This window comes from Stappia taiwanensis (assembly GCF_014635285.1).
In the GTDB taxonomy this organism is placed as follows: Bacteria; Pseudomonadota; Alphaproteobacteria; order Rhizobiales; family Stappiaceae; genus Stappia; species Stappia taiwanensis.
In genome coordinates this window covers 113,528-164,097 of the sequence record NZ_BMCR01000010.1, presented here as the reverse complement: position 1 = coordinate 164,097, position 50,570 = coordinate 113,528, and the positions used below count along the sequence as shown (strand labels likewise).

43 protein-coding genes and 1 tRNA gene (1 of these 44 cut by a window edge) are annotated in these 50,570 nt (G+C 65.6%); 25 read left to right on the top strand and 19 right to left on the bottom strand.

Features of this window, described 5'->3' with window-relative positions; all coding sequences use genetic code 11:
- Window positions 1-441: 441 nt before the first annotated feature.
- From IEV83_RS18830 to IEV83_RS18820, 3 genes are all read right to left on the bottom strand, one after another.
- A complete protein-coding gene (locus tag IEV83_RS18830) occupies window positions 442-2,676 on the bottom strand; it encodes a CHASE2 domain-containing protein (RefSeq protein ID WP_181760747.1) in 2,235 nt (744 codons plus the stop codon).
- A gap of 134 nt (window positions 2,677-2,810) precedes the next feature.
- Window positions 2,811-3,704, bottom strand: a complete 894-nt coding sequence (gene rpoH, locus IEV83_RS18825) for an RNA polymerase sigma factor RpoH (RefSeq protein ID WP_181760746.1) — start codon at window positions 3,702-3,704, stop codon at window positions 2,811-2,813.
- A gap of 126 nt (window positions 3,705-3,830) precedes the next feature.
- Window positions 3,831-4,877 (bottom strand): RluA family pseudouridine synthase, encoded by a 1,047-nt coding sequence (locus IEV83_RS18820; RefSeq protein ID WP_181760745.1) that lies wholly within the window; start codon window positions 4,875-4,877, stop codon window positions 3,831-3,833.
- On the opposite strand from IEV83_RS18820, the gene IEV83_RS18815 reads away from it, so the two are divergent.
- From IEV83_RS18815 to IEV83_RS18805, 3 genes are all read left to right on the top strand, one after another.
- Window positions 4,876-5,232, top strand: a complete 357-nt coding sequence (locus tag IEV83_RS18815; RefSeq protein ID WP_181760744.1) for a hypothetical protein — start codon at window positions 4,876-4,878, stop codon at window positions 5,230-5,232. The genes IEV83_RS18820 and IEV83_RS18815 overlap by 2 nt on opposite strands.
- 112 nt (window positions 5,233-5,344) lie before the next feature.
- Window positions 5,345-5,420 (top strand) — tRNA-Glu (locus IEV83_RS18810).
- A 408-nt stretch (window positions 5,421-5,828) separates the two neighbouring features.
- On the top strand, window positions 5,829-8,153 hold the full coding sequence (locus IEV83_RS18805) for a PAS domain-containing protein (RefSeq protein WP_181760743.1): 2,325 nt from the start codon (window positions 5,829-5,831) through the stop codon (window positions 8,151-8,153).
- Window positions 8,154-8,190: 37 nt separating this feature from the next.
- Here IEV83_RS18805 and IEV83_RS18800 read toward each other — a convergent pair whose 3' ends face one another.
- Both IEV83_RS18800 and IEV83_RS18795 read right to left on the bottom strand, forming a co-directional pair.
- A complete protein-coding gene (locus IEV83_RS18800; RefSeq protein ID WP_181760742.1) occupies window positions 8,191-9,345 on the bottom strand; it encodes a coiled-coil domain-containing protein in 1,155 nt (384 codons plus the stop codon).
- A 132-nt stretch (window positions 9,346-9,477) separates the two neighbouring features.
- Entirely contained in the window at window positions 9,478-10,086 is a 609-nt protein-coding gene (locus IEV83_RS18795) for a DUF1134 domain-containing protein (protein WP_244628247.1), read from the bottom strand.
- 218 nt (window positions 10,087-10,304) lie between these two features.
- On the opposite strand from IEV83_RS18795, the gene IEV83_RS18790 reads away from it, so the two are divergent.
- The 7 genes from IEV83_RS18790 (at window position 10,305) to IEV83_RS18760 (ending at window position 17,372) form a co-directional block, all read left to right on the top strand.
- The gene (locus IEV83_RS18790) at window positions 10,305-10,730 is read left to right on the top strand and encodes a YHS domain-containing (seleno)protein (protein WP_209003246.1); all 426 of its coding nucleotides are present in this window, start codon (window positions 10,305-10,307) and stop codon (window positions 10,728-10,730) included.
- Between the two features lie 107 nt (window positions 10,731-10,837).
- On the top strand, window positions 10,838-11,482 hold the full coding sequence (chpT, locus tag IEV83_RS18785) for a histidine phosphotransferase ChpT (protein ID WP_181760741.1): 645 nt from the start codon (window positions 10,838-10,840) through the stop codon (window positions 11,480-11,482).
- Window positions 11,483-11,612: 130 nt separating this feature from the next.
- Window positions 11,613-14,375 carry a hybrid sensor histidine kinase/response regulator gene (locus tag IEV83_RS18780; RefSeq protein ID WP_181760740.1) on the top strand — a complete coding sequence of 921 codons (2,763 nt, stop codon included), beginning with the start codon at window positions 11,613-11,615 and terminating at the stop codon, window positions 14,373-14,375.
- Window positions 14,372-14,851: a chemotaxis protein CheW gene (locus IEV83_RS18775; protein WP_181760739.1), complete on the top strand. Its 480-nt coding sequence runs from the start codon at window positions 14,372-14,374 to the stop codon at window positions 14,849-14,851. Before IEV83_RS18780 ends, IEV83_RS18775 begins: the two co-directional genes overlap by 4 nt.
- Window positions 14,852-14,909: 58 nt before the next feature.
- Window positions 14,910-15,275: a response regulator gene (locus IEV83_RS18770; RefSeq protein WP_181760758.1), complete on the top strand. Its 366-nt coding sequence runs from the start codon at window positions 14,910-14,912 to the stop codon at window positions 15,273-15,275.
- Window positions 15,276-15,297: 22 nt separating this feature from the next.
- Window positions 15,298-16,515: a protein-glutamate methylesterase/protein-glutamine glutaminase gene (locus IEV83_RS18765; protein ID WP_209003245.1), complete on the top strand. Its 1,218-nt coding sequence runs from the start codon at window positions 15,298-15,300 to the stop codon at window positions 16,513-16,515.
- Window positions 16,512-17,372: a CheR family methyltransferase gene (locus IEV83_RS18760; protein ID WP_181760738.1), complete on the top strand. Its 861-nt coding sequence runs from the start codon at window positions 16,512-16,514 to the stop codon at window positions 17,370-17,372. Before IEV83_RS18765 ends, IEV83_RS18760 begins: the two co-directional genes overlap by 4 nt.
- A 101-nt stretch (window positions 17,373-17,473) precedes the next feature.
- Here IEV83_RS18760 and IEV83_RS18755 read toward each other — a convergent pair whose 3' ends face one another.
- Both IEV83_RS18755 and ctrA read right to left on the bottom strand, forming a co-directional pair.
- Complete coding sequence (locus IEV83_RS18755; protein ID WP_181760737.1) at window positions 17,474-17,929, bottom strand: DsrE family protein; 456 nt, start codon at window positions 17,927-17,929, stop codon at window positions 17,474-17,476.
- Window positions 17,930-18,102: 173 nt separating this feature from the next.
- Window positions 18,103-18,792 carry a response regulator transcription factor CtrA gene (gene ctrA, locus IEV83_RS18750; protein WP_181760736.1) on the bottom strand — a complete coding sequence of 230 codons (690 nt, stop codon included), beginning with the start codon at window positions 18,790-18,792 and terminating at the stop codon, window positions 18,103-18,105.
- A gap of 370 nt (window positions 18,793-19,162) precedes the next feature.
- Here ctrA and fliI point away from each other — a divergent pair, with 370 nt between their 5' ends.
- The 3 genes from fliI to IEV83_RS18735 all read left to right on the top strand — a co-directional run bounded on the left by fliI (window position 19,163) and on the right by IEV83_RS18735 (window position 21,528).
- Entirely contained in the window at window positions 19,163-20,488 is a 1,326-nt protein-coding gene (gene fliI / locus IEV83_RS18745) for a flagellar protein export ATPase FliI (RefSeq protein ID WP_181760735.1), read from the top strand.
- Window positions 20,489-20,517: 29 nt separating this feature from the next.
- A complete protein-coding gene (gene fliJ / locus IEV83_RS18740; RefSeq protein ID WP_181760734.1) occupies window positions 20,518-20,934 on the top strand; it encodes a flagellar export protein FliJ in 417 nt (138 codons plus the stop codon).
- Between the two features lie 153 nt (window positions 20,935-21,087).
- Complete coding sequence (locus IEV83_RS18735) at window positions 21,088-21,528, top strand: paraquat-inducible protein A (RefSeq protein ID WP_244628246.1); 441 nt, start codon at window positions 21,088-21,090, stop codon at window positions 21,526-21,528.
- 49 nt (window positions 21,529-21,577) lie between these two features.
- On the opposite strand, the gene IEV83_RS18730 is transcribed toward IEV83_RS18735, so the two are convergent.
- Window positions 21,578-22,648: a DUF2336 domain-containing protein gene (locus tag IEV83_RS18730; protein ID WP_181760733.1), complete on the bottom strand. Its 1,071-nt coding sequence runs from the start codon at window positions 22,646-22,648 to the stop codon at window positions 21,578-21,580.
- 285 nt (window positions 22,649-22,933) lie between these two features.
- On the opposite strand from IEV83_RS18730, the gene IEV83_RS18725 reads away from it, so the two are divergent.
- From IEV83_RS18725 to IEV83_RS18695, 7 genes are all read left to right on the top strand, one after another.
- Window positions 22,934-25,309, top strand: coding sequence for a mechanosensitive ion channel domain-containing protein (locus tag IEV83_RS18725; protein ID WP_181760732.1), 2,376 nt, complete (start codon window positions 22,934-22,936; stop codon window positions 25,307-25,309).
- A 361-nt stretch (window positions 25,310-25,670) separates the two neighbouring features.
- The gene (locus IEV83_RS18720) at window positions 25,671-27,275 is read left to right on the top strand and encodes an ABC transporter substrate-binding protein (protein WP_209003357.1); all 1,605 of its coding nucleotides are present in this window, start codon (window positions 25,671-25,673) and stop codon (window positions 27,273-27,275) included.
- Window positions 27,276-27,382: 107 nt separating this feature from the next.
- Entirely contained in the window at window positions 27,383-28,390 is a 1,008-nt protein-coding gene (locus tag IEV83_RS18715) for an ABC transporter permease subunit (protein ID WP_181760731.1), read from the top strand.
- Between the two features lie 15 nt (window positions 28,391-28,405).
- Window positions 28,406-29,320 (top strand): ABC transporter permease subunit, encoded by a 915-nt coding sequence (locus IEV83_RS18710; protein ID WP_181760730.1) that lies wholly within the window; start codon window positions 28,406-28,408, stop codon window positions 29,318-29,320.
- Between the two features lie 5 nt (window positions 29,321-29,325).
- Window positions 29,326-30,183, top strand: a complete 858-nt coding sequence (locus IEV83_RS18705; RefSeq protein ID WP_181760729.1) for an ABC transporter ATP-binding protein — start codon at window positions 29,326-29,328, stop codon at window positions 30,181-30,183.
- Window positions 30,180-31,010, top strand: a complete 831-nt coding sequence (locus IEV83_RS18700) for a dipeptide ABC transporter ATP-binding protein (RefSeq protein ID WP_181760728.1) — start codon at window positions 30,180-30,182, stop codon at window positions 31,008-31,010. The genes IEV83_RS18705 and IEV83_RS18700 overlap by 4 nt, the downstream gene beginning before the upstream one ends.
- 151 nt (window positions 31,011-31,161) lie before the next feature.
- Window positions 31,162-32,277, top strand: a complete 1,116-nt coding sequence (locus IEV83_RS18695; RefSeq protein WP_181760727.1) for an ATP-dependent DNA helicase — start codon at window positions 31,162-31,164, stop codon at window positions 32,275-32,277.
- Between the two features lie 75 nt (window positions 32,278-32,352).
- On the opposite strand, the gene IEV83_RS18690 is transcribed toward IEV83_RS18695, so the two are convergent.
- Window positions 32,353-32,916, bottom strand: a complete 564-nt coding sequence (locus IEV83_RS18690) for a fasciclin domain-containing protein (RefSeq protein ID WP_181760726.1) — start codon at window positions 32,914-32,916, stop codon at window positions 32,353-32,355.
- Between the two features lie 221 nt (window positions 32,917-33,137).
- On the opposite strand from IEV83_RS18690, the gene IEV83_RS18685 reads away from it, so the two are divergent.
- Window positions 33,138-35,579, top strand: coding sequence for a Tex family protein (locus tag IEV83_RS18685; RefSeq protein WP_181760754.1), 2,442 nt, complete (start codon window positions 33,138-33,140; stop codon window positions 35,577-35,579).
- Between the two features lie 63 nt (window positions 35,580-35,642).
- Here IEV83_RS18685 and IEV83_RS18680 read toward each other — a convergent pair whose 3' ends face one another.
- Together IEV83_RS18680 and bfr are read right to left on the bottom strand one after the other, a co-directional pair.
- Window positions 35,643-36,503 (bottom strand): 2-keto-4-pentenoate hydratase, encoded by an 861-nt coding sequence (locus IEV83_RS18680; protein ID WP_181760725.1) that lies wholly within the window; start codon window positions 36,501-36,503, stop codon window positions 35,643-35,645.
- 55 nt (window positions 36,504-36,558) lie between these two features.
- Window positions 36,559-37,044 carry a bacterioferritin gene (gene bfr / locus IEV83_RS18675; protein WP_181760724.1) on the bottom strand — a complete coding sequence of 162 codons (486 nt, stop codon included), beginning with the start codon at window positions 37,042-37,044 and terminating at the stop codon, window positions 36,559-36,561.
- Between the two features lie 208 nt (window positions 37,045-37,252).
- Between bfr and IEV83_RS18670 the strand changes: the two genes are divergently transcribed.
- Both IEV83_RS18670 and IEV83_RS18665 read left to right on the top strand, forming a co-directional pair.
- Window positions 37,253-37,651 carry a DUF2177 family protein gene (locus IEV83_RS18670; protein WP_181760723.1) on the top strand — a complete coding sequence of 133 codons (399 nt, stop codon included), beginning with the start codon at window positions 37,253-37,255 and terminating at the stop codon, window positions 37,649-37,651.
- Between the two features lie 86 nt (window positions 37,652-37,737).
- Window positions 37,738-38,496 (top strand): SDR family oxidoreductase, encoded by a 759-nt coding sequence (locus IEV83_RS18665; RefSeq protein WP_181760722.1) that lies wholly within the window; start codon window positions 37,738-37,740, stop codon window positions 38,494-38,496.
- Window positions 38,497-38,522: 26 nt separating this feature from the next.
- On the opposite strand, the gene urtE is transcribed toward IEV83_RS18665, so the two are convergent.
- The 7 genes from urtE to IEV83_RS18630 all read right to left on the bottom strand — a co-directional run bounded on the left by urtE (window position 38,523) and on the right by IEV83_RS18630 (window position 46,713).
- On the bottom strand, window positions 38,523-39,224 hold the full coding sequence (gene urtE, locus IEV83_RS18660; RefSeq protein ID WP_181760721.1) for an urea ABC transporter ATP-binding subunit UrtE: 702 nt from the start codon (window positions 39,222-39,224) through the stop codon (window positions 38,523-38,525).
- A 25-nt stretch (window positions 39,225-39,249) separates the two neighbouring features.
- Entirely contained in the window at window positions 39,250-40,023 is a 774-nt protein-coding gene (gene urtD / locus IEV83_RS18655) for an urea ABC transporter ATP-binding protein UrtD (RefSeq protein WP_181760753.1), read from the bottom strand.
- 34 nt (window positions 40,024-40,057) lie between these two features.
- Window positions 40,058-41,209, bottom strand: coding sequence for an urea ABC transporter permease subunit UrtC (urtC, locus tag IEV83_RS18650; RefSeq protein ID WP_181760720.1), 1,152 nt, complete (start codon window positions 41,207-41,209; stop codon window positions 40,058-40,060).
- Between the two features lie 37 nt (window positions 41,210-41,246).
- On the bottom strand, window positions 41,247-42,905 hold the full coding sequence (gene urtB / locus IEV83_RS18645; protein ID WP_181760719.1) for an urea ABC transporter permease subunit UrtB: 1,659 nt from the start codon (window positions 42,903-42,905) through the stop codon (window positions 41,247-41,249).
- A 135-nt stretch (window positions 42,906-43,040) separates the two neighbouring features.
- The gene (urtA, locus tag IEV83_RS18640; protein ID WP_181760718.1) at window positions 43,041-44,336 is read right to left on the bottom strand and encodes an urea ABC transporter substrate-binding protein; all 1,296 of its coding nucleotides are present in this window, start codon (window positions 44,334-44,336) and stop codon (window positions 43,041-43,043) included.
- 243 nt (window positions 44,337-44,579) lie between these two features.
- Window positions 44,580-45,812, bottom strand: coding sequence for a CaiB/BaiF CoA transferase family protein (locus IEV83_RS18635; RefSeq protein WP_181760717.1), 1,233 nt, complete (start codon window positions 45,810-45,812; stop codon window positions 44,580-44,582).
- Window positions 45,813-45,930: 118 nt separating this feature from the next.
- The gene (locus IEV83_RS18630) at window positions 45,931-46,713 is read right to left on the bottom strand and encodes a DeoR/GlpR family DNA-binding transcription regulator (RefSeq protein ID WP_181760716.1); all 783 of its coding nucleotides are present in this window, start codon (window positions 46,711-46,713) and stop codon (window positions 45,931-45,933) included.
- Between the two features lie 176 nt (window positions 46,714-46,889).
- On the opposite strand from IEV83_RS18630, the gene IEV83_RS18625 reads away from it, so the two are divergent.
- Window positions 46,890-49,340, top strand: a complete 2,451-nt coding sequence (locus IEV83_RS18625; RefSeq protein ID WP_181760715.1) for a GcvT family protein — start codon at window positions 46,890-46,892, stop codon at window positions 49,338-49,340.
- A 19-nt stretch (window positions 49,341-49,359) separates the two neighbouring features.
- Here the strand turns inward: IEV83_RS18625 and IEV83_RS18620 are convergent, their stop codons facing one another.
- Window positions 49,360-50,244, bottom strand: coding sequence for a LysR substrate-binding domain-containing protein (locus IEV83_RS18620; RefSeq protein WP_181760714.1), 885 nt, complete (start codon window positions 50,242-50,244; stop codon window positions 49,360-49,362).
- Between the two features lie 237 nt (window positions 50,245-50,481).
- Between IEV83_RS18620 and IEV83_RS18615 the strand changes: the two genes are divergently transcribed.
- Window positions 50,482-50,570: the 5' end (the start) of a putative 2-aminoethylphosphonate ABC transporter substrate-binding protein gene (locus IEV83_RS18615; protein ID WP_181760713.1), read on the top strand. It continues 949 nt past the right edge of the window; the window shows 89 of its 1,038 coding nt (coding positions 1-89); the start codon lies at window positions 50,482-50,484; its stop codon lies off the right edge, out of view.

Sequence of the window (50,570 nt, the reverse complement as noted above, 5' to 3'; positions counted from 1 at the left end):
AAATATGTGGTGAGTCTCAAGCAAACCGCTGGGTTTCATGCGTGGATTGACAGTCGTCTGACGAGTGGGTCGGTTTTTGTATCTGAGGATTTCAAGGCAGCAATGGCGGCAGCTGAGGCTATCGGTATTGGCTTCAATACCTTTGAAACGACTTGTGGGCAGGGCCGATAGGGAGCAGTCTCTCGGACTGCTTCCAACCGGAAACGGCACCTCCCGCGTCAGCCTGGGCAAGCTTTTGCGCGACCCGGGACCGGGGGGGGGCAAAAGACGGCATTTCCAGCAGACTGGAATCGAAAGGCCGCGTTTCACCGATCCCGGTCGCCGCTTTATCCGGGAGGGCGCGCCTCACGGGGCTTTGTCATCACACGTGAGGCTCTTGAGTTTGTTTCAAGCCCCCCTCCCTCGGTTTCCAAAGGGAGGCCGCTCTCGTCTTCCGCCGTGTCACATCTGGCGTTCCGCTACGGCCGGCAGGGCGGCGATGCGTTCGGCGAAGCGGTCGTAGAAGCCGCTTAGTCGGTCTGGGGCATGGGCGCGGCAGGTGGCAAGGGCGCGGGCCGCGGCTTCCGCCTCGCCGGCGTCGATATGGGCAATCAGGGTGTCATGCGCTGCCTTGAGGGCGATGAATTCCGGGCTTGCCGCGGCGTCGGGAGTGTCCACCAGAGCGAACAGCTTGATCGGCACGCTCTTGCCCTTGAGCGGGATGGCACCGGCCTCCAGCAAGGCGAAATCCCCCGCCGCGTGGGCGGTGTCTTCGGAGACCAGGCATTCGGCGCCCACTGCCTTGCAGCTCGATTCGATCCGGGCGGCGACATTCACCGCATCGCCGATCACCGAATAGTTGAAGCGCTGGTCCGAGCCCATGTTGCCGACGCAGGCCTCGCCGGTGTTGAGGCCGATGCCGATGCGCACCGGACCGACCGGTAGGGACCGGGCGTGAAAGCCGAAGGCATCGGCCGCGTTCAGGTTCTCCACGGTGTCGATCATGGCCAGCGCCGCGCGGCAGGCAAGGCGGGCATGGTCGGCAACTTCCACCGGCGCATTCCAGAAGGCCATGATGCTGTCGCCGATGTATTTGTCGATGGTGCCGTGCCGGGCCTGGATCTCCGCGCTCAAGGGGGACAGGAGGGCGTTGAGAAAGGCGACAAGGTCGGTCGGCGTCAATTGCTCGGAAATCGGCGTGAAGCCGCGCACATCCATGAACAGGATGGTCATGTCGCGCATCTCGCCGCCAAGGCGCAGGTCCTCGGGGGTTTCCTCCAGCCGGCGCACCAGTTCCGGCGCCAGATATTGGCCGAAAGCGGTGCGCACGAAGCGTTTTTCCCTCTCCGTCAGAAAGTAGAGCAGGGCGGTGGCGGCCGCGTAGACGACAAACAGATTGGCGGCGGTGGGATAGACCGGATCGACCAGCAGGCCGTGGTTGCGGAACAGGGCGATGGCGCCAAAATAAAGCGCTGCGGCAATGAACCCGCCAAGAGCCGCGGCCCAGAGCGCGCCGACCGATAGCACCAGCGCGATGACGATGAGGCCAAGCAGCAGGGTGGCGATCAGTTCCGCCCCGTCCGCCCAGTCGGGCCGGCTGAGAAAGTCGCCGGCGATAATCTGCTCGGCCGCCTGGGCGTGGATCGAGACCCCGGGCACCAGTTCGCCAAGCGGGGTCGCGCGCATGTCGTTCAGGCCGACCGAGGAGGTGCCGATGAAGACGATCTGCCCCTCGATCAGCGGTGCGATCCGCGCGGTCTCTTCAGGAACGAGAAGATCGGCGGCGGAGACGTAACGATCCGGCCGGTCGGCGTTGAAATAGACCCACAGCTCGCCGAACGCGGTTGTTGGCAAGGCGATGGCGCCAGTCTTGATATCGGTGATTGCATCGGTGCCGGGGGCCGGTTCGCCGCTGGCGCCGGTGGCGCGAATGATCAGGCCGCTTGCCCCTTGCGCCACCCGCAGGGCCTCCAGCGCCAGGCTGGGGTAGAGCGCGGTGCCGTCGGAAAACAGCATCGGGATGCGCCGGACGATGCCGCCGGTGTCGCGGGTCGACAGGCTGACCCCGCCGCTTCCCGCCGCCGGGGCCTCCAGCGCGGGCAGGCTGGTCAGCGCGGAGGGAAAGGCCGGCAGGACCGTGGCCGGATCGCTGCCGGCATAGGCAATGCCCGCCTTTTGTTCCGGTGTGCGGCCGTTTGCGTCCGGCCGCACGGCGAAACCGAGAACCACCGGTGCGGTGGCGATGGCCTCGGCGAACTGGGCGTCGGTGTCGGGCAGGCGGCGCAGCAGGCGGGCGATCTCGCCCCGGTCCGGCGTTTCCGCCTCTGGAGGTATCGAGGGGGCCGGTTTAGTGGGAAGAAAACGGTGCGGCGAGAGCCGGTCGGCTTCGGCGAAGATGATGTCATAGACGATGGCCGCCGCGCCCAGATCCCTGAGGCGCTCGGTCATTTGCGCCAGCAGGTCGCGGGACCAGGGCCACTGGCCGTGGATCGCGAGTGCGCGCTCGTCGATGTCGACGATGCGCACCGGGATTTCCGGGCGTTCCATGCGCGGCCAGAACTTTTGGTAGTAGTCGAAGCCGAGCAGGCGGATGGAGGTCAGGAAGCCGGGATCGAGTGCCCGCAGCAGCACCACCGCGAGGAGAAACGCGCTGGTCACCGCCGCGACCTTCGCGCGTTTGCTTCGCAGGATCGACATGGGCTTCCCCGGCCAGGATCGCGGCGCCGGTGCGTCGCCGCCCGGCAAGGTTAGAAAAAGGCGGCGGTCCCGGCAAGCGGGTCGGGGAGGGGAAGGGAAGGGGAGGGGAGTGAGCGGCCCTGTGGCCGGGCCGCTCAGGCGCCAGAGGCGCGGGGCTGTTCCAGCTCCCGCGCGCTGCGGCGGACTGCCTTCTGTACCTTTTCGAAGGCGCGCACCTCGATTTGCCGCACCCGTTCGCGGCTGACGCCGAATTCGCCGGACAGCTCTTCCAGCGTGATCGGGTCTTCGGCCAAGCGCCGGGCCTCGAAGATGCGCCGTTCGCGGTCGTTCAGGACCTCCATGGCGTCGCCGAGCATCTTGCGGCGCATGTCCAGCTCTTCCTGACGCGCGAACAGGGTCTCCTGGCTTTCGCTCTCGTCGACCAGCCAGTCCTGCCATTCGCCGCCATCGGCTTCGGCGCGGATTGGCGCGTTGAGCGAGGCATCGCCGGCAAGGCGGCGGTTCATCGACACCACGTCGCCTTCGGTCACCCCCAGCTTGGTGGCGATCTGGGTCACCTGCTCGGGCTTCAGGTCGCCTTCGTTCAGCGCCTGGATCTTGCCCTTGAGGCGGCGCAGGTTGAAGAACAGGCGCTTCTGATTGGCGGTGGTGCCCATTTTCACAAGGCTCCAGGAGCGCAGGATATACTCCTGGATCGCGGCCTTGATCCACCACATGGCGTAGGTGGCAAGGCGGAAGCCCTTGTCCGGCTCGAAGCGCTTGACCGCCTGCATCAGGCCGACATTGCCTTCCGAGACCACCTCGGAAATCGGCAGGCCGTAGCCGCGATATCCCATGGCGATCTTGGCAACGAGCCGCAGATGCGAGTTGACCAGCCGTTCCGCGGCCTGTGGGTCTTCATGCTCCTTGTAGCGCTTGGCGAGCATGTATTCTTCCTGCGGTTCCAGCATGGGGAACCGGCGGATTTCATCGAGATAGCGGCTGAGCCCTCCTTCGGCGGAGCTCAGTACCGGAATGTTCTGGGCCATGAACAGCACCCCCTTTTTCACAAAACAGGCCCCCGGATCGGAGTGTTTGCCGATCCCGCGGCGGGCCGTTCGATCGGCGCCCCTCAGGCGCGCCGAGGTCTCAATATAGGGAGCAATTCGACAAAATCAGGGCTTAATTTTCGTCATTGACGTGCCGAGCGCCCGGAAGCCGGCGACAAGTTCGGCAAAATCGGCGGGCAGCGGACTTTCGAACTTCAGCGTCTCGCCGCTCACCGGATGGGCGAAGGCGAGGAGGCCAGCATGCAGCGCCTGACGGTGAAATCCCTCCACCTTCGCGCGCAAGGGCTTGGGCAGGCGCGCCGCCTTGGTCTTGAAGCCGGCACCGTAATCGGCATCGCCCACGAGCGGGTGGCCGATATGGGCCATGTGAACGCGGATCTGGTGGGTGCGCCCGGTCTCCAGCCGGCAGGTGATCAGGGAGGCGAGCGGTTCTTCGCCGATCGGGCCGAACCGCTCGTTGATCTGCCAATGGGTGATCGCATGGCGCCCGCCGTGACGCACCACGGCGATCTTCTGCCGGTTGGAGGCGGAGCGGGCAAGGTCTGCCTCGATGGTGCCGCTCGCCCGGCCGGGCGCGGTCCAGACCAGCGCCGAATAGGCCCGCTCCAGCGGACCGGTGCGGCCGTGATCGGCGAATTGCTCGCTGAGGGCCTGATGCGCCTTGTCGGTCTTGGCGACCACCAGCAAGCCGGTGGTGTCCTTGTCGATCCGGTGGACGATGCCGGGCCGGCGCACGCCGCCGATGCCGGACAGGCTGTCGCCGCAATGGTAGAGCAGCGCATTGACCAGCGTTCCCGACCAGTTGCCGGCGCCGGGATGAACCACGAGGCCTGCCGGCTTGTCGATCACGATCAGTTGATCGTCCTCAAAGACCACGTTGAGCGGGATGTTCTCCGGTTCCGGATCGGCGTTTTCCGGGGCCGGAAGCTCCAGCACCACGGTCTCGCCCTCGTTGACCCGGTATTTGGGCTCAACTATGGTCCGCTCGCCGATATGGGCCCGTCCCTGCTTGATCAGGGCCTGGATCCGGTTCCGGCTGAACTCGGGCAGGTGCCGGGCAAGGCAGGCATCGAGCCTGGATCCGGCATCTTCCGTAGCAATCGATACTTCGGCCCGACCGGTTTCGGGCTGTTCTTGAGTGGAAACGATCATGACACATCCCGCTGTTGACGAGAGCCCCGACACGGAGGCGCCGCTCGATCCGGCGGCGCAACGGCTTCAGGCAAAGCTCAAGCGTTTGCTGGCCGTTTCGAGTCTCATCATGGTGCTCGGGTTCGTCGCGGTGTTCGCGGCCATCATTTACAAGCTGACCGAGGGCGGGACGCGGCCCGGTGCCGGCGATATAGCCGCTACCGTCGCCATCGGCAAGGACGGACAGGTGGAAAGCATGGCAATGGCCGAGGGCCGGCTCATCCTCCTGGTGCGCGAAGGTACCGCCAGCCGGCTGCTTTATCTCGACCCGGCAACCGGCCAGGTGCTCGGCGAAACGGCCTTCGTGGCCCGTTGATCCACAGCTTTGCCGGGGTGTCCGTCGCCGGGATGCATTTTTCCTGCGCGACGGGCTTGCAATTGATCCGGCAAGGGGCTACTACCCGCTCACTGTCGCTCGACCGGCCGATGCCCCCATCGTCTAGCGGTCTAGGACGCCGCCCTCTCACGGCGGAAACAGGGGTTCGAGTCCCCTTGGGGGTACCATTTCCGGCGGTCGCGATACGTCCAGCCCAATCCGCATGTATAAGCAGGCAAGGTGCCTCGCGAAGGGGCGAGCGACCGTTCTGCTATGCCGCGCCCGGGCGATGTCGTGCCCCGTTGCAGTGATTTGCCGAAACTCCCGGTTTCCGCGGCAGCAGCGAGCGAATCGTCTTTCCTTTCCCCGCCCGCCGCTGCCACGGTGGGGGCCTTTCTTCCAGGTGCAAGACGCGCGGGAAGGACGGGCTGCGGCCGTCTTGTCGACAAGCGTCGGTTTCCTTTTCGGTTTCGCTGGTCCTGCCTGTCGTGCATGATCGTATTTTCCCGATTTCGTATGTTCTTCCCTTGCGGCATGATGGGCGAGTTGCGCATATGAACGGCTGACGCGCGGGAAATCGATCGCGGCGCAGCGGCGTGGGGGGCGGTCAACTGTACGACGAGGTCTGGAGCGAGAGCGAGCGGGCGGATGATGGCGAGGCCGCCTGGGACCGGCAGGCCTTGCGCCAGTGCGTGGCGCGGGCCCGGCTGCCGATCTATGTCTGCGATCGGTCCTATGTCATTCGGATCGCCAATCAGGCCTATGCGGATATCGAGGGCCTGCGGGTCGATGAGGTCATCGGCCGGTCTCTTGCCGAGGTCATCGGCAAGGGGATGTTCGAGATCCGCAGGGAATGGCTGGATCAGGCGCTCTGCGGGCAGGACTGCGAAATTCGCACCTGGGTGCGGCCGCGGCACAAACCGTCGGGCCGGCAATATGAGGTGCAGTATCTTTCCCTGAAAAACGATGCGGGCGATGTCGCCGGTGTGGTGGTGCTGGCAACGCCGGTCGGCGCGGCGGAGGCGGAACCGGCTGCCCGGGCGTTGCGGAGCTATCGTCAGGTGTTCCGTCAGGCGGAGGACGGGTTGTTGCGGCTGGAGGCGCTGCGGGCGCCGGATGGCCAGGTGGTGAGTTTTCGTATCCTGGAAGCCAATCCCGCGATTGCCCGCGTGGCCGGACGGCGGCAGGACGAGCTGGAAGGGGAATTGCTGTCTGATGCGCTGGCCGACCTGGAGCCGTCGGACCTGCAGGACCGGCTTGAGGACGCCATCCGCGCGGGGGCGCCGCAGCAGTTCGATATTCATCACCGCCTGGGCGGGCGCGAAGGCTGGCTCCGGGCGGGGGTCTACAGCGGCGATGGCAACGAACTGACGGTGTTGTTCAGCGACATCAGCGAAGCGGTCGACCACAAGCGCCAACTGCAGACGATGGTGGAGCGGCTGTCCAGCGAAACGCGCCGGTTTCAGCGTCTTTACCAGAAAACGCCAGCACTGCTTTTGTCGTTGTCGGAGGCCGGCATCATCGAGGACGCCAGCGATCTCTTGTTCGAGCGCCTCGGCGTGGCGCGGGGAAATCTCATTGGCCGGCCGTTTTCTCAGTTCCTGGCGCCGGATGCGCTTGAGCGGTTGAGCGAGGACGGCTGGCCGCGTTTGTTTCGCGACGGGTCGATCGACGCCGAACCCTGTTGCCTGATCTTGCCGGAGAGCGGCCAGCGCTTCGAGGTGGAACTGTCCGCGTTTCTTGCGGAGGAAGGGCTGCGCAGCGGCGTGCGTCAGGTGATGATCGTGCTGGCGGACGTGACCCAGCGCAACAGGGCCCTTTACAACAGCAAGCGCAGCGAGCGGGACTACCGCATTCTCGTCGACCGCCTGCCGGACCTGATTTCGCGCGCCCGGCCCGATGCGACGCTGTTTTTCGTCAACCGGCACTACATCGACTTTTTCGGGCCCGATGAGGCGGGGTTGCTGGGGCGCAAGTTCACCGAACTGGTTCCCGAAACCGGCCAGCAAGCGCTACAGGGGCAGCTTGCGGCGATGACCCGGGAGGCGCCGGCATCGATCCTGGAGCAGGTCAACTACGATCGCTATGGCGCGGCGCGCAATATTCTCTGGTTCAGCCTGCTGATACACGATGTTCATGGCCAGCCACAGGAAATCCTGTCGATCGGCCGGGATGTGACGGCGCTGCGAGAGGCCAACAATCGGCTGCTCGACCACGCCGCCCGGCTGGAAAGCGCGAATGAAAGCCTGCAGCAGTTCGCCTTCGTGGCCTCGCATGACCTGCAAGAACCCTTGCGCAAGATCCGGCTTTACGCCGATGTGCTGCGGTCGGTGGTGGCGCCGAAGGCCGGCGGCGAGGCGGACGAAGCGCTGGACGTCATCACGCGCGCGGCGCGCAGCGGCAGCCAGCTGATTTCCGATCTTCTGACCTATACCCGCTCGGTGAGCCGCGATCTGGAGGTCAGGGGCATACAGGTTGGCGATGTGGTGAACCGGGTGCTGCAGGAACTGGGCGAGGAAATCGCTCAGGCCGGGCTGGCGGTCACCTGCGAGATCCTGCCCGACCCGGTGCTGGCCGACCCGATTTCCTTGCGCGAAGTGCTCTACAATCTTGTGACCAACGCGATCAAATATCGTGCTCCGGGCCGGGCGGCGGCGATGACCATCCGCTTCGCGGCGACCGACGGCGAGAAACGCGGCTTCACGCTGAGTGTCGAGGACAATGGCATCGGCTTTGAGCAAGGCTATGCGGAGTTGATCTTCCAGCCGTTCAAGCGCTTGCACAGCCGGGGGGCGGTCGAGGGCACCGGCATCGGTCTTGCGATCTGCGAGATGGTGGCGCGGCGCAATGGCTGGACGATCCGTGCCTCGGGCCGACCGGGCGAGGGCGCGCGGTTCGACCTGATCTTGCCGAAAGGCTGAACGAGGCCACCATCACCTGGCAGCCGGGGGCTGGCGCTCAGGTCTTTGCCTTCTGTCTGCCTCGGGAGGCTGGCCGAGCGATGCTTGTGCGCGAACGGGGATCAAGCGAGCCGTCGCTGTTCAGGCGCTGCCGCGCATCCTGGATGCGGGCGGAGAGGGAGGCCGCTTTCCGGGCCAGATCACTGGCGCCGGCGGCGGGCGTTGCCGTGCCTTCGGCCAGGGAGGCAAGCTCCTCATCGGAGGCGATGGAGGCGACGACGGAAGCTGCCAGATCCGCCAGTTGGGTCCGCAGCGCCTGGAAGGTCACATCGTCTTGCAACTGGGCGCGCAGGCGCGCGTTTTCCGCTTCGAGCCGGGCGGCAGCCGCAGCGGTCTCGGCCGCATCGCCGGGCCGGCGATGGTAGGCAGGGTCATCCGCCGCGTGCTGCTGGTGACTTTCCTCAAGCTGCAGCGAGAGCCGGGCGATTTCCGCCTGGGCGCTGACCAGGCGGGACTCGGCCTCGAACAGACGGTCGTCCCGCGCGCGCTGCGCCGCCCGATTGTCGCTGTCAGCGGCTGCGGCGGTTTCGCCGGTCTTCAACTGGTGGCGCAATGCGGCAATCTCAGATTCAAGTGCGGCGACCTGGGTGAGATGAGACGCATCGGCCCATTCCCGTGTTCTGGCCCGTGTTCCGGCCCGTGTTCCGGCCCGTGCGCCGGCATCTGAGGCGACCGCCGGCGCGGGCTGCGCCTCATCGGCTGTGCTTTGGGCCATTTCGTCCCGCCGTTTCACCACCCGTTCCAGCTCCCGCATGCGCGCCCGTGCCCGTGCCAGCGCCTCTTCCCGTTCCAGAAGATCCCGGTGCAGGGCTTCCTCGCGCTCCTGGGCATCGGCCAGGGCCTGTTCCCGCGCCAGGACTTCCTTACGCATGTCCGCGGAGCCGGCTTCGGCCCGGTCGCGGGCCAGCCGATTGGCCGTGGCCTGCTCCTGCAGTTGCTGAAGAGCGATTTCCAGGCGCCGGCACTCCAGTGCATGGGCGGCGCGCAGGCCGCTGATCTCGGCGCGGACATCGGCATGAGAGATGGGGCTGGTGGCTTCGACCGCACGGTGGGTCAACCGCACCGCCCGGCGCCACACCGCCGGCAGTATCGCGATGGCAATGAGCCCGGCAATGAAGAAGCCGAGCGCCATGTACATTGCCGCTTCAATCAAGGCCGGTCACCATGGTTTGCCATCTCGGGCGTCTGCCTGCGCGGACGTTCGCCGCTGCAAGCGCTGCTTCTCCCACGCCCCTTGATTACCCGACCGTCAGCCTCGCGCCAAGCGTCGTTGTCGGTTCGCCGGTCAAAACGGGTTCCAGGTCGGCTCCGGGGTGAATTTCAGATAGCCCACATTGACGCCGAGCCGGGCGCCGATCCCCGCACGGACCGGAACCACGTAGATGTCGTGGTTCGACAGCACCGTCATGCCGAAGCCGCCGACCAGATAGGCCGAGCCGTTGACGCCCACATAGCGGCGGTACATGGCATTCGTGTCGGGCAGATTGTAGACCAGCATCATCACCCGGGCGCCGTCGCCGCCCACATCCCAGCCGAGCGAGGGGCCTTGCCAGAACACCTTATGGGTGCCAGCGTTGCGGGTGTAGAGTTGGCCTTCGCCATAGCGGGCACCGGCGAGCAGGGCCGCCGAGCCCTCCTCGCCAAGGATGTAGCCGTTGGGCTGGCCATATTGCGCGACGGCCTTTTCCACCACCGAGGCGAGCCCGCCGGAGATCTGCCCGAAAAACCGGTGGCCGGTGTCGAGCAATTCACCCTGATCGTACTGTTCGGGCTGCTGGGCTGCGGCCGGGGCGGAGAGGGCGACGGTGGCGAGGATCCCGAGACAGACCAGCAGCAGGTGAGGCCAATGGGCGGCCCGGATGCCCAGGCGCTGGATCATCATTGTCTGGATCATGTGCACTCTTCCTTCCAACTTCCCATGCTCGTCCCGACCGTCCGGCGGCCGTCTTCGTCCCGGAACCGGTGCGGCCGGCCCTCGGCCGGTTGCCTGGCGGGCGCTCCCGGGGGCACAGTCCGGACGGGAGAACCTGCGGGACTGATTCGATGACAGAGTGTAGTCGAAATCGGAAAACATTATGGTCGGCGGTTGCGGCGCTGGGCGCGGGGCTCCTGATGATGACAGGCGCCGGGGCGGCGCTGGCGCAGGGCTTCGCCACCGACGCGATGACCGGCTATGCGGTCGGCGGACACGATCCGGTCGCTTATTTCATCGACCGCAAGCCGCGTCGCGGGGTGCCGGACCATGAATTGCGCTGGGCCGATACGGTCTGGGTGTTCGTCAACGAGGGCAATCGGGCGGCGTTCGAAAAGGCGCCGGAGGTGTATGCGCCCTATTTTTCCGGATGCGACCCCTATGCCCTGGCACAGGGCGGGGTGACCCAGGGCAACCCGATGATCTTCGCGCTCTATGACGGGCGGCTCTTGCTGTTCCACTCGGAGATCAACCGGTTCCTGTTTCTTGCCGATCCGGTGGTGCTCGACCGGGCGGCGCAGGGCAACGCCCGGCGGCTCGGCTGTCCACTGCTGGCCCGGCGCTGATCCGGCGCGGTCGGCTTGGCAGCGCGCGGGCGGGGGTGTAACCCTGTCGAAACTGGCGAATCAGCCGCCGTTCCTGTCCGATGTGTCCGGCCACCGAGGATCCCTGAATGACCGCTATCGAAGATCTCACCGCACTCGACCTTGCCGCGCTGGTGGCCAGCCGCGTCTGCCATGACATCATCTCGCCGGTCGGCGCCATCACCAACGGCCTGGAGGTGCTGGACGAGGAAGGCAACGAGGACATGCAGGAATTCGCCATGGACCTGATCCGCAAGAGCGCGCGGCAGGCCTCGGCGAAACTTCAGTTCGCGCGGCTGGCGTTCGGCGCGGCCGGGTCCGCCGGCTCGGAGATCGACCTGGGCGACGCCCATGCGGTGGCCGTCGGCTTCCTCGCCAACGAAAAGGCGGAGATCGACTGGCAGGTGCCGCGCCTGTTGATGGCCAAGAACCGGGTCAAGCTGCTGCTCAACCTCATCCTGCTGGCCAATCAATGCGTCCCGCGCGGCGGTCTGATCACCGTGCGCATGGAGGGAGAGGTTAACGCGCCGACCTTCGAACTGGTGGTGACCGGGTCCACGACCAAGGTGCCGGCGCTGGTCATCGACATGATGTCCGGGGTGGAGCCGGAGCGGATCGATGCGCATACCGTGCAGCCGGTGTATGCCGTTTTACTTGCACGGGAATCGGGAATGCATTTAGATGTTGTTAAGGAAGAAGCTGGCGTGAAAATCATCGCGTCGTCTTCCTTATGATTTCTGTTCTGCGCCAGAAGAGGCGTTTCAATTTATCTTAACTGTTTCGGTCTCATGCTCACTGGCAGGGATGGGTTGCCCGGTCACAGGATCGGGTGGCGTACCAGTAACCAGTCGGGTGAGTTTGACCATGGACGACTTGCTTAGCGAGTTCCTTACAGAAACGAACGAAAGCCTTGATGTCGTCGACGTCGAGCTTGTGAAGTTCGAACAAGAACCGAATAACGAGAAGATCCTCGATAACATCTTCCGTCTGGTGCACACGATCAAGGGAACCTGCGGGTTCCTTGGTCTGCCCCGCCTTGAGGCGCTGGCGCATGCGGCCGAGACCCTGATGGGCAAGTTCCGAGATGGTGCGCCCGTTACCGAGGAAGCGGTGTCGCTGATCCTGATTTCCATCGACCGGATCAAGGAGATCCTGGCCGATCTGGAGACCGCCGGCGGGGCCGAGCCGGAAGGCAGCGACGACGATCTGATCTCCCAGCTGGAGCGTCTGTCCCTGTCCGCCCGCACCGGGGCCGAGGCGGAGGCCGAAGCCGAAGCCGACGCGGGACCGGATGTCACCACCGGCGAACTGGTCGAGCAGGTGCTGGAACGGCCGCTGCGCCCGGGCGAGGTGTCCCTCGACGATCTGGAGCGCGCCTTCCGCGAAGCCGAATGCGAGGTCGAACTGCCCGTTGAGGCGCCGGCGGGCGAGCCTGCTGCCGAGGCGCAGGACGACGCGCCGCCGCCGCTGACGGTGAAGGCCGGCGCGGCGCGAAAGGCAACCACGGAAGCCAAGGGGCTGGAGAAGGCGGAAAAAGAGAACAAGTCGGGGTCTTCGGTGTCGAGCCAGTCCATCCGCGTTGCGGTGGAAACGCTTGAGCACCTGATGACCATGGTCTCGGAGCTGGTGCTGACCCGCAACCAGCTTCTTGAGATCGTCCGCCGCCACGAAGACAGCGAGTTCAAGGTGCCGCTGCAGCGGCTGTCGAACGTGACGGCGGAGCTGCAGGAAGGCGTCATGAAGACGCGGATGCAGCCGATCGGCAACGCCTGGCAGAAGCTGCCGCGCATCGTGCGCGATCTCAGCCAGGAGCTGGACAAGCCGATCGAGCTGGAAATGGTCGGCGCGGAAACCGAACTGGACCGGCAGGTTCTGGAGCTGATCAAGGATCCGCTCACCCACATGATCCGCAACTCCGCCGATCACGGGCTGGAGATGCCGAGCGACCGGCGCGCCGTCGGCAAGCCGGAGAAGGGCACGATCACCCTGTCCGCCTATCACGAGGGCGGCCATATCATCATCGAGGTCAAGGACGACGGCCGCGGCATCGATGTGGAGCGGGTGAAGTCCAAGGTTCTCGAACGCGGCCTGGCCAGCGAGGCCGAGCTGGAGAAGATGACGGATCAGCAGATCCACAAGTTCATCTTCCATGCGGGCTTCTCCACGGCGACGAATGTCACCAGCGTGTCCGGCCGCGGCGTCGGCATGGATGTGGTGCGCAACAATGTGGAGCTGATCGGCGGCTCGATCGACCTGCGCTCGACGGCAGGCCAGGGCTCCAGCTTCATCATCAAGATCCCGCTGACGCTGGCGATTGTCTCGGCGCTGATCGTCGAGGCGGGCGGCGACCGCTACGCCATTCCGCAACTCTCCGTGGTGGAATTGGTGCGCGTCCAGAACAATTCCGAGCACCGCATCGAGCGGATCAAGGACACACCGGTGCTGCGCTTGCGCAACAAGCTCCTGCCGCTGGTGCACATGTCCTACCTGCTCGGCGCCGACGACACGGATGTGAACAGCGAGCTGGAATCCGATACCGGCTTCATCGTCGTCATGCAGGTCGGCAACCAGACCTTCGGCGTCGTCGTCGACGGGGTGTTCCACACCGAGGAAATCGTCGTCAAGCCGATGTCCTCCATGCTGCGCAACCTGACCATGTTCTCCGGCAATACCATCCTGGGCGATGGCGCGGTGATCATGATCATCGATCCGAACGGTGTTGCCTCGGCGATGGCCAGCCATGCCTCCAGCGTGGTTGCGGAAGGGGAGCGCAAGGAGGTGGAGGAAGCCATCGCCGCGGCGATCGACGGTCAGTCGTCGGTGTCCATGCTGCTGTTCCGCGCCGGCTCGTCCGAACCCAAGGCGGTGCCCTTGTCGCTGGTCACCCGGCTTGAGGAATTCGAGGTCTCGAAGATCGAGCATTCCAACGGCCGCGACCTGGTGCAGTATCGCGGCGCCCTGATGCCGCTCGTCTACATCGATCCGGCGCAGACCCGCCGTTCGGAAGGCACCCAGCCGATGCTGGTGTTCTCTGATGCCGGCCGCTCGATGGGCCTCGTGGTCGACGAGATCGTCGATATCGTCGAGGATCGGATGAACATCGAGGTCGGTTCGGACCGGGCGGGCATTCTCGGCTCGGCGGTGATCAAGGAAAAGGCAACCGAGGTGATCGACCTTGGCTACTACCTGCCGCAGGCCTTCGAAGACTGGTTCATGCGTAAGGAAATGGACATCGCCGCCCTGACCAAGAAGGTGCTTCTGGTCGACGACAGCGCGTTTTTCCGCAACATGCTGACGCCGGTGCTGAAGGCGGCGGGCTATGACGTGACCGCCTGCCAGAGCGCCCAGCAGGCCTTCGAGCTTCTGGAAAACGGCGATACGTTCCATGCGATCGTCAGCGACATTGAGATGCCGGACATCAACGGCTTCGAGTTCTGTGAGGCGCTGCGGCGCGATCCGCGCTTCCGCAAGGTGCCGGTGCTCGCCCTGTCGGCGGTGGTCTCCCCGGCCTCGATCGAGCGCGGGCGTCAGGCCGGCTTCGATGACTACGTGGCGAAATTCGACCGGCCGGGGCTGATTGCGTCGCTCAAGGACATGTTCTCTGGTGAATTGGGGATTGCGGCATGAGCAGCAACGACAATCTTGCGACCGGCGCGGAAGACAGCATCCAGTATGTGACCGTCGTCATCGGCGGCCAGTTGTTCGGTCTGCCGATCAGCCAGGTGCATGATGTGTTCGTGCCCGACAGCGTCACGCGGGTGCCGCTGGCGGCGCCCGAGGTGGCGGGGGTGCTGAACCTGCGCGGTCGCATCGTTACGGCGATCGACATGCGCAAGCGCCTGCATCTGCCCGATCGGGACGAGAACGCGCAGGTGATGGCCGTCGGCATCGAGCACAAGGGCGAGAGCTACGGGCTGGTGATCGACACGGTCGGCGAGGTCCTGCGCCTGTCGATGGATTCGCACGAGCCGAACCCGTCGAATCTCGACAAGCGCTGGGCGGAGATCTCCGGCGGCGTTCATCGCCTGGATGGCAAGCTGATGATCATCCTCGATATCAAGCGCCTGTTCGGCGCCATGGTGGAGCCGATGGCGGCCGCCTGAGCTTCACAAACACACCGGGATCGGCATGCCGGGTATCGGCATTCGGGAGCAAATAGAAATGAAACACTGTCTCGTCGTCGACGATTCAAGCGTGATCCGGAAGGTCGCTCGTCGCATCCTCGAGGAGCTCGAGTTCGAGATCAGCGAAGCGGAAGATGGCCTGAAGGCGCTGGAGCTGTGCCGCCAGCGGATGCCGGACGCGATCCTGCTGGACTGGAACATGCCGGAGATGGACGGCCTGGAGTTCCTGCTGGCGCTGCGCAAGGAAGAAGGTGGCGGCGCGCCAATCGTGGTGTTCTGCACCACGGAGAACGATGTTGCGCATATCACCCGGGCCATTCGCGCCGGTGCGAACGAGTACATCATGAAGCCGTTCGACAAGGATATCGTCGAAGCGAAGTTCCAAGAAGCCGGTCTTCTGTGAACGGCCCGAAGGAACCTGGAAAATGAGCCCCATTCCTTCTGCCGCCGCGGCCCCGGGCGGGGCCGCCGGCACCGCCATCCGCGTGATGGTGGTGGACGATTCGGTGGTCATTCGCGGCCTGATCGGTCGCTGGGTCGAGGAAGATCCGGCTCTGCAGCTCGTCGCGGCGCATCGCAACGGCAGGTTCGCGGTGGATGACATCGAGCGCAGCGCCCCGGATGTGGTCGTGCTCGATATCGAAATGCCGGAAATGGACGGCCTGACCGCCCTGCCGCTGATGCTCAAGAAGAAGCGCGACCTCATCGTGGTGATGGCTTCGACCTTGACCCGGCGCAATGCCGAGATCAGCCTGCGGGCATTGTCGCTCGGCGCTCAGGATTATATTCCGAAGCCGGAAACCTCCAGCGCGGTCACCACCTCCCAGGATTTCCGGCGGGATCTGATCGAAAAGATCAAGGCCCTTGGCCAGCGTCGGCGGGGCCAGCCCTCGGCCGGGGCACGGCCGATGCGGGCCCAGACCAGCGCCGGCCGGCAGGCCGCGCAAACGCCGGTCTCGCGGGCTCCGGCAGTGCCGCGCGGCTATGCCCGGGCAGGCGCCGTGCCGCATGCTGCTCCGGCGGGGCTGGAGGCGAAGACGCGGGCCTACTCGAACGTCCGGCCGCGCATCATTGCCATCGGCTCCTCGACCGGTGGGCCGCAGGCGCTGCAAAAGGTCCTGTCGGACATCGGCACCGCGATCCGCGAAGTGCCTGTGGTGGTGACCCAGCACATGCCACCAACCTTCACGGCGATCCTTGCCGAGCATCTGGCCAAGGCCGCCATATGCCCGGCCAAGGAGGCCGAGCATGGTGAGGTGCTGAAGCCGGGGCATATCTATGTCGCGCCCGGCGGCCATCACATGACGGTTGTCAAGGAGGGTGGCCAGGTGATGGCGCAGCTCAATGACGAGCCGCCGATCAACTTCTGCAGGCCGGCCGTCGATCCGTTGTTCGACAGTGTGGCCAAGGTGTACGGCTCGGCGACCCTGGCCGTGGTTCTGACCGGCATGGGACATGACGGTGCCGATGGCGTGCGCACGATTGCCGCCGGCGGTGGCAGCATCATTGCCCAGGACGAGGCGACGAGCGTCGTCTGGGGCATGCCCGGTGCCGCGGCTCAGACCGGACTGTGCAGTGACATTCTTCCGATTTCCGATATCGGCCCGAAGATCGTGCGGGTCTTGAGTGGAGGCTTCAGGTGATTGCGTCTCAGTTCGAGTATCTCCAGCAGTTCCTGAAGTCCCGGTCGGGACTGGTCCTGTCCAACGAAAAGCAATATCTCGTCGAAAGCCGGCTGTTGCCGGTGGCCCGGCGGCACGGGCTGTCGAGTCTGAGCGAGCTGGTGCAGGCCATGCAGAAGCCGGGGGCGACACAGATCGCGACCGATGTGGTGGAAGCAATGACCACCAACGAGAGCTTCTTCTTCCGTGACGGAACGCCGTTCCAGCTGTTTCGGGAGACCATGCTGCCGGCCATGATCAAGGCCCGGGCCGACCGGCGGACGATCCGCATCTGGTGCGCGGCGGCTTCGACGGGGCAGGAGCCCTATTCGCTGGCCATCTGCCTGAAGGAGGCGGCGCACAAGCTGGCCGGCATTCGGGTGGAGATCATCGCCACCGATCTGTCGAGCGAGGTGCTCGACAAGGCGCGCAACGGCATCTACAGCCAGTTCGAGGTGCAGCGCGGCCTGCCGATCCAGACCTTGCTGAAATATTTCACCCAGAAGGGCGATCTTTGGCAGATCAACGCGGATCTCAGGGCGATGGTGCAGTGGCGCAAACTGAACCTGCTGGAGAGTTTCGCCGGGCTTGGCACCTTCGACATCGTGTTCTGCCGCAATGTGCTGATCTACTTCGACCAGCCGACCAAGGTCGATGTGTTGCAGCGGATCGCGCGCGGCATCGCGCCGGATGGCTATCTGGTGCTTGGCGCGGCGGAAACGGTGGTCGGGCTCACCGATGCGTTCCGTCCGGTGCCGGGCCTGCGTGGCCTTTATCAGACCGGTCAGGCCGGGCCGAGCGCTGCCACGCCCCGCCCCCGGTTGTCGGTGGCCGGATAACGCTGGCGCGCCAGTGCGGAATACCTGAACGGCCGGCCCCTTCCAGGGTCGGCCGTTGTTCTGTCCGTTGCCCTCGCGGGGCGGCGTGGGCGTAGTCCCGCTTACCAGGCCAGCGTCTTGACCGCCGGGTCGAACAGCAGGCTCTCGACCACCGGCCAGGTCCCCATCTCAACGCCGTCGATATAGTCGGCCTTGGTCAGTCCGGCTGCCTTGGAGCAGGCGCTGCACATCACCACGCGGCCACCGTCGGCCATGAATGCGGTCAGCATGTCCTGAATGGAGGTGTCCGCCGAGCGCAAGAGACCGGGGACATTGGAGGGGCGCTTCTTGTCCGCCAGATAGACGGCGCGGACATTGAGCCAGATCGCCACCGGTTTGTGGCCGCCCTTCAGAACCCGCTGATGGGCGAAGGAGATCGCCTTGGCGGCCGACCAGGTGTCATCGGTGGTCAGGTTGACGAACAGGCCGGCGGTCTTGTCGGTCTCCGCCGCAGCGGGCTGAAGGGCGGCAAGGGCCATCGCCAGCACGGCCACCAGGAACATCGCGAATTTCTGCATGGGGATCCTCTGATTTCGAATATTCGAATATATGAGGGATACCCATGGGCCACTGCCGCTGTCAATCAGAGGTGGTGCACGTCAGGGGGGCACAAACGCAAAGACCCCGCCAGGGGCGGGGTCCGAGGAGGTCGGGGTCCGAGGAAATCGGGGGGCTGGACTGCGCGGGCGGCTCAGGCCGCCTTTTCTTCCGGCTCGCGCAGCACGTAGCCGCGTCCCCAAACGGTCTCGATGTAGTTGCGCCCGGCGGTGGCCGCGGCGAGCTTCTTGCGCAGCTTGCAGATGAAGACGTCGATGATCTTCAGTTCCGGCTCGTCCATGCCGCCATAGAGATGGTTCAGGAACATCTCCTTGGTCAGGGTCGTGCCCTTGCGCAGAGAAAGCAGCTCCAGCATCTGGTATTCCTTGCCGGTGAGATGCACGCGCTGGCCCGCGACCTCGACCGTCTTGGTGTCCAGATTGACCACCAGATCCCCGGTGGTGATGACCGACTGGGCATGACCCTTCGAGCGTCGCACGATCGCATGGATGCGCGCCACCAGCTCGTCCTTGTGGAACGGCTTGGTCATGTAGTCGTCGGCACCGAAGCCGAGACCGCGAACCTTGTCCTCGATGCCGGCAAGGCCGGAGAGGATCAGGATCGGCGTCTTGATCTTCGACACACGCAAGGTGCGCAGGACCTCATAGCCCGACATGTCCGGCAAGTTGAGGTCCAGCATGATAATGTCATAGTCATAGAGTTTGCCGAGGTCGATGCCTTCCTCGCCAAGATCCGTCGTGTAGACGTTAAAGTTTTCGGACTTGAGCATCAGTTCGATGCTCTGCGCCGTGGCGCTGTCATCCTCGATCAACAGGACACGCATGCCAATCCCCTATGTCTGCCTATCCTGGGCAAGCCGCTCCGGCCGAAATGCTCCCGGTGCGAAGGACTGCGGTTAACCCCGACTCACTGTGTGAGACAATGGTTAACAAATTCTGATTCACACCTGCAAGCACCGATGAAGCGAGTTTGGGATTTCCGCCCAATTGGCTGAAAAAACTTCGGAAATTAAGTCCGAAGAATCTTCAGATTTCACATTAACAAGTCGGTGTAACCGACTCACGTGACTCACTTCGATGCCGGATATGGGCCCAAGCTCGGCTCATCATCCACAAAACCCTCGGGATTAAGATTAACCAAACATGTAAACGATAGGTTACCGTGGCCGACCGAGCTCGCAATCTGGTGTGCGAATGGAACCGCTGTTTGCCGAAATAGAATCACTGATGTCCGCCGAGGTTTTCGGCCGGGTCGTGTCCGTGCAGGGGCTGCTGCTGGAGGTGGCCGGACCGATCCACGAAATGAGCGTGGGCGCGCTGCTGGCCGTCGATTGCGGCGAGGGCGAGCCGCCCGTTCATGCCGAGGTGGTCGGGTTCCGCGAGGGCCGTGCCCTGTGCATGCCCTTCGCCGGGCTGGAGGGGGTGCGCATGGGCTGCCGTGCCGTGCTGACCGCGCGCGACAGCCTGGCCTATCCGTGCGACGCCTGGCTCGGCCGGGTGGTCAATGCCATGGGCGAGCCGATCGACGGTCGCGGCCCGCTGCCGAGCGGCGGCGTGCCGCGGCGGCTGCGCTCGACCCCGCCGCCGGCCAGCGACCGGGGCCGGGTCGGCCCGGCGCTCGACCTGGGCGTGAGGGCGCTCAACACCTTCGTCACCTGCTGTCAGGGGCAGCGGATGGGCATCTTCGCCGGCTCGGGCGTGGGCAAGTCGGTGCTGATGTCGATGATCGCCCGCAACATGGCGGCGGATGTGGCGGTGATCGGCCTGATCGGCGAGCGCGGCCGCGAGGTGCAGGAATTCGTCGAGGACGATCTGGGGCCGGAGGGGCTGGCGCGCAGCGTGGTCGTCGTCGCCACTTCCGACGAGAGTGTGCTGATGCGGCGTCAGGCCGCCTATATGACCATGACCGTCGCCGAGCATTTTCGCGATGCCGGGCGCAATGTCATGTGCATGATGGATTCGGTGACGCGCTTTGCCATGGCGCAGCGGGAGATCGGCCTGTCGGTCGGCGAGCCGCCCACCTCCAAGGGGTACACGCCGACCGTCTTTACCGAGTTGCCCAAGCTGCTGGAGCGGGCGGGGCCCGGCAAGGCCGGCAGCGGCTTCATCACCGGCCTGTTCACCGTGCTGGTGGAGGGGGACAATCACAACGAGCCGGTCGCCGATGCGGTGCGCGGCATTCTCGATGGCCATATCGTCATGGAGCGGGCGATCGCCGAGCGCGGCCGCTACCCGGCGATCAATGTGCTGAAATCGGTGTCGCGCACCATGCCGCGCTGCGTGCCGGACGACGCCCTGCCGGTGCTGCGCAAGGCCAAACAATTGATGGCGACCCATGCGGACATGGAGGAACTGATCCGGCTCGGCGCCTACCGTCGGGGCTCCGACCCGCTGGTCGATGAGGCGATCGGCCGGAACGAGGGGCTTGAAACCTTCCTGTCCCAGGGCAAGGGCGAGGCGACATCGCTTGAGGAAGGCTATCAGCGTCTTGCCAACCTTTTGGAAATGACTCTTGGGTAGGATTGCTGCCTAGACGGGAGTGCTGAGTGATGAAGTCGCGTGAAAGTTTAATTCGTTTGAAGCAGTTTCAGGTCGATGAGCGGCGCCGGCAGGTGAGCCAGATCGAATCGATGGTGGACGAGTTCAAGCGCATGGCGCGGGAGCTGGACGACCAGATCGCTTCGGAACAGAAGCGGGTGGGAATCACCGACGAGACCCATTTCGCCTATCCGACCTTCGCCAAGGCGGCGGCGCAGCGCCGGGACAACCTGTTGAATTCCGCCGAGGAATTGAACGAGCAGCTTGAGAATGCCCGCGAGGAGCTGCGCGCGGCGCTCGAGGAGCTGAAAAAATTCGAGCTGCTGGAAGAGCGGGACCAGATCCGGGAGCGCGGCGAGCGCGAGGCCCGCGAGCAGGACGAGCTTGACGAAATCGCCGGACGGCGCCGGGCCCAGTCCGGGCGCTGAGGCGGTTGCGCGGCCCCTTCGCACGGTCGTTCCGCCCGTTGGCGGCAGGGCGAAGGGCGCGCGGGCGCGGGCTGGTGCCTCTCGCCCGCAGGTCCGTCCTGCCGGGGTATCTTCTCTTCGCCCAAGCCTCTCACCTTTATCCCGGAGACGCCCGTGCGCCGTCTGCTGATCTCCCTGCTTTTGCCCCTCGCCACGGTTTGCTTCGTTCTCGGCCTGACCATGCCGCTCCTGCAGATGGAGCGGCTGTATTTTTTTCAGGACCAGCCGACGCTCATTCAGGTTGTCGCCGGACTGTGGATCGACGGGGAGCGCGCCCTGGCCGGTCTGGTGGCGGCGTTTTCGATCGGCTTTCCCGCCCTCAAGATCCTGGCGCTGCATGTGGGCGTGGTTGCCGGACGGGCGGCGGTGCCGCACGGGCTGATGGCGGCGCTGGGCAAGTGGTCGATGATGGATGTGATGCTGGTGGCGCTGGTCGTGTTTGCCGCCAAGTCCAGCGGACTGGCGACCGCCATGGCCCTTCCCGGCCTGTGGTTCTATGGCACGGCGGCGCTGTCAACCGCGCTGGCGGCCTGGCTGGCCCGCCCCCTGACTTGATCGGCGCGCCCTCGCGCTCTTTGCTCTCACGCTCCTGGCCGGATCGCCGTCAGTTGGGCGAGCGGGATGCTGGCGAAGAGGTGGCGGGGGATGGTCCGCTGTTCCGGGACGCAGGGGCGAGCTGGCGGAACATGTCCAGCCATCTGGTGGCCTGGCTTTCGGGGATGCGCAGATGCTGGCAGCGCAGTTGCGCCAGCGCGAGGAAGACCTGATCCGACAGTCCGGCGGCATGGGCCTGGGAGATCAGTTCATCGATCCCGGCCTGGAACACCGTTCCCTGCATGGCATGCAGCGCCCGTTTCATCCGGCGGGCGAACAGGTCGAGCGCGTCGTTGTGGCGCCGTTCGGCAAGCAGGACGAGCATCAGCTTGTCGAGGCTGAAGTTCTCGTCGCGAACCAGCTGCCACAGGCGCTCCACATCGCAGGTCTCGATGGAGATGTCGAAGCGTGACCGCAACTCCTTGCGAATCTGCTCCGGGGTGGTCAGCTGGCCCGGGTTGGAGCCGGAACGAATGGCTTCCAGACGGATGCGGGTGGGGGTGTTCACATGCGGGATCAGCCAGTCGCAGATCAGCGGTGTCAGATCCTGCCGGGCACTCAGGTTGCGGCGAAGCTGGGTGTCGGAAATCGACCGCTTGGCAAGTGTGCGCATGGCCCAGTCGGACATGCTGCTGCGGGTGTTGCCGGCCATGGTCCGCCAGACCCGGATCGTGCCCTTGTCCACCAGAAGGTCGGAGACGCGCCTGGGCATGTCCACCCGGCGGGCGATGGCGATCAGATGGGTCTGGGGCATCCGCCGGGTCAGCTTGAGAAGATCGCTTTCCGTCAGGCTGGGGCTTTGTTCCAGCATGGGCGCGGCGACGGTGATTTCGTCGCTGGCCAGGCGATAGGCGACCCGATTCGGGGTCTCGCCCCAAGGGGCCATGCGCCGGGACAGGCGCGCGCGCTGGGCCAGGCTGCTGCCGTCCAGCAGTTTGAGGATGATCTCGCAAAACAGGACCAGTTCGGCCTCTGTGTGCTTGCCGACGCCGTCAAGGAACACATCCGCGACGCGCTGAAGCAAATGGCCTCGCGCCTCGCGGGACGGGTTCCGTGCAAGCGTCAACAGGTCGTTGAGCATTTCAAACCTTTCCTCTCCACCTAAAATTATAGGATGCACGTTACGAATCTGTTGAGGCTTTTTGTGCCCCTTGCGCAACTTCGCAGGGGATACGCGTGTAACGCTGGGGGATGCGATGGGTGGGGAGGCTGGAAGCCATGCGGCCGGTTGACGGCGTTTCCCGATCAGCTAGGTAGGAAGGGTCGATACTCCTTTGGAGTGGCGGCATCGCTTGCGCCGCGCCCGCAAGGAGGGCGTCCACTGGACTATGGGTCTGGACCCTTGAGAACTTCTGGAGACGAACGGATGATGCGCTGGCCCGGGCTTGTTGCCTTTCTCATTGCAGTTGCACTGATGGCATTTCCCATGGGGTCGGTGGCCACTGCGCAGACGACGACCGCTGCCCCCTCCGCCGCGCCGGACGCGGCCGCAGTGTCGGATGAGGCGGCGCGGTCCGGCGCCGACGCGCTGATCCGGCTTCTGGAAGACCCGGATGCGCGCGATGCGATGATCCGGTACTTGAAGGACGGGCGCGCCGCGCGGGCGGAGGCGCCGACCCCGGCGCCCGCCGAAGAGGCGCCGGACGCGGCCACCGCGGCAGAGACGCCGGCCGGTGAGGCGGCGGGCGCCGATGAGGCCGTGGCCGAGAAGCAGCCGGACCATCTTGCGGTGCGCATCGCTCAGGCCAGCCAGGGGCTGGTCAAGGAAGCCGGGATTTATCTTGACCGGATTACCCGCTCGCTGTCCTCGCTGCCGAGGGCCTTGACCTATGCCAGCGGCGCGAACTGGGGTCAGATCGATGACCTTTTGATCCAGCTTGCCCTGCTGGTCGCCGCCACGGTCGGTCTCCTTTACCTCTTGCGCCGGCTCTCCGACCGTTTCTTCGCGCGGATGGCGGAAGGGGCGGAGGCGGGCACGATCATGCGCCGCGCCATGCTGCTGCTGTTGCGGGCGGGGCTGGAACTGGTGATCGTCGGCCTGTGTGTCAGCGTGGGCTATGCGGTGGCGATTTCCTATGGTCAGGTGCAAGGGCAGGTCGAGCTGGTCGAATCCCTGTTCCTCAATGCCTTCTTCTTCGTGCAGATCGCCAAGGTGAGCATTCGCTTCGCGCTCAGTCCGAAGTTTTCCGCCTTGCGGCTGGTGCCGCTCGACGACGCGCAGGCGCTGTACTGGCGCCGCTGGCTGTTCGTGATCGTCAACGTGCTGGGCTATGGCACGATGGTGGCGACACCGCTGGTGTCCCGCTACATCTCCTTTGTTCTCGCCGATTCCTTGCGCATGATCCTGGTGCTGCTCAGCGTTGGCCTCGCCATTTTCGCGATCCTGCGCAACCGGCTGGCGACGCGGCAGCGGATCAGCGCCTATGCCGAGGCGCAGACCAACATGTTCACCTCCGGCGTGATCGAGGTGGCGGCCCGTACCTGGCATCTGGTGGCGATCTTCTACGTGCTGCTGCTGCTCTCGGTCTGGCTGGCCCGCCCCATCGATGCCACCGCCTTCATGATGCGGGCGACGGCGCTTTCGGTCCTTTCGGTGATGATCGGCACGCTGGTGTCACTGGCGCTGACCCGCGCCATTGCCGGCGGCATTCGTCTGCCCGGCGGCGCGCATACCACCCTGCCGCTGCTGGAGCGGCGGCTCAACACCTTCATTCCGCGCATTCTCTCGCTGTTGCGGCTCGGCGTCTTTGTCGGCGTTGTCGTGGCGATTCTGCATGCCTGGGGCGCGGTCGACGCGCAGGGCTGGTTCCGCAGCGCTGACGGGCGCAATTTCCTGGGCGGGACCGCCTCGGCCGGCATCGTGCTTCTGGTCGGCTTCCTGATCTGGCTGGCGGTGATGTCCTGGGTGGACCTGAAGCTCAATCCGCGCGGCCGCCTGCCCACCTCACGGGAAAAGACCCTGTTCGGCCTGTTCCGCAATGCGTTTTCCATTGTTCTGGTGGTGATGGTCGCATTGCTGACCCTGTCGGAACTGGGGGTCAACATCGGCCCGCTGATCGCCGGTGCCGGTGTCTTCGGTCTGGCGATTTCCTTCGGCTCGCAGAAGCTGGTGCAGGACATCATCAACGGCGCCTTCATCCAGTTCGAGAACGCCATGAACGAGGGAGACGTGGTGACCCTTGGCGGAGTGACCGGAACGGTGGAGAACCTGACCATCCGTTCGGTGCGGCTGCGTGACCTCGACGGCACGGCGCATGTGATTCCGTTCTCGACCGTCGACCGGATCGCCAACTTCATGCGCGGCTACGCCTATCATGTGGCGGCGATCGGCGTTGCCTATGACAGCGACATCGGCCAGGTGAAGCGCGCGATGGAAACGGCGTTCGAGCGGCTGAAGAAGGAAGAGATCGGCGTGCAGATCCTGGAACCGCTGGAGATGCACGGCGTTACCACCTTCGGCGACAGCGCGATCACCGTGCGTGCCCGGATCAAGACCGTGCCCGGGTCGCAATGGGCGGTCGGGCGCGCCTACAACGAGAAGATCAAGGCTGTGTTCGACGAAGAGGGAATCGAAATTCCGTTCCCGCAGGTCACCTATCATGCGGCAACGCCGCCCGTGGCGCTGCCGGCAGAGGCCGCGCCCCAGACTGGCGGTGGCGACAGGTCGCCGCAGCCGCGCAAGCGCCCCTCGGTGCCCAAGGCCAGGCCCGGTGACATGCCCGAGGGCGAGGACGAGCTCTAGCGCAATCCCCGCCGATGCCGCGCGCGTCCTGCCCGTCACGTACGGGCAGGACGTCGCGTGCCCGGCGCCTTTCTCCGGTGTTCGTTGTGACGGCGCCGGACGTCGGTCACGGGGTTGGAGAGGGGAAGAATGTTCCATGCGTTGACGGGTTCAAGGCGGCCGATCGCGTCGTCCGCCCGGAGCTGGCGGCAAAAATCTTTCCTTAAATTCCGAAATTGAGAAGATCGCCACGGTTGTACGGGGGCTGTCGCGGCTCTAGAGTGCCGGCAGGGTCTGCCGGACCGGTGGCATCCCTCCGTTGCGGAAGGGGGCAAACAAGAAAATTCCGGCGGGCCGAAGACATTTATGGGAGACGTTTTCAATGATCATCCGCCGTACCATGAAAGCTGCGCTTCTGGGCGCCAGCCTGTCCGCGCTGCTGGTGTCCGCCGCTTCGGCGAAGACGCTGGTCTATTGCTCGGAAGGCTCGCCCGAAGGCTTCGACAGCGCCCTTTACACCGCCGGAACCACCTTCGACGCCTCGTCCAAGCCGGTGTTCAACCGCCTGGTCGAGTTCGTGCGCGGCTCCACGGAGGTCCGTCCGGGCCTCGCGGAGAGCTGGACCGTGTCCGACGACGGGCTGGAGTATACCTTCAACCTGCGCAAGGGCGTGAAGTTCCACTCCTCCGCGTCGTTCACCCCGACCCGCGATTTCAACGCCGATGACGTGATCTTCTCCTTCGCGCGTCAGCTCGACAAGAACCACCCGTGGCACAGCTACACCGCCGGTGCGTCCTGGGAGTATTTCAACGGCATGTCGATGCCCGATCTCGTGAAGGAGATCGTCAAGGTCGACGATTACACCGTGAAATTCGTGCTGACCCGTCCGGAAGCGCCGATGATCGCCAACCTGGCGATGGACTTCGCGTCGATCCAGTCGAAGGAATATGCCGACAAGCTCGCCGCTGACGGCAAGATGGAGCTGATGAACCAGGAGCCGATCGGCACCGGTCCGTTCCAGTTCGTCGGCTACCAGAAGGATGCGGTGATCCGCTACCAGGCCTTCGCCGATCACTGGGCCGGCAAGCAGCCGATCGACAACCTGATCTTCGCCATCACCACCGACGCTTCGGTGCGGCTGCAGAAGCTGAAGGCCGGCGAGTGCCACGTGGCGCCGTTCCCGGCACCGGCCGACATCGCCGACATCAAGGCGGATGCCAACCTGACCCTGATGGAGCAGGAAGGCCTCAACGTCGGCTACATGGCCTACAACACCAAGATGGCACCGTTCGACAATCCGAAGGTCCGCAAGGCGCTGAACAAGGCGATCAACAAGCAGGCCATTCTGGATGCGGTGTTCCAGGGCGCCGGCCAAGCGGCCAAGAACCCGATCCCGCCGACCATGTGGTCCTACAACGATGCGGTCGAGGATGACGCTTTCGATCTGGAAGCGGCCAAGGCGATGCTCGAGGAAGCCGGCGTCAAGGATCTGAAGATGAAGATCTGGGCGATGCCGGTGCAGCGCCCGTACAACCCGAACGCACGGCGCATGGCCGAGGTGATCCAGGCCGACTTCGCCAAGATCGGCGTCGACGTGGAAATCGTCTCCTACGAATGGGGCGAATACCTGAAGCGCTCGAAGGAAACCGATCGCGATGGCGCGGTACTGCTCGGCTGGACCGGTGACAATGGCGATCCGGACAACTTCCTCGCCGTGCTGCTTGGCTGCGACGGTGTCGGCGGCTCGAACCGCGCCCAGTGGTGCCACCAGCCGTTCGAGGACCTGATCCAGAAGGCCAAGGTGACCTCCGACAAGGCCGAGCGCACCAAGCTCTACGAAGAGGCCCAGGTGGTCTTCAAGGAGCAGGCGCCGTGGGCGACCATCGCCCATTCGGTGGTGTTCATGCCGATGTCGAGCAAGGTTTCGGGCTATGTGATGGACCCGCTTGGCGGCCATTGGTTTGACGGCGTGGATATCGCCGAGTAAACCACAGTCCAGACGAGGGATCGCAGCGTTTCTGACGTTGCGGAATCCCGGCACAAACCGACGCACCGGCCGGCCCTCCGGCCGGTGCGCTCCTTGTGGATACATTCATGTTCCGATTCCTGTTCAGCCGGATTGGCCTTCTGATCCCGACATTTCTCGGTGTGACGATCATCTCATTCGGTTTCATCCGCCTTTTGCCTGGCGACCCGGTCCTTCTTCTGGCCGGCGAACGCGGCATCTCCGACGAGCGTTATGCCGAGCTGATGGATCAGTTCGGCTTTTCGCGTCCGATCTGGGAGCAGTATTTCGACTATCTGGTCGGCCTGCTCAACGGCGACCTGGGGACGTCGATCGTCACCAAAAAGCCGGTCCTTACCGAATTCATGACCTTGTTCCCCGCGACCGTCGAGTTGGCGCTGTGTGCGATCGTCATCGCCGTTGCGCTGGGCATTCCGGCCGGGATCATCGCCGCGGTGCGGCGCGGGTCGTTCACCGACCAGACGATCATGGGAACCGCGCTGGTCGGCTATTCCATGCCGATCTTCTGGTGGGGGCTTTTGCTGATCATCCTGTTCTCCGGTATCCTGCAGTGGACGCCGGTGTCGGGGCGGATCTCGCTTTTGTATTTCTTCCCGCAGACCACCGGGTTCATGCTGATCGACAGTCTGCTGTCCGGCCAGCCCGGGGCGTTCAAGTCGGCGGTGAGCCACCTGATCCTGCCCTCCATCGTGCTGGCGACGATCCCGCTGGCGGTGATCGCGCGGCAGACGCGCTCGGCGATGCTGGAAGTGCTGGGCGAGGATTACGTGCGCACGGCGCGGGCCAAGGGGCTGTCCTCCAGCCGGGTGATCGGTCTGCATGCACTGCGCAACGCGCTGATCCCGGTGATCACCACCATCGGCCTTCAGGTCGGGGTGCTGCTGGCGGGCGCGATCCTGACGGAAACGATCTTCTCCTGGCCGGGCATCGGCAAGTGGATGGTCGACAGCATCGCGCGGCGCGACTATCCGGTCGTGCAGGGCGGGCTTTTGATGATTGCCGCCATCGTCATGATCGTCAATCTGATCGTCGATGTGCTCTACGGCCTCGTCAATCCCCGCATTCGCCACACCTGATCGCGGAGCTTCCCCATGTCTTCTCTTGATGCCTCCGCCGCGGCAAAAACCGAAAGCCGCAATGCCAACCGGGCGATGCTGGCCGAGTTCTGGTTCTATTTCTCGCAGAACCGGGGCGCGGTGATCGGCCTGTTCGTGTTCCTCACGCTGGTGCTGATCGCCCTGTTCGCGCCGCTGGTGGCGCCGCATGACCCCAATTTCCAGTACCGCGACAACTTCCTGACGCCGCCGTTCTGGCAGGAGGGGGGCAACATCAGCTTCCTGCTCGGCACCGATGCGGTCGGGCGCGATATCCTGTCGCGGCTGATCTTCGGCGCGCGCTTTTCCCTGTTCATCGGCGTGGTGGTGGTGACCATCGCCCTGTCCGGCGGCGTGGTCCTTGGGCTGATCGCCGGGTATTTCCGGGGCTGGGTCGATACCACCATCATGCGGGTGATGGACGTGATCCTCGCCTTTCCCTCGCTGCTGCTGGCCTTGGTGCTGGTGGCCGTGCTCGGTCCGGGGCTGGTCAATGCGATGATCGCCATCGCCGTGGTGCTGCAGCCGCATTTCGTGCGGTTGACCCGCGCGGCGGTGCTCAGCGAGCGCAACCGCGACTATGTGGTGGCGGCGCGGCTGGCCGGTGCCGGCAATCTGCGGCTGATGTTCAAGACCATCCTGCCGAACTGTCTGGCGCCGCTGATCGTGCAGGCGACCCTGTCGTTTTCCAATGCCATCCTCGATGCGGCCGCCCTCGGCTTCCTGGGCATGGGCGCGCAGCCGCCGACGCCGGAATGGGGCACCATGCTGGCCGAGGCGCGCGAATTCATCCTGCGGGCATGGTGGGTGGTGACCTTCCCGGGTCTGGCGATCCTGATCACCGTGCTGGCCATCAACCTTGTCGGCGACGGTCTGCGTGACGCGCTCGATCCGAAGCTGAAGCGGAGCTGAGCCAGATGAGTCTTCTGCAAATCCGCAATCTGCGTGTCGAATTCGACACTGCCGCCGGCCCGTTCCGGGCGCTCGACGGGGTCGACTATACGGTCGAGGCCGGGGAAGTGCTTGCGATCGTCGGCGAATCCGGGTCGGGCAAGTCGGTCGCCATGCTGGCGATGATGGGCCTGTTGCCGGACAGCGCGACGGTGACCGCCGATGAAATGTCCTTCGAGGGTGTCGACCTGCGCAGCCTGAGCACGGCGCAGCGACGCAAGGTCATCGGCAAGGACATCTCGATGATCTTCCAGGAGCCGATCGCCAGTCTCAATCCGTGTTTCACGGTCGGGTTCCAGCTTCTGGAAACCCTGAAGGCGCATACCGATCTCAACCGCCGGCAGCGCCGGGACCGGGTGATCGAGCTCCTGACCGCCGTGGGCATTCCCGAGCCGGAGCGGCGGGTGAACGCCTTCCCGCATCAGATGTCGGGCGGCCAGTGCCAGCGGGTGATGATCGCCATCGCCACGGCCTGCCATCCCAAGCTTTTGATCGCCGACGAGCCGACCACCGCGCTGGACGTGACCATCCAGAAGCAGATCCTCGATCTGTTGACCGGGCTGCAGCGCGACCATGGCATGGGCCTGATCATGATCACCCATGACATGGGTGTCGTCGCCGAAACAGCGGATCGGGTGGTGGTCCAGTATCAGGGCAAGCAGATGGAAACGGCGGATGTGCTGACGCTGTTCGAGGCGCCGGAGCATCCCTATACCCGGGCGCTGCTGTCGGCCCTGCCGGAGAACGCGACCGGCGACCGGTTGCCGACCGTCAGCGACTACACCGAAGCGTTCGCAAGCGAACAGACGGAGGCGCGGACATGAGCGATGCGATCCTCAAGGTGCGCGACCTGAAGCGCGATTACGTCACCAAGGGCGGGCTGTTCACCCCGCCGCGGGTGTTGCATGCGGTCAAGGGCGTCAGCTTCGACGTGGAGCGCGGCAGCACCCTGGCGGTGGTTGGCGAATCGGGCTGCGGCAAGTCGACCCTGGCGCGGATGCTGACGATGATCGACGCGCCGACCTCCGGCTCGATCGAGATCGACGGTGCGCCGATCGACATCAGCGCTGGCAAGGTGACGCGGGAGATGCGCCAGGCGGTGCAGATCGTCTTCCAGAACCCCTATGGGTCGCTCAACCCGCGCCAGAAGATCGGCGCGGTGCTGGAAGAACCGCTCCTGCTGAACACCTCGACCCCGGCGGCCGAGCGGCGCGATCTGGCCATGGCGATGCTGGAGAAGGTCGGCTTGAAGCCGGAGCATTACGGCCGCTATCCGCACATGTTCTCCGGCGGTCAGCGTCAGCGCGTGGCAATCGCCCGGGCGATCATGCTGAAGCCGAAGCTCCTGGTGCTCGACGAGCCGGTGTCCGCGCTCGATCTTTCGGTGCAGGCGCAGATCCTCAATCTGCTCGCCGATCTGCAGGACGAGTTCAACCTCACCTATGTGTTCATCAGCCACGACCTGTCGGTGGTGCGCTACATCGCCGACCAGGTGATGGTAATGTATTTCGGCGAGGCGGTGGAATACGGCACCCGGGATGCGGTGTTCGACAATCCGCAGCACGACTACACCAAGACCCTGTTCGCGGCGACGCCGCGGGCCGATGTGGCCAGCATCAAGGCGCGGCTGGCGGCCAAGTCGGCGGCCTGAAGCTGGCTGTTTGACAGCTCCCCGGCGCGTGGCGCCGGGGAGGGCTCTTTCCGGATCACGACAGGCCTTGCTTTTCCCGGTTCGCCGGATCGGGGCGTGCCATCGCGCCGCGAACCGGTTAGGAAGGGGCGAACGAAACGGGAATCGCTCGATGGATTGGTCGCCGCAACAAACCGACGCCCTCACCGAAACCGCGCGCTGGCTGAAAAACCGCGACAAGCAGGTGTTCCGCCTGTTCGGTTATGCCGGCACGGGCAAGACCACGCTCGCCCGGCATCTGGCCGAGGGCATCGACGGGGCTGTGGCCTTCGGCGCCTTCACCGGCAAGGCCGCGCATGTGCTGCGGCAGAAGGGCTGCGCCGACGCCTCCACCATCCATGCGATGATCTACCGCCCGCGCGGGCGCAAGGAGGAGACGGAGGACGAGGAGGAGGGCGCGCTCAGCTTCTCGATCAACCGGGACAGCATCGCCGCCAAGGCCAAGCTGATCGTCATCGACGAATGCTCGATGGTCGATGAGGACCTGGGCCGCGATCTCCTGTCCTTCGGCACGCCCGTTCTGGTGCTCGGCGATCCGGCGCAGCTGCCGCCGGTCAAGGGCGGCGGTTTCTTCACCGAGGCCGAGCCGGACATCATGCTGACCGAGGTGCACCGGCAGGCGCGCGACAATCCGATCGTGCATATGTCGATGCTGATCCGCGAGGGCGGCGAACTGGCCGCCGGCACTTATGGCGACAGCCGTATCATCTCGCGCCGTGAGATCGATGCCGAGGCGATTCTTGCCGCCGATCAGGTGCTGGTCGGCACCAACCGCACCCGCCGGCTCTACAATGGCCGGATCCGCGAGCTGAAGGGCTTCACGACGCCGATGCCCGGGGTCGGCGACAAGCTGGTGTGCCTGCGCAACGACAAGACCAAGGGGCTCTTGAACGGCGGTCTGTGGACGGTCGACCGGCTGCGCGCCTCCAAGGGCAACACCATCCGGTTCGACATTCGTCCCGAGGACGATGCGGGTGGCCGGGCCAAGGTCAGCGTCAAGGTGCTGCCGGGCCTGTTCGAGGATGGCGCCGAGCAGATCCCTTATGCCCTGCGCCGGCGCTCCGACGAATTCGACTACGGCTATGCGCTGACGGTGCATAAGGCGCAAGGTTCGCAATGGGACGATGTGGTGCTGTTCGATGAAAGCTGGGCGTTCCGCGAGCATCAGGCACGCTGGCTCTATACGGCGGTGACGCGGGCGGCGGAACGGATCACCGTGGTGCGCTGATCGCGGCAGGCCGCGCGCGGAAAAAACCGGCGCGCGGGCGCGCGCCGGGGCAGTTTTTCAGTTGAGCCGGGCGGGTCAGCTTGCCGGCAACAGAACCGTGTCGATCACATGAATGACGCCATTCGACTGGTCAAGATCGGCGACGGTCACCGTCGCGGTGTTGCCCTGGCCGTCTTCCAGCATGATCTTGCCGCCCTCGCTCTTGGCGGTGAAGACGCAGCCGCCCACGGTCTCGACCGGGTGGGAGCCGCCGCCATCGGCGATCAGCTTGGCGATGGCGGTGGACATCGCCTCGGCGGCCACCACGTGGCAGGTCAGGATCTTGGTGAGCTGCGCCTTGTTCTCAGGCTTCAACAGGGTGTCGACCGTGCCGTCCGGCAGCTTGCCGAAGGCGTCATTGGTGGGCGCGAACACGGTGAACGGGCCAGACCCCGACAGGGTTTCGACCAGCCCGGCGGCCTTGACCGCGGCGACCAGTGTGGTGTGATCGCTGGAGGCGGCGGCGCGTTCCACAATCGTTTTGGAGGCAGACATCTGCGCATCCGCTGCGGCGAGGGTCGCGGCGCCCACCGGCAGCACGGCGGCGAGCAGGGTGCCGGCAAGGGTGTTGCGGGCAAGCGTCTTGAGGGAAACAGTCATCTTGAATTCCTCTGTTCTCAGCTGTTTTCTGTCGTAGCCCCGTGGAAAGCTACGCAGCGTCCCAGCGACCGGTTCAGTCCGGCGCACGAAAAAAAATCTGAACAGCGGACGGGAGAGGCGCGGCGCCGGTCTTTTGCTTTGCCGGCGTCCCGAGTAGGGTCTGGCGCCCGTCACAAGACGGATGATTGACGAAAGTGAAGAGCCTGATCATGTCCGAGCCGATGGAACCTGCAGCAGTCGCCACCGGGAAGAACCAGCCGCCGGCCCCCGAGGTCGCGGCGCAGATCGCCCGCCGTATCGCCGGAGAGCTCGGCTGCCGGCCGGAGCAGGTGGCGGCGACGGTGGCGCTCTTGGATGAAGGGGCGACCGTGCCCTTCGTCGCCCGCTACCGCAAGGAAGCGACCGGCGGGCTCGATGACACCCAGCTGCGCACGCTGGAAGAGCGGCTCGTCTACCTGCGGGAAATGGAAACGCGGCGGTCGGCGATCCTGAAATCCATCGAGGAGCAGGGCAAGCTGGAGCCGGATCTGGCGAAACGGATCCGTGCCGCCGACAGCAAGGCGCAGCTTGAGGATCTTTATCTGCCCTTCAAGAAGAAGCGGCGGACCAAGGCGCAGATCGCCCGCGAGGCGGGGCTGGAGCCGCTGGCCGATGGGCTGCTGGGCGACCCGTCACAGAACCCGGAAGAGGTTGCCGCCGCCTATGTGGATGCGGACAAGGGCGTTGCCGATGTGAAGGCGGCGCTCGACGGGGCGCGGCAGATCCTGATGGAGCGGTTTTCCGAGGATGCGGCGCTGGTCGGGCGGCTGCGCAACCACTTGATGCGCGGCGGACAGTTGCGCTCTCGCGTCGTCGCCGGTCAAGAAGAGGCCGGCGCCAAATTCTCCGACTATTTCGAGCATCAGGAGAAATGGGCGGACATCCCCAGCCACCGGGCGCTGGCCTTGATGCGCGGGCGCAACGAGGGGATCCTGGCGCTCGACCTGGTGGTCGATGCGGAAGACACCGCGCCGGTCAAGCCGGTGGAGCGGATGGTGATGGCAGCGGCCGGGATCGAGGACCGGGGGCGTCCGGCGGACAAGTGGCTGATGGACTGCGCCCGCTGGGCCTGGAAGGTGAAGCTGGCGCTGCATCTGGAACTGGAGCTGATGAACAGCTTGCGCGAGCGCTCCGAGGATGAGGCGATCCATGTGTTCGCCCGCAATCTCAAGGATTTGCTCTTGGCCGCACCGGCCGGGCGCAAGTCGGTGCTCGGTCTCGATCCGGGCATTCGCACGGGCGTCAAGGTGGCGGTGGTCGATGGCACCGGCAAGCTGATCGAGACGGCGACGATCTACCCGTTCCAGCCGCGCAACGATGTCAGCGGCTCGCGGGCCACCCTGCAGGCGCTGATCGCCCGGCACGACATCGCCTTGGTGGCCATCGGCAACGGCACCGCCAGCCGCGAGACCGATCGTCTGGTCGCCGATTGCCTCACCGATATTCCGGGCGACCGGCGACCGGTCAAGGTGATCGTCAACGAGGCGGGTGCGTCGATCTATTCGGCCAGCGCGCTGGCGGCGAAGGAACTGCCGGATGTGGATGTGTCCCTGCGCGGGGCGGCCTCGATCGCCCGGCGGCTGCAGGATCCGCTGGCGGAACTGGTGAAGATCGAGCCGAAGTCCATCGGTGTCGGCCAGTATCAGCATGACGTCAATCAGACCAAGCTGGCGCGTTCGCTCGACGCGGTGGTCGAGGATGCGGTGAACGCGGTTGGCGTCGATCTCAACACCGCCTCCGTGCCGCTGCTGACCCGGGTGTCGGGCCTGTCGGAGGGGCTCGCAAGCGCGATCGTCGCGCACCGGGAGGCGCAAGGGGCGTTCCGCACCCGCAAGGATCTCCTGGCCGTGCCCCGGCTCGGTCCGAAGGCGTTCGAGCAATGCGCCGGCTTCCTGCGCATTCCCGGCGGTGACAACCCGCTGGATGCCTCCTCGGTGCACCCGGAAGCCTATCCGCTGGCCAAGCGCATCGTCGCCGCCTGCGGCCGCTCGCTCGACGAGGTGATGGGCCATCCGGAGCGGCTTCGGGCGCTCGATGCGGAAGAATTCACCGACGAGCGTTTCGGTCTGCCGACCGTGCGCGACATTCTGGCGGAACTGGAAAAGCCGGGCCGCGACCCGCGCCCGGAATTCCGCACCGCCCGGCTTCAGGATGGGGTCGAGACCATGTCGGACCTGCGGCCCGGCATGGGGCTGGAAGGCACGGTCACCAACGTCACCAATTTCGGCGCCTTCGTCGATATCGGCGTGCATCAGGACGGGCTGGTGCATGTGTCGCAGATCGCCGACCGGTTCGTGCGCGACCCGTCCGAGGTGGTGAAGGCGGGCGATATCGTCCGGGTCCGGGTGATCGAGGTCGATCTGCCGCGCAAGCGCATCGCCCTGTCCATGCGCAAGGACGGCGGCGCGGACGCGGGCCAGTCCGCCGGCGGGGCACGCGGCAAATCCACCGGGCCGAAGGGCGGTGACCGGTCCGGGCCGAAAACAGGCCACGGAAAGTCCGGTGGTCCGAAGTCCGGTGGTCCGAAGTCTGGCGGACAGCGCCATGGCGGCGGCAGCGCGCCGGATCAGAACAACGCCATGGCGGCCGCGCTGGCGGCCGCGTTCAACAAGAAGAAGAAATAACGAGGCCCGTGGCCGGTGCTCCTCGCCGAGGGCCGGCCACGGATTTTGCGACTGTGCGCCGGCTTATTCGAAGCTGGCGTCGAGGCTCGGCGTGCCGGGAAGTCCCTCGTAGGTGAGGCGGACGCTCATGCCCGGCTTCATCGGCGTCAGCGGTCCGAAGGTGCCGACCGAGACGAGATCGCCGGGGGCGAGCGCCTTGCCTTGCGCCTTCAGGGTCTTGGCGACCCAGATCACCGCATTGAGCGGATGGCCGAGCACGGCCCTGCCAGGTGCCGCGGACAGGGTCTCGCCGGTTTGGGCATCGGTCATGCGGGCGGTGAAGTCGGCCAGCATGGCAACGCCGGCGTCTCCTTCCGGCAGGGCGATCAGGTCACCCATCACTCCTTTCCAAGCGCCGACATTGATGGCGGTGATGGCCGCGCCGTCCAGCTTGGTGTCCGGCCCGACGACCAGGGCGGGCAGTTCCAGGAAGGGCCGCACGCCACGGATCGAGGCGAGCACCTCGGCCGGTGTGGTGGCCGCGTTGACGGCGGCATCGCCGATCTCGACGATCAGATCCGCCTCGAACAGGGGGCGCACCGCCTCCGCCGGGCGCACCGTCGCGCCGGTTTCAAGGATCATGCCCTTCAGCAGGGTGCCGAACACCGGCTCGGTGACGCCGAAGGCCTTTTGCGCCGGCGGCGAGGTCAGGCCGGCCTTGTAGCCGATCACCGGACCGAGGCTTTCCGTCAGCCGGGCGACCAGCTTGTCCTGGGCGCATTGGCCATCGGCAAGCGGCGCGCCGGCGGCGATGGCCAGGGGCGCGGGTTCGGCGGCCTGCCGCGCGGCGAGGAACGCCTCGACGGCGGCGTCATCGGGACAGGCGGCGCTGGCCGCACCGGTCAGCACAAAGGCGATCGCCGCGGCGATCAAGGGCATTTTCATTGATGTCTCCCCCCAAAAAGAAAAAAGCCGCGCCGTCTCCGGCGCGGCGCAAGGCTTATTCGGCCTCGTCGGCGGAGCCGGCGTTCAACTGACTGTAGCGTTCCACGCCGATCTTCTCCAGCAGGTCGAGCTGGGTTTCGAGGAAGTCGATGTGGCCTTCCTCGTCGGCCAGAAGATCCTCGAACAGATGCATCGACACGTAGTCGCCTTCCGCGTGGCAGATGTCGCGGGACTTGGCGTAGGAGGCGCGGGCCTCGTGCTCGCCGGCCAGATCGGATTCCAGCACTTCCCTAACGTCCTGGCCGATGCGCAGCGGGGCGACGCTCTGCAGGTTGGGATGGCCTTCCAGGAACAGGATCCGCTCAACCAGCTTGTCGGCGTGCTGCATCTCCTCGATGGATTCGGCGCGCTCCTTCTTGGCCAGCTTGGTCAGGCCCCAGTCGTCCAGCATCCGGTAATGCAGCCAGTACTGGTTGACCGCGCCAAGCTCCAGAAACAGGGCCTCATTCAGACGCTCGATAACCTTCTCACTGCCCTTCATTCCATCAACTCCTCTATGCATCTTCCGGGGACACGCAGCGCGTCCAGCGCTGCGGATTCGCGGTATCTTAGTTTAGAACTATTCCAAATTCCAGAGCGGATCCTGCGTGACTGCCCCGATCTACGGCGGGCTGGCGCGATCGGTTTTCGGTGAACCGCGCACGGACCGATTGCGTTTATCCTGAGGATGACACAACGAGGAATGACCCATGTCACATGCGATTGCATTTCTGGCGGCCGCCATCGTTTTTCTCGCCCTCGACTATCTGTGGCTGGGGCATCTGGCCGGCGGATTCTATCGGGACAGGCTTGGCAACCTGATGGCGGATCAGGTGAATTTCACCGTCGCGGCGGCCTTCTACACCGTCTATGTGGTCGGCATTGTCATCTTCGCGGTGGCGCCGGCGCTGCGCTCCGGCCAGTGGTGGGACGCGAGCGTCTATGGTCTTCTGTTCGGTTTCTTCGCCTATGCCACCTATGATTTCACCAATCTGGCAACCTTGCGCGACTGGCCGCTCGACGTGACCCTTGTGGATGTCGCCTGGGGCGCCTGCCTGACCGGGGTTTCCGCCACCTGTGGTTTCTTCGCTGCCCGGGCGCTGGGGTAAGGGCAGGCTTGGACCGCTTGCCTTTGACTGGCGCCATCGCGCATGGTGCGGCGAAACGAGATTTGCCAGTTCAGCGGAGGGGATAGATGGCGGGAGCGGGAGATGTGGTGCTGGTGACCGGGGCGTCCTCGGGCATTGGGCGGGCCTGCGCGGTGGCGTTTCTGGATGCCGGTTACCGCACGGTGCTGACCGGGCGGCGGGCCGAGCGGCTGGCGGAAACCGCTGCCCTGTCGCCGGCTGGTCGCGAGAACGCCCTGTGCATTGCCTGTGATGTCACCGATCCGGTTGCGGTCGATGATCTGTTCGGCGGTATCGCCGACCGCTTCGGCCGGCTCGACGTGGTGTTCAACAATGCGGGCACCAACGTGAAGGGCGCCACCGTGGGCGACACGTCCTTCGAGGAATGGCGCCGGGTGCTGTCGGTCAATCTGGACGGGGCGTTCCTGATCGCCCGGGCCGCCTTCATCGCCATGCGCGATCAGGATCCGCAAGGCGGGCGCATCATCAACAACGGCTCGATCTCCGCCCATGTGCCGCGTCCCGGCTCTGCTCCCTATACCGCCTCCAAACACGCGATCACCGGGCTGACCCGTTCGCTGTCGCTGGATGGGCGGGGCTGCAACATCGCCTGTGGTCAGATCGACATCGGCAATGCGGCGTCGGACATGACCGAGGCGATGCAGCAAGGGGTGCCGCAGGCGGATGGCTCCTTGCGTGCCGAACCGGTGATGGATGTTGCCAACGTCGCCAATGCGGTGCTGCATATGGCGAGCCTGCCGCTCGACGCCAATGTGCAGTTCATGACGGTGATGGCGACCGCCATGCCCTATATCGGCCGGGGCTGACGGGAGGCGGCGGCGCTGCTGTTCGATCAGACAGTGAGATGGGCGCGCACCGTCTGTTCGTCCAGATCGGATTTCTCGCCGGAAAGGACGATGGTGCCCCGGTCCATCACCGCGAACCGGTCGGCGAGATCGCGGGCGAACTCGAAATACTGTTCCACCAGCAGGATCGCCATCTCGCCGGTGCCGCGCAGGTAGGAGATCGCCCGGCCGATGTCCTTGATCACCGAGGGCTGAATGCCTTCGGTCGGCTCATCGAGCAGCAGCAGCGCGGGCCGCATCACCATCGCCCGGCCGATCGCCAGTTGCTGCTGCTGGCCGCCGGACAGATCGCCGCCGCGCCGGTGCAGCATGTCGCCAAGAACCGGGAACAGCTCGAACACGGTATCGGGAATGAAGCGCTCGCCGCGCGGGAGCGGGGCGAAGCCGGTCTGGAGATTCTCGCGCACGGTGAGCTGGGGGAAGATGTCGCGCCCCTGCGGCACCAGCGCAATGCCCTGCCGCGCCCGCCGATGGGCGGGCAGGCGCGAAATGTCCTTGCCATGCCAGAGGATGCGGCCGGCGGAAATCGGCTGCTGACCGGCAATGGCGCGCAAGGTGGAGGTCTTGCCGACGCCGTTGCGGCCCATCAGGCAGGTGATCCGGCCGGGCTCGGCCTCAAGGCTGACCTCCTTCAGCGCCTGTGCGGCGCCATAGGAGAGGTCGATGGCCTCGACGGTCAAGCTGCCCATGGGCGCCGTGTCGGGGTTTTGTGCGCTAGCGTCCAAGATAGACATCGATCACCTTCCGGTTGGCGGAGACATGGTCGAGCGAGCCTTCGGCCAACACCGATCCCTCGTGCAGCACGGTCACCTTGACGTCGAGCGCCCGCACGAACGCCATGTCATGTTCGACCACCACCACCGAGTGGGTCCGGGCGATGTCGCGCAACAGCTCGGCGGTGGCCGCCGTTTCCGCATCGGTCATGCCGGCGGCCGGTTCGTCGATCAGGAGAAGCTGCGGGTCCTGGGCGAGCAGCATGCCGATCTCCAGCCATTGCTTCTGGCCATGGCTGAGCCCGCCGGCCGGCGCGGCCCGCAGGTGGGCCAGGCGGATCAGCGACAGCAGGTCGTCGATGCGCTGGCGCTCGTCATCGCTTGCCACATGGAACAGGGCGGCGAAGGGGCCGCGCCGCCCCTTCAGCGCCAATGCCAGATTGTCCTCCACCGTGTGGCTTTCGAACACGGTCGGTTTCTGGAACTTGCGGCCAATGCCGAAGCTGGCGATGTCCGCCTCGTCATGGCGGGTGAGATCGATCGTCTCGCCGAAGCGCAGGGTGCCGCTGTCGGGCCGGGTCTTGCCGGTGATCACGTCCATCATGGTGGTCTTGCCAGCGCCGTTCGGGCCTATGACCGCGCGCATTTCCGTGCGTCCGACCACCATTGAGAGGTTGTTCAGCGCCTGGAAGCCGTCAAAGGCGACACTGACCCCGTCGAGGTAGAGCAGGGTGTCATGCCGGTGAGGATCGGGCTGGCCGGGCTCGTCTGGCATGGCGGGGGGGACATGAGGGGGCATGGTCATTCTCCTACTCCGCCGCCGCCGGCGCCTTGGCGCGCGCGTCAGGCGGGGCCTTGGATCGGGTGCCGGTGGCTTTGGCCCACAACCGGGGCAGGCTGCCGACAAGGCCCCTTGGCAGGAACAGGGTCACGGCGATGAACAACGCGCCGAGGGCGAAGAGCCAGAGTTCCGGCAGGGCGGCGGTGAACCAGCTCTTGGCGAAATTCACCAGGCCAGCGCCGAGGATCGGGCCGACCAGCGTGCCGCGTCCGCCGATGGCCACCCAGATCACTGCCTCAATGGAGTTGGCCGGGGCGAATTCGCCCGGATTGATGATGCCGACCTGGGGCACGTAGAGCGCGCCGGCGAGCCCGGCCAGCATCGCCGAAACGGTCCAGACGAACAGCTTGTAGTGTTCGACCCGGTAGCCGAGGAAACGGGTGCGGCTTTCCGCGTCGCGCACGGCGATCAGCACCTTGCCGAGCCGTGACGAGGTGATGGCGACGCACAGCACGAAGGCAAGGCCGAGGGCGAGCGCCGAGGCGGCGAACAGCCCGGCGCGGGTCGCATCGGACTGCAGGTCGAAGCCGAGGATCTCCTTGAAATCGGTCAGACCGTTGTTGCCGCCAAAGCCCATGTCGTTGCGGAAGAACGCCAGCAGCAACGCGTAGGTCATCGCCTGGGTGATGATCGACAGGTAGACGCCGCCAACGCGGGCGCGAAAGGCGAACCAGCCGAACACGAAGGCAAGCACGCCGGGGACCACAAGCGCCATGGCCAGCGCGACGGGAAAGAGGTCGAAGCCGAGCCAGTACCAGGGCAGCTCCTGCCAGTCGAGGAAGACCATGAAATCCGGCAACAGCGGATCGCCATAAACGCCGCGCGGGCCGATCTGTCGCATCAGGTACATGCCCATGGCATAGCCGCCGAGGGCGAAGAAAGCCGCATGGCCAAGGGACAGGATGCCGCAATAGCCCCAGACCAGATCGAGCGCCAGCGCCAGCAGCGCATAGGTCAGGTATTTGCCGGAAAGCGTCACCGCGTAGGTCGGCATGTGCAGCGGGTGACTTTCGGGAAGGGCAAGGTTCAGCAGCGGAATGAGCAGGCCGGCCGCCGCCAGCAGCGCCAGGAAGACCCAGCCGCCCCGGGTCATGCCATGGGTGAAGAACCGTCGTGTCATGGGGCTAGCCTCCCGGCCGGTGTGCCGCCTGCGCGCGTCATGCCTCCACCGCCCGGCCCTTGAGGGCGAACAGGCCGCGCGGGCGCTTCTGGATGAACAGGATGAGGAAGACGAGCACCAGGATCTTGGCCAGCACCGCGCCGGCGAAGGGCTCCAGGAACTTGTTGGCGATGCCAAGGCTCATGGCGCCGAGCAGGGTTCCCCAGAGATTGCCGACCCCGCCGAACACCACCACCATGAAGCTGTCGATGATGTAGGACTGGCCAAGGTTGGGCGACACATTGTCGATCTGCGACAGGGCGACGCCGGCAATGCCGGCGATGCCGGAGCCGAGCCCGAAGGTGAGCGCGTCGACCAGCGGCGTGCGGATGCCCATGGAGGCGGCCATGCGCCGGTTCTGGGTGACGGCGCGGATGGTCAGGCCGAAGCGGGTCTTCTTCATCGCAGCAATCAGCGCGGCAAAAAGGGCGAGCGAAAAGACGAGGATCCACAGCCGGTTGTAGGTGATGGTCAACTGACCGAGCTCGAAGGCGCCGGACATGAAGGACGGCGTGCCGACCTCCCGGTTGGTCGGGCCGAAGAGGGTGCGCACCCCCTGTTGCAGGATCAGAGACACCCCCCAGGTGGCAAGTAGGGTCTCCAGCGGCCGGGCATGCAGGAAGCGGATCACCCCGCGCTCGATGGCGATGCCGACAAGGCCGGTGACAAGGAAGGCGGCGGGCAGGGCGACCACCAGGGCGTAGTCGATCTGCCCCGGCACCAGCGCGCCGAAAAGGCCCTGCACCATGAAGGCCGTGTAGGCGCCGAGCATCACCATTTCGCCATGGGCCATGTTGATGACGCCCATCACGCCGAAGGTGATGGCAAGGCCGATGGCCGCCAGCAGTAGCACCGAGCCGAGCGACAGGCCGTACCAGATGTTGCGGGCGACATCCCACAGCGCCTGGCTCCGCTCCATGCGCGCGAGGGCTGCCGTGGCCTGCCCGGCAAGCGCCTGGTCCTCAGTGGCGGCGATGCTTGCGACAATTGCCATGGCCTCGCGGTCGCCGCGGGCGGCGAGCACATTGATGGCCGCGCTCTTTTCCTCGGCACTTCGGTCGGAGGCCAGCACCGCCGCCGCCCGTGCGGCCTGCAGGGCGGCGGCCACCTCTGCAACGGTCTCGCGGGCAAGCGCTCGGTCGAGCGTTTCGACCGCTTCTTTGTCGCGGGCCTTGAGGATGGCTTCGGCGGCGGCAAGGCGCCGGGCCGGATCGGAAGCGCTCAAGGTAAGGGCGCCAAGGGCGGCGCGGATCGCCCGCCGCAGCCGGTTGTTGACGCGGATCTTCTTGACCTCGCGGCGCCCGGCGGTGCCGGCGTCCTGCAAGGTCAGCGGGTCGGTGAGCCGATAGCCGCCGCTCGCGCCGCTGACGATGAAAACCGCGCCATCGGCCTTGCGCCGGTAAAGGTCGCCGCCAGCGAGGGCTTCCAGCGCCGGGACGGCACGGGCATCGCCCAGGGCGGTGAGTGCGGCGATCCGTTTCTCGGTCTCAGCAAAGGACCCCTTCGCCAATGCGGCGATGGCCGCGCGCAGATCGGGGCTTTCCCCGGCGCGGGCCTGGTTGCCGGCAAGGGAGGCGCCCAGCACGAGGGCGAGGAGCAGCAGGGCACGAAGGGCAAGTATCGCTGGGGCCGGAGGTGGGAGGCAAGCTCGGATCATGGGACCTCTGGACGACTTGGGTGCGGGCAGAGCCGATGCGGCGGCGCAGGCGTTGAGCGCGGCGCGAGGCAAGGTCGGGGGAGGCGGATACATTGTCCGCCCCCCTCCCTCTGGATGCGGGGGGATGGGCGCGTGTCAGCTGCCCGACCCGCCGCACTTACCCGTTGCGGTGTTGAAGTTGCCGCAGGCCATCGGCGGACGCCAATCGGCGATCAGGTCCTTCGAGCCGTCCAGATAATCGGACCAGGCATCTCCGACCACGAGCCCGGGGGTTTCCCAGACCGTCTCGAACTGGCCATCGTCCTGGATCTCGCCGATCAGCACCGGCTTGGTGATGTGGTGGTTCGGCATCATCGCCGAATAGCCGCCGCTGAGGTTGGGCACGGTGACGCCGACGATGGCGTCGATCACCGCGTCCGGATCGGTGCTGCCAGCCTTCTCCACCGCCTTCACCCACATGTTGAAGCCGAGGTAATGGGCCTCCATGGGATCGTTGGTGACCCGTTCGCCGTCGCCGGTGAAGGCGCGCCAGGTGTCGACGAAGGCGGCGTTTTCCTCCGTGTCGACCGACTGGAAGTAGTTCCAGGCGGCGAGGTGGCCGACCAGCGGGCCGGTGTCGAGCCCGGCCAGTTCCTCCTCGCCGACGGAAAAGGCGATGACCGGAATGTCTTCCGCCTTGATGCCGGCATTGCCCAGCTCCTTGTAGAAGGGGACATTGGCATCGCCATTGATGGTGGAGACCACGGCGGTCTTCTTGCCGGCGGAGCCGAAGGCCTTGATATCGGCGACGATGGTCTGCCAGTCGCTGTGGCCGAACGGGGTGTAGCTGATCATGATGTCCTCGGCGGCAACGCCTTTGGACTTCAGGTAGGTCTCCAGGATCTTGTTGGTGGTGCGCGGATAGACATAGTCGGTGCCGGCCAGCACCCAGCGCTCCACCCCTTCCTCCTGCATCAGATACTCGACGGCGGGGATCGCCTGCTGGTTCGGCGCCGCGCCGGTGTAGAACACGTTGCGCTGGCTCTCCTCGCCCTCATACTGGAGCGGGTAGAACAACAGGCCGTTCAGCTCCTCGAACACCGGCAGCACCGATTTGCGCGATACGGAGGTCCAGCAGCCGAAGACGGCGGCGACCTTCTCGACTTCGATCAGCTCCCGCGCCTTTTCGGCGAACAGCGGCCAGTCGGACGCCGGATCGACAACCACTGCCTCGAGTTTTTTACCGAGCACGCCGCCCTTGCGGTTCTGCTCCTCGATCAGCATCAGCACGGCATCCTTCAGGGTCGTCTCGGAAATCGCCATGGTTCCCGAAAGCGAATGCAGGATGCCGATCTTGATGGTGTCCTCGGCGCGCAGGCCCTGGGGCGTTGCCGTCGCCAGAAGTGCCGCGAGCGCCAGGCCCGCCGTTGTCTTCAATACCGCCGCAGTCATCGCTTTCCCCTGTCTCATGGCGCCGTCACCGGCATGACAAAGGGGAAATCAAGATGCGTGCCAAATGCGGGAGAACCGCTGGCGGGAGAAAAAGACGAAGCCGATAGAGCGGCTTACGTCCGCGCCCGGCAGACTGGCGGGTGCGCGGACCGAAAGAGCGGCGCGCCCGGGCGCGCCGCAAGTTTTTGCACTGCAGCGAAAAATTGCACAGAAATCTTGCAGTGCAACCTGGCCGGCGGCGTGCTACCCAGCGGCGACGGTGCCCTCGGCCTCGTGGGCGCCGATTTCCGTCTCGCTGAGGCCGAGCACCTCGGCAAGGACCTGACGGGTGTGCTGGCCGAGCATCGGTGGGGCGACCTTGTCGTTCACCGGCGTGCGGGAGAAGCGCAAGGGGCTGGCGACACCGGGCGCGGTGGCACCGCTGGCATGGGCCATCTGGGTGGCGAGGCCGCGCGCCAGGGCCTGCGGCTCCTGGAACACCTCGGCGATGGTGTTGATCGGGCCGCAAGGAACGCCGGCGGTCTCCAGCGCGGCGATCCAGTCGGCGGTGGTGCGCTTGGTCAGCATCTCGGCGATCTGCGGCACCAGGGTGTCCCGGTTGGCGACCCGGGCCTGATTGCTGACGTAGAGTGGATCGGTGGCCAGTTCCGGCCGGCCGGCGATCTCGCAGAAGCGGGCAAACTGCCCGTCATTGCCAACGGCGAGAATGAGATGGCCATCGGCGGTCTCGAAGGCCTGATAGGGCACGATGTTCGGATGGGCATTGCCCAGGCGCACCGGGGCGGTGCCGGACACCAGATAGTTGAGCGACTGGTTGGCAAGGGCCGCGACCTGAACGTCGAACAGCGCCATGTCGATGTGCTGGCCCTCACCGGAGCGCTCGCGCTCGGCCAGTGCGCCGAGAATGCCGATGGTGGCGTAAAGCCCGGTGAGAATGTCGGTCAGGGCGACGCCGACCTTCTGCGGTCCGCCGCCGGGCCGGCCGTCGGCCTCGCCGGTGACCGACATCAGCCCGCCCATGCCCTGGATCATGAAATCATAGCCGGCGCGCGCGGCATAGGGGCCGGTTTGGCCGAAGCCGGTGATCGAGCAATAGATCAGGCGCGGATTGACCGCTTTCAGGCTGTCATAGTCGAGCCCGTATTTCTTCAGCCCGCCGAGCTTGTAATTCTCCACCAGAATGTCGGAACGCTTGGCGATCTCCAGCACCAGGCGCCGGCCTTCCTCGCGCGAGAGGTCGACGGCGACCGATTTCTTGCCCCGGTTGGCGGAGAGGAAATAGGCGCTCTCCCGGGTCTCGTTGCCGTCCGCGTCCTTGAGGAAGGGAGGGCCCCAGCCACGGGTGTCGTCGCCGGCGCCGGGCCGTTCGATCTTGATCACCTCGGCGCCCATGTCGGCGAGCGCCTGGGTGGACCAGGGTCCGGCAAGAACCCGCGACAGGTCGAGAACACGCAGATGGGAAAGAGGGCCGGTCATGAAGTCGCTCACCAGTGGGAATGATCTTGTCCTCGGTCATAGCCCCGGCGGCGGCAGACGTCCAATGACTTGCGGTCCCGACCCCATTCCTTCCGGTCTTGCACCCGATGAGAGCCGATCAGGCGCTGTCCCGGGCGATATCGAGACCGATCCCGGCGGCCTCCATCGTCTGGGCAAGGTCCGGAGCGGGCGGCCGGTCGGTGATCAACCGGGTTCCTGTCGGGATATCGGTGAGCCGGACGGGGGCGGGCCGGTCGATCTTGCTGTGGTCGGCCAGCAGCACCGGATGGCGGGCGGCGGCGAGCATGGCACAGCGCAAGGCCGCGCCGTCGCGGCTGAAATCGGACACCAGCCGCTCGGCGCTGAGCCCGCCAACGCCGACAAAGGCGATGTCGACGGTATAGCCGCGCAGCATGTCGATGGCGTCGAGCCCCTGGGTCGCGTCTTCATCCGTGCCGAGCTGGCCGCCCAGGACATGCACGGCGCGAGCGCTGGCCCTGAGATCAAGCGCAATGCGCAGATCGTTGGTGAAGACGGTGAGGCCGTTGCGCCGGGCCAGCAACTCCGCCAGCATCCGGGTGCTGGTGCCGGAATCGATCAGCACCGAGGTGTGGTCCTCAACGAGACCGGCGGCATGGCGGGCCATCGCCCGCTTGCCCTCCGGGTTGGTCTGGGTGCGCTCCTCCACTGGCGGCTCCTGCGCATCGGCGATCACCGCGCCGCCGCGCACCTGACGCAGGCAATTGGCCTCGGCCAGAAGGGCGATGTCCTTGCGCAGGGTCTCGCGGGAAACACCAAGTCGTTCGCTGAGGGCGCGGATGGTCACCGCCTGATGATGGTCCAGCTCTTCCAGGATCAGCGCCCGGCGGTGCTCGGCGGGAAAGGGGGATGTGTCGCTCACCTTGAAGGATCCTGTCTGGTTTCATCGCGCGGGTTGGGTGGTCGAACGGCGCGGCCGGGGCGTGGTTGGCAAATCTGGTATATCACGAATTTTGCCAAATAACGAAAATATTTGCAAAGTTTTGCAAAGCGTGATCTGTCTTGAACCCATTGGATCACCTGCATCGGAGCCCTGCCATGTCGCAAGCACCCGTTCCTTCCCAGGCGGAAATCGTCATCATCGGCGGCGGCATCGTCGGCGCCAGTCTCGCCTATCACCTGACGAAGCTCGGCAAGCGGGATGTGGTGCTGCTGGAACAGGGCAAGCTCTCGGGCGGGACCACCTGGCACGCGGCCGGCCTCGTCGGCCAGTTGCGCTCCCATGAGAGCATGACCCGGCTGATCCGCGCCTCGACGGAGCTTTATGCCGGGCTGGAGGCGGAGACCGGGCTGGCCACCGGCTGGAAGAACTGCGGCTCGCTGACCGTTGCCCGCAGCGCGGAACGGATGACGGTGCTGCGGCGCACCGCCGCCTCGGCCCGGGCGCAAGGGGTGGAGATCGAGGTGCTGAGCCCGGCGGAGGCCGGGGCGCTGTGGCCGGTGATGGCGACGGAGGATCTGGTTGGCGCGGTGTGGCTGCCGGGCGATGGCAAGGCCAACCCGACCGACCTCACCCAGTCGCTGGCGCGGGGCGCCCGGCAGGGCGGCGCGCGTATCATCGAGGGCGTGCGGGTCACCGGCGTGACGACGGCGAAGGGCGAGGTCACCGGCGTTGAGACCGACCACGGGGCGATCACCGCCCGGACGGTGGTCAATTGCGCCGGGCAATGGGCGCGCAAGGTCGGGGCCATGTGCGGGGTCGACGTGCCGCTGCATTCGGCCGAGCACATGTACATCGTCACCGGCAAGATGGCCGGGGTTCACCCGGACCTGCCGGTGATGCGCGATCCGGACGGCTATATCTATTTCAAGGAAGAGGTCGGCGGCCTGGTCATGGGCGGTTTCGAGCCGGAGGCCAAGCCCTGGGGCATGGAGGGCATTCCCGACGATTTCGTCTTCCAGCTCCTGCCGGACGACTGGGACCAGTTCCAGATCCTGATGGAAAACGCGCTGCAGCGGGTGCCGGATCTGGAGAAGGCGGAGATCCGCCAGTTCTACAACGGCCCGGAGAGCTTCACCCCGGACAACAATTTCATTCTCGGCGAGGCGCCGGCCTTGCGCAATTTCTTCGTCGGCGCCGGGTTCAACTCCATGGGCATCGCCAGCGCCGGCGGGGCCGGCATGGCGCTGGCCGAATGGATCGTCAACGGCGCGCCGACCCAGGATCTGTGGCCGGTCGACATCCGCCGCTTCGACCGGTTCAACAACAACCCGCGCTGGCTGCATGACCGGGTGAAGGAGACGCTCGGCCTGCATTACGCCATGCCCTGGCCGAACCGGGAGCTGGAGACCGCCCGGCCCTTGCGCAAGTCGCCGCTCTATGACCGGCTGGCGGCAAAGGGTGCGGTGTTCGGCTCGAAGATGGGCTGGGAGCGGGCCAACTGGTTCGCCGGGCCGGGGGAGGAGCGGGCCACGCGCTATTCCTTCGGTCGGCAGAACTGGTTCGAGGCGGTGGGCCGCGAGCACAGGGCCGTGCGTGAGGCGGTGGCGGTGTTCGACCAGACCTCCTTCGCCAAGTTCCTGTTTCAGGGCAAGGACGCGGTGACGGTGCTGAACCGGATCTGCGGGGCCAATGTGGACGTGCCGGTGGGGCGCTCGGTCTACACCGGGCTCTTCAATGCGCGCGGTGGCTATGAAAGCGATCTGACGGTGATGCGGCGCGGGTCGGACAGCTTCCTGATCGTGACCGGCACGGCGCAGCCGGTGCGCGATGCGGACTGGATCCGCCGGCAGATCCCGGAAGGCGCCGCAGCGGTGCTTACCGATGTCACCTCCGCCCATGCGGTCCTGAGCGTGATGGGGCCGCAGGCGCGCACCTTGCTTTCCCGGCTGACCGATGCGGATCTCGGCAACGAGGCCTTTCCCTTCGCCAGCAACCGGGAGATCGACCTCGGCCATGCCACGGTGCTGGCCAACCGCATGACCTATGTGGGCGAGCTCGGCTTTGAGCTCTACGTGCCGGCGGAGTTCGCCGCTGGGGTCTATGACGCGCTGTTCGAGGCCGGTGCTGATCTCGGGTTGCGGGACGCGGGCTACTACGCGCTGGAGGGGCTGCGGCTGGAAAAGGGCTACCGGGCCTGGGCGCGTGAGCTCGACCCGGATGTCACCCCGTTTGAAGCCGGCCTTGCGTTTGCCGTCGATTTCGACAAGCCCGGCGGCTTCATCGGCCGGGAGGCGCTGCTGGAGCGGCGCGGGATGCCGCCCCGCCGGCGGATCGTGCAACTGGTGGTCGGCGATCCGCAGGCGGTGGCCTGGGGCGGGGAACTGGTGCTGCGGAACGGGGAACCGGTGGGCGATCTGCGCTCCGCCGCCTATGGTTTTTCTCTCGGCGGGCCGGTGGCCCTGGCCCTGGTGCGGGCCGAGGGCGGCGTCGACGCGGCCTATGTCGCGGAAGGCACATGGGAGGTCGATATCGCCGGTCGGCGTTACCCGGCAACGGCCTCTCTGCGTCCGGCCTATGACCCGCGCGGCGCCCGGATCAAGGTGTGAGGCGGAGGGGTCGTGCGCCTCAGCCGGTGGGCTGTTCGTCCGTCCGGCTTTCGGCGGCGATTTCGAAGAAGGCGGAGATCAGCTTTGCTTGGGCGCGCTCGCTGAGGCAGAGCAGGGCCTCTTCCATATGCATGTCGGCATCCAGGATCGGGATGATCGCCAGCCGGGGATCGTGGCCGAACTCGGCCTGGGAGACGACGCCGACGCCAAGGCCGGTGGCGACGATCTCGCGCACCGCCTCGCGTCCTTCCGCCTCGATGGCGATCTGCAGGGGCAGGCCGCGCCGGTGTACCTCGTCCTCGAACTTCTGCCGGGTCTTGGAGCCGTTCTCGCGCAGGATCAGCGGCTGGGAACAGATTTCGGCAAGGGTTGCTCCGCTCCGCTGGCTCCAGGGGTGGGAGCGGGCGACAAAGGCAATCAGCGGCTCGCTGCCCAGGGTTCGGGCCGTGAAGCCGGGACGCTCGATCATCTCGCCGAGCACGCCCACATCGGCGGCATAGTCGCCAAGCGCCTTGAGCACGGTTTCGGTGTTGCCGCTGCGAATGGAAATCTCGATGCCCGGATAGCGCTGCTTGAACGGCGGCAGCAGATGCAGCAGGTGAAGAGCGCTGTCGGCGATGATGCGCAAGCTGCCGGTGCGCAGGTCCCGCGCCTCGGACAAAAACTCCATCGCCTGGTTTTCCGTGTCGAACATGCGCCGGGTGATTTCCAGTAGCCGGTGCCCGGTGTCGGTCAACGAGACCTGGCGCTTGTTCCGGTAAAACAGCGCGATGTCATACTCTTCCTCCAGCTTGCGCACCTGGTCGGAGACCGCCGGCTGGGTCAGCCCGAGGACATCCGCCGCCTTGGAAAAGCCGCCGGCCATGGCGACGTTGTGAAAGGCGCGCAACTGCACATACCGCATTCCGGATCCTCGATTTCTCATGCCGGCAGACACCTGGACAAGACAGGTGCGCTCGGCGCGGAGATTTCTTTTATATTAATTCATGCGATACGTCGTATCGAAATTAGCGATTTGACTTATGGGCTTCGCCAATCGTTTCCTTGTGGCGTAAGGTTTGCGCCCAGTCGTACCGGCAAAACGACAAAACAACCTGCCGGGCGGCGAGTGAACCGATCACCTTCGCGGATGGAGACTTACATGGGAACGGTAGCACAGACCTTTGGCCGCATTGCAGGATTCGCGGCGGTCGCCACGCTTGCCATTGGCATCGAGGCGGCCGCGGCGCG

What these genes read in the sequence shown, in the direction of transcription:
- ctrA (WP_181760736.1), bottom strand. Translation starts at nt 18,792, where the DNA reads ATGCGTGTCCTGTTGATCGAGGATGACAGCGCCACGGCGCAGAGCATC.
- IEV83_RS18815 (WP_181760744.1), top strand. Translation starts at nt 4,876, where the DNA reads ATGACACATCCCGCTGTTGACGAGAGCCCCGACACGGAGGCGCCGCTC.
- fliI (WP_181760735.1), top strand. Translation starts at nt 19,163, where the DNA reads ATGGAACCGCTGTTTGCCGAAATAGAATCACTGATGTCCGCCGAGGTT.
- fliJ (WP_181760734.1), top strand. Translation starts at nt 20,518, where the DNA reads ATGAAGTCGCGTGAAAGTTTAATTCGTTTGAAGCAGTTTCAGGTCGAT.
- IEV83_RS18700 (WP_181760728.1), top strand. Translation starts at nt 30,180, where the DNA reads ATGAGCGATGCGATCCTCAAGGTGCGCGACCTGAAGCGCGATTACGTC.
- urtA (WP_181760718.1), bottom strand. Translation starts at nt 44,336, where the DNA reads ATGACTGCGGCGGTATTGAAGACAACGGCGGGCCTGGCGCTCGCGGCA.
- IEV83_RS18780 (WP_181760740.1), top strand. Translation starts at nt 11,613, where the DNA reads ATGGACGACTTGCTTAGCGAGTTCCTTACAGAAACGAACGAAAGCCTT.
- urtC (WP_181760720.1), bottom strand. Translation starts at nt 41,209, where the DNA reads ATGACACGACGGTTCTTCACCCATGGCATGACCCGGGGCGGCTGGGTC.
- urtB (WP_181760719.1), bottom strand. Translation starts at nt 42,905, where the DNA reads ATGATCCGAGCTTGCCTCCCACCTCCGGCCCCAGCGATACTTGCCCTT.
- IEV83_RS18730 (WP_181760733.1), bottom strand. Translation starts at nt 22,648, where the DNA reads ATGCTCAACGACCTGTTGACGCTTGCACGGAACCCGTCCCGCGAGGCG.
- IEV83_RS18755 (WP_181760737.1), bottom strand. Translation starts at nt 17,929, where the DNA reads ATGCAGAAATTCGCGATGTTCCTGGTGGCCGTGCTGGCGATGGCCCTT.
- rpoH (WP_181760746.1), bottom strand. Translation starts at nt 3,704, where the DNA reads ATGGCCCAGAACATTCCGGTACTGAGCTCCGCCGAAGGAGGGCTCAGC.
- urtD (WP_181760753.1), bottom strand. Translation starts at nt 40,023, where the DNA reads ATGCCAGACGAGCCCGGCCAGCCCGATCCTCACCGGCATGACACCCTG.
- IEV83_RS18710 (WP_181760730.1), top strand. Translation starts at nt 28,406, where the DNA reads ATGTCTTCTCTTGATGCCTCCGCCGCGGCAAAAACCGAAAGCCGCAAT.
- IEV83_RS18695 (WP_181760727.1), top strand. Translation starts at nt 31,162, where the DNA reads ATGGATTGGTCGCCGCAACAAACCGACGCCCTCACCGAAACCGCGCGC.
- IEV83_RS18625 (WP_181760715.1), top strand. Translation starts at nt 46,890, where the DNA reads ATGTCGCAAGCACCCGTTCCTTCCCAGGCGGAAATCGTCATCATCGGC.
- IEV83_RS18720 (WP_209003357.1), top strand. Translation starts at nt 25,671, where the DNA reads ATGATCATCCGCCGTACCATGAAAGCTGCGCTTCTGGGCGCCAGCCTG.
- IEV83_RS18620 (WP_181760714.1), bottom strand. Translation starts at nt 50,244, where the DNA reads ATGCGGTATGTGCAGTTGCGCGCCTTTCACAACGTCGCCATGGCCGGC.
- IEV83_RS18670 (WP_181760723.1), top strand. Translation starts at nt 37,253, where the DNA reads ATGTCACATGCGATTGCATTTCTGGCGGCCGCCATCGTTTTTCTCGCC.
- IEV83_RS18635 (WP_181760717.1), bottom strand. Translation starts at nt 45,812, where the DNA reads ATGACCGGCCCTCTTTCCCATCTGCGTGTTCTCGACCTGTCGCGGGTT.
- bfr (WP_181760724.1), bottom strand. Translation starts at nt 37,044, where the DNA reads ATGAAGGGCAGTGAGAAGGTTATCGAGCGTCTGAATGAGGCCCTGTTT.
- IEV83_RS18820 (WP_181760745.1), bottom strand. Translation starts at nt 4,877, where the DNA reads ATGATCGTTTCCACTCAAGAACAGCCCGAAACCGGTCGGGCCGAAGTA.
- IEV83_RS18795 (WP_244628247.1), bottom strand. Translation starts at nt 10,086, where the DNA reads ATGATCCAGACAATGATGATCCAGCGCCTGGGCATCCGGGCCGCCCAT.
- IEV83_RS18705 (WP_181760729.1), top strand. Translation starts at nt 29,326, where the DNA reads ATGAGTCTTCTGCAAATCCGCAATCTGCGTGTCGAATTCGACACTGCC.
- IEV83_RS18830 (WP_181760747.1), bottom strand. Translation starts at nt 2,676, where the DNA reads ATGTCGATCCTGCGAAGCAAACGCGCGAAGGTCGCGGCGGTGACCAGC.
- IEV83_RS18715 (WP_181760731.1), top strand. Translation starts at nt 27,383, where the DNA reads ATGTTCCGATTCCTGTTCAGCCGGATTGGCCTTCTGATCCCGACATTT.
- IEV83_RS18725 (WP_181760732.1), top strand. Translation starts at nt 22,934, where the DNA reads ATGATGCGCTGGCCCGGGCTTGTTGCCTTTCTCATTGCAGTTGCACTG.
- IEV83_RS18790 (WP_209003246.1), top strand. Translation starts at nt 10,305, where the DNA reads ATGATGACAGGCGCCGGGGCGGCGCTGGCGCAGGGCTTCGCCACCGAC.
- IEV83_RS18665 (WP_181760722.1), top strand. Translation starts at nt 37,738, where the DNA reads ATGGCGGGAGCGGGAGATGTGGTGCTGGTGACCGGGGCGTCCTCGGGC.
- IEV83_RS18690 (WP_181760726.1), bottom strand. Translation starts at nt 32,916, where the DNA reads ATGACTGTTTCCCTCAAGACGCTTGCCCGCAACACCCTTGCCGGCACC.
- IEV83_RS18770 (WP_181760758.1), top strand. Translation starts at nt 14,910, where the DNA reads ATGAAACACTGTCTCGTCGTCGACGATTCAAGCGTGATCCGGAAGGTC.
- IEV83_RS18775 (WP_181760739.1), top strand. Translation starts at nt 14,372, where the DNA reads ATGAGCAGCAACGACAATCTTGCGACCGGCGCGGAAGACAGCATCCAG.
- IEV83_RS18765 (WP_209003245.1), top strand. Translation starts at nt 15,298, where the DNA reads ATGAGCCCCATTCCTTCTGCCGCCGCGGCCCCGGGCGGGGCCGCCGGC.
- IEV83_RS18680 (WP_181760725.1), bottom strand. Translation starts at nt 36,503, where the DNA reads ATGAAAATGCCCTTGATCGCCGCGGCGATCGCCTTTGTGCTGACCGGT.
- urtE (WP_181760721.1), bottom strand. Translation starts at nt 39,224, where the DNA reads ATGGGCAGCTTGACCGTCGAGGCCATCGACCTCTCCTATGGCGCCGCA.
- chpT (WP_181760741.1), top strand. Translation starts at nt 10,838, where the DNA reads ATGACCGCTATCGAAGATCTCACCGCACTCGACCTTGCCGCGCTGGTG.
- IEV83_RS18685 (WP_181760754.1), top strand. Translation starts at nt 33,138, where the DNA reads ATGGAACCTGCAGCAGTCGCCACCGGGAAGAACCAGCCGCCGGCCCCC.